Below are 53,830 nucleotides of genomic sequence, written 5' to 3' on the forward strand. Positions count from 1 at the left end.
CAGTTCACTGGCAAAGTCCTATGAACTACCAATAGAAGACCAAAACCAACCGACAGCAGTCATTACAGACAGTTGTAACAGACCCCTATTACAGATATCTGTTACAGATACCTGCCTGTATTGTCTGACACAGATTTATGTCACAGCGTTCTATACTACCTGCATATGATAACAGCGGTCGTCTACTCAGAATCGGGCGGGACGTACAAAACGACAACCACAGCAAATCTCGCAGTGAGCCTCCAGCGGATGGGACTCGAGACCTGTGTGATCGACCTCGACCCACAAGAGGGAAACCTCACAAGCCTATTCGACGTAGGCGAATATCGAAGTGACCCAGACGCCGATAATCTCGTGAAGCACATCCTCGAGATGCCCGATGGGGATTTTCACGACCTAATTGAAACCTCAAGTGAAGGCGTCGACGTCGTTCCAAGTCACGATATGCTGGGGGATTTCACCTCGAATCTCGAGCAAAAGATTTCATATGAGTCGGGGATGCGAAACATCTCGAGAGACGATTACCCCCGGTATGAGCTACTCTATAACCTCCTTTGGCAGACAGCAGAGCTACAAGCGGAGTATGATGCGGTCTTAATCGACCCGAACGCTCGAGCAGAGGACTTGCTATACAACGCTATCTACGCGATGCGAACACTCGTCGCACCAGTCAAGCCCGCTGGAAAAGGGAATCTCAGTCTAGACGGGCTCGAGGAGATGGTCGAAAACATGGAGGAACAACTCGCGATCCAGGTCGGGCTCTCGTGTGTTGTCCCATCGGGGATCGGCCAGACGAACGCTCACAATCATTACGCACAGCAGTTCAGAGAGAACGAAATGTACCCCACGCCCGTTTTCATTCCCGACAGAGAGAGTATGATGGACGATATGTGGGAAGCGCGTGGATCGGCCTACAAAGTTGTCGAAGAGCGTTGGAAAACCCACCAGGCTGACGGCGAAATGGTGAGTGAGCCGGGGAAACGGGGTATTCGTGATCGTGAACTCGAAACGCTTCGCGATATCTATCAGCTCGCGGCGTTTGTCGCAACAGAGACCTTCGAAATGGACATCGAGCCAGTACTCGAGTTAGATATCGATGGGCACGGAACCGAGACGTTTGAAATCGATATTGAGCCACAGAGGGCAGCGCCATGAGCCCGATGAAATCAGGGTCCGGAGATTTGGACTTTGGGCAACCCGACAGCGAAAACGAGAGCGAAAGCGACAGTGAGAGTGAGAGCGAGACAACACCAGATGCAACTGAAGAGGCCGATTCCGCGACAGATTTTCCTCCCGATTCGACGACGGACGGCTCGAGTCCTGGGATAGAAAATCCAGATGACGACACAGTGTCGGAACCTGAACCCGAACAGGCTACAGCCGACGCTACCGACGACGTGGATGATGCGCAGTACCCCTATTTTGTCCGTCGACGGAATGTAATGGATGAACGCGACCAGCGAATTGAGTTGCATCTTCGAGAGTCGGTTGCAAACAAGGAGGTGGCGTTTCGAAATGCGCTTGCAAGCGAGCTCGGCGGGAACGAAGTGTCGAAAACCGATGCACGCGAGTTCGCACTCAAGCTGGCATTCCAGAATCCCGAGGGCGTTGCGAAGTTGATGAAAGAAGAAGGGTATCGAGCGGGCGATTAGAGCTCAGGTTACGACTCAGTAATGTATTTTACAATAGTAATTATTAAGTGGTGAGCGATTGTAGTTGTTATTAGCGTCGGGGAAACCCGGCCACGGTGACCACGACAATGGACAAACGTAATCGAAACAGTGGGCGTGCTATAGCGCCCGTTATCGGTGTTGCACTGTTAGTTGGACTCGCTGTACTGTTGAGCGCTACAATCGGTGTGTTTGCCATCGAGATGGCCCAAAGCGACCCGGATACGGACTTCCTCGAGACAGAGCAGATGGGTGATGAAACCGAACCCCAAACCCCAGATATCGACTGGGAAATCGAGCGTAGCGGGTCGTTCGTGACTGTAACTCACGCAGGCGGCGAGGCCGCCGACGCCTCGAGCGTCTCTGTACGCATTGATGGCGAGGAAATCGACGGCTTCGAGGGCACGATTGAAGCGGGCGATTCGACGATGGAATATGCTGTGGGCGAGTCAACTGTCAAAGTGATATGGGTCGATGGCGAGGGCGATGGCCTAGTGCTCGAGCACGCGACGGTTTAATTCCAATCCCCATTTTCGGTGAGTAGACGAACACGGAACGGCCAACAAGTTCACAACCCACGACTCGAGAGTGTAAATCACACGAGGGCGGCCATTCATTCTGTCGTTGCCGACAGTCCAACGTCTGGCCGGTCAGCTTCACCAACCACTACGATCACCCTCGTGTATTCTCATACCCTCGAGCCACGGCATTACACAGAGTGCGTACTCGAAATGGTCACCAAACGTAATACACTATATTACAATAGTAATTTATTTAGTACTCGAGCATAGAGTATGGGTATGAACCGGGAAACCGGTCACGGTGACCACGACGATCAGTGTACAGACAGTAAAACACAGCACTTCGATATCGAGGTGTACCAGTTGCTTCGCGGTGATCGACGCGAGAACGACCGGGCTGCTCGAGCAGACGATATTCGCTTTGAAATTCGCCATCGAGATCGGACCTGCATCGACACAGCCGACTTCGAGGCGTTGTACGAGTGTGTCGGCACAGAGACGGTGACACTCGAGGGCGACAACGACCGAACGGAAGACGATATTATCGCACGCGTGTTGAGCCGTGTCTGGCATGGCTGGAACGCCGGCAGTGGTCGTGAGTCACGGGCGTTCTATGCGGCTGAGACGCGAAGTCTCGAGGTGGCCGACGTCGTTTCCGTCGATAGTGAGCACTACCTCGTATTGCCCATTGGCTGGGAAGCCTTCGAACTCGAGGTGAACACGGATGCGTAACTCGAGTACCCCGAACGGGCGGTTCGTTGCCCTCGAGTCGGTCGATCGGTACGCTCGAGTGCGTGTTGAGGCGCTTGCCCTGGAGGTGACGGTCGTCGATACCGTTGGGTCGTACTTCGATACGCCAGGCGTCGGCATCGTTGGCGTTGACTCGAGGGACCGGCGGTATCTGTTCGCGAGCGACGACCGAAGCGGTGGCATCCGCGTGTCCGAATGGACCGGGATTACCTACCGTGAAATCCTTCGAGGTGACGGCCTCGAGCGCGTTGGTGAGACGTTGGTAATCAAAGACGGGGCAAGCGAGAGCGTGCAGCGAGAACAGCGGGTAGCCCTCAGTGGACGAACGCCAACGAAAGCTCGAGGTGAGCCGTAAGATGGACCGACCGAAGGTCTGTGCGGTTGTCTCGTGTGGGGCGACCAAACGCGACCTCGAGCCCGGCGAGGCTATCGAAGCCCGCCTACTGTACGACTCGAGCGTCCACACCTGTAAGGACCGCTACGGGCGTCACTCCGATGGCTACTACATCATGAGCGCCGAGTTCGGTCTGGTTCATCACGCCACCGAAATTTCGACCTACGATAAGACGCTCGAGAACATGACCGACTGTGAGCGTAAGGCGTGGGCCTCGAAAGTCACTCGAGCGCTGCAAGACGTTCTCAGTGACGGCGATTTCGACGCCGTTGTGTTCATCGGCGGTAAGACGTACGTCGGTGCGCTTGAGCCCCATTTCGATAGGCTGCCCGTGGCTGTGTTGACGCCGTGGCAGACCGACGACTGGGTGACCGGTGTCGGGCGAGGGATGGCCTGGTGTAACGACGAATCCCATTGGCCCGAACACATCGACACGCTCGAAGAGATCGGCGAAATCGTCTCACCGGCATTCGAGAGTGACGCTGGGTCCGAACAGGGTGTGTGATTGATGCCGAAACCCCGGCTTTCCGACAGTCTCGAGGTTCCACAGTCGATCAACGGCTGGCATTACGACAGTGAGGATACTTCGAACGGCCACGTCTGGCGCTCGAGCGAGCATGACTGTTCTGTCGGTGTGTTCGATCCGCTAACGGCAGTCTGTGTTCGCGTTCGCGACGACCGAGTGCGTGGCTTCGGCGGGCAGGTCGACCTCGAGCGGCTTGCGTACGACGATGAACACGACCGCGTGGACGCTCTCGAGAGCGGTTTTGACAGAGCCCGCGAGTGGATGGCCGACACCCCACCCGAAGCGTGGACACACCCCGAAGTCTGTGAGGCTGTGTTCGATTCACCGCAGGGGTACGAACTCGAGGCGTACTACCTCGGCGACCGCGAGAGCGAGGTGTACTACCGACGCCAGGACTTCGGTGAGGAAGTCCCACGGCGGGTTAAACTCGAGGGTCCAGAGTGTCTAACTGTCGAGAACGCACCCTACCTCTACCTGCATACGTGGAACGGCAGCGGAAACGCGACCGTCGCGCTTGCACCCTGGACGAACGCTCACGGCCCGAAATGTAAGCACCCGGAGGTTCGCGAAATTGTCGAAACGCCCGATGAGTGTGGACTCGAGGTGGCCGTGACAATTGCCCGCCAATGGGCTCGCGAGAATGGTTCGGGGACCGGTGAGGGTGTGGGTCAGCGTGATCTAACGCAGTATACGCCTCGAGCGGCGACCGATGGCGGTGATACAGTATGAGCAACGATCACGTACGGTCGGTTTTGGAGCCACTCGAGCGAATCGAACAGCGCGGGTTCACCCGATACGAGGTGTTTCGGGATTGGGTGCGATTAATGCTCGCAACACTCCAGCGAGACGATGGCCAATACCTCGAGGTACTCGATTCTTACAAGCGCGACGGGGGTGTCAACGGCAATTCTTGCAACGGCGGCGGTCACCGAGAACGCGGTGATCGGAACGCCGATCTGTTCGCGAAGGCCTTCGGCAAGCTGCAACAGGGAATGGGTGAGACTGGTCGGGATGTACTCGGTGAGACGTACGAGGCGTGGGGGATGCAATCCGATGCCTTCGGCCAGCACTTCACCCCGCATCCGGTGGCCCGGTCGATGGCTGCCATGCAGATGGGAGATTCTGGGGGCGTAGAACCGCCCGTGACGGTCTGTGATCCGGCCTGTGGAACCGGTCGGTTGCTCGTAATGGGTGCGCGGGAGTGTGAGCAAGCGACGTTCTGTTGGGGACAAGACAAAGACCTGTTGTGCGCTCAGATGACCGCGTTGAATTTCTGTTTCTTCAATCTCGAGGGCGTTGTCGTGTACGGCGATACGCTCACGCTCGAGCGCAAGCGGGCGTGGCGAACTCACCACAGTTCCGTAGGCGGTTCCGTCGTGGAACTCGAAGAGCCCGAGGCGGTGCCAGTTCCTCAGTTGCTGGAAGAGCGAGACAGCGCCGAGAGGTCGAAGACAGACGCAAATCGGCTAGCGGTCGTCGGTCAATCCGAACAGGTAGCACTCACGGAGTGGTCGGCGTGACGAACGATGATCAACTGATGCTCTCGAAATTCGGGGCTGGAGACACGTCCAACGTCGACCTATCGATAGACGACTCCCAAGGCTACGATCTCGAGGGGCGCGAACGCGTTCGAGAGTATGCTGAATCTGTCACGACCAGTGGGTGGGAACTCGCTCACGTCGGTGACGATAAAATCTGGTGGCAACACCCAGATCCGTCGCGTGCGAAGACCTACCGTATAGAGAAGAAATCCGCTGGCTGGCACGGCAAACGCGCCGGTCGCGATACTCGACCAGGATACACGGAGGACTTACAGGACGCGCTCGACGGGGTCGGTGAGTGGCTAGCTGACCACCCGCTCGAGAAGGGAGACTCAGGCGCAGAAGAGTAGTTACGACTCATCGAGATTTTGGTTGTCGCTTGCTTTGCGGTATGTCACCAATTGGGTTGGTGGTCCAAAGGTCGAATATAGTGCCTTCGTATGTACTAATTGGGCCGTTCACCTGCGGCCTGTGCAACGCCCCAAGCACTGTTGCAATCACGCCAGCATTCGATCATGGTTGGCGGGCCTGCACCTCCCGCCAGCGTAATCCGATCGAACGACACCAACCCCATCCTACCCTTTTCAACGTACTAATCGAGACAGAGAGACATTCGACCCTCGAGCGAGTAAGTTAGTTTGCAGTAGTAACTTTTATGCCACCCGTCCGTATAGTTGCACTCAGGTTGCGAAAGCAAACACCTGGTGACCACGACAATGAGTATTCAACTACCTATGGGGACGCGTATATCATACAGCACCAACTATCGAACGACGTTCTCGAAATCCGTCGTTCGCGAAACTGGACTGTTAGACAGACTCGAGGGCGATACGAGCGACCGAGTATACCTACAGATTCACGTCCGGTGTGGGTCAGCAGTCGGCGTTGAGACGCCCATTGCCCTCGAGATAGCCTTCGGGCCGGAGATCGATGGGGATGGAGCGAACGAGCGTCGACCGAACTTCACGGCGTCGACGGGACAGACTCAGATCAACTTCCCGAAATTCACGGGTGCTGCGTGGGGACTCGAGGACTGCACCGTCGAATGGGGTGACGCCGATATCGAAACGGAGGGTGAGACGACGACGGTCACCGCGCCGATCGACGGGTGGGAGAGTACGGTTCGAAAGCCGGGCGTGACCGACGTCGCCGCAGCTCGCTCGTATTCGTCGACGATCGTCCGGGCGGGTGACGAACGGGCCTACAACTATGCCATGTTGCCGATGGTCGCCATTGAGCGCCTCGGGGTCTCGCCGGGTGAGACAGCGTACGTGTCTCTCGAGTGTTTCTGTCTCGATGGCACGCCAGCATTCGCGCTCGAGCGCACGAGCGACGACGATGATCGACCGAACGTTCGGAAGATCACCTGGAGCGGCCCATCGAACAGCCAGCCTCGAATCGCGGTGGGCGGGTTGGTGACCGCACTGGGAGTCGCTGATGTAGTACTACATCTCGAGACCGGTGAGTCTGTCGGCCTGTCGTGGTTCGAACACGACGATGGGTTGGTCGGATTCGTGAAATCGGAGTGAAAAGAGTTTTGCGACGGGTTTCCGGTGTAGTACTACATTGGATTCGCGGCTAATCGACGGTTTCTTCATCCGCTTCACCGAGTCTCTCGACGATAGCGTGGGCTTTCGACGGGCCAATATCGTTGATTGCCTCGAGATCGTCGACGCTCGCATTTCGAAGCGACTCGAGTGACTCGTATTCTTCGGCTATTGCCCGGCTGGTTTCCGGGCCGATACCAGGTATCGGTTCGATGCTACTGCGAATTTTCGTCTTCGCTGGGTTGTCGATCACCTCGAGTCGCCGGACGAACTCTGCGTGGGTTAGCTCGCCTGTCGCGTAGGCCTCTTTGGCCGCCTCGAGTTCGCTCTGCTCGCTCGAGAGATACCGGTCATACGCTATCCACGCGAAAACAAGGGTGAGAAAAAGTAAGGTCAGCCAGTCCGGCGTCGAGGTTCCCGCTGCTGGAACGACGTCGATCATCGAGCGTTTCGAATCGTCGAGACGCCACCGAACACTTTCCACGTTTTCAGCAGGAGTGTAGCGTATTCGAGATCCGAGATCCGACCCTCTTTCCACTCGATAATGGCTTTGCTGTTGACGTGAGCCGTCGCGAGGATAGACCCCGATCGGTCGGTCACGCGAATACTGAATCGGTGTCGGATCAGTTCGGGAAACTCTCGAGCGATAATCCCCGCCGTTAGCAGAGAGACGGCCAGTGGGTCGTCATGGTCTGCAAGGGCCTGGATACGCAGTTGTGGGTCGCCACCCCGTTCGGTGAGGCCGTCGACGGGAACGTCGGCCATCCGAAGCCGTGTCTCGAGACGGGTGTACACGGCTGAATGCGCTGGATTGCCCGTATCGTCAGTCGAACTCACTGACCGTCACCTCCTGTAGTGTCGGCATCGGTATCGGTATCCAGCGCTGGCTGCTCGAGCAAGCCAGCCCCCAGTGCGTAGGCGGTGAACAGCGCTGCCGGAAGCCACGCAGTCGGCAGTGACAGAATAAGCCCAAACTCGAGGGACTGTCGAAGCGTCGGGATAGCCGGGTCGATAATCTCGATTGGTATGATACCGACGCTGAGGCCGATCACGACGACCACGTACGTGACGGCGAACGTGACGACTGTCGCCTGTACGCGCTGGTATCCAGTTGTGAGACGGCTGGTGAACGCGGTGACCGACTCGATTCGGGCAGGCAAGAATTCTCGAGCGTAGAATGGATACGCAATCGCGAATACGAGCGCCGGGAGTGGCGCTATCCCAGCGTAGATCATCGTCGAGCCCAGCAGCCAGATCACGTCGAAAGACTCCAGTATGGTAGTGCCGAAAACGAGTGTGAACGCCAAGCCTCCGGTGCCTACCAGCACGGCATAGATGAGGACGAAACGGATAGCGACCGGCTTCACGCCGTTCCAGGGAACCTCGAGTCGCGTTCGCAGCGTTTCAGTGACGCTCATCGGTCGACCCCCCGGTGTGTCGAGTGTTGTCTCGAGACAGGTTGCGGGCTTTCACCAGTCCATTCGCGGTCGCTCTCTGGGAGTGCGTCGGGGTTGCCGTGGTCGTCACACACGGCGAGTTGGTGCAGGCGACCGGTGTACTCGATTGCAGTATGGGTAGCTGGGTCGCCACACTGTTCGATATCTTCCGGTGAGTCACCATCCCAGATTTGGCAGATGTCGTTGACGAGGCCTGAGTGGACACCGACGAACTCCGGTTCCTGTTCGACCGGGGCTGTCCTGTTTTGAGGCTGTGCCATCACGCATCCACCTCCGAGAGATCGGCGTCGATATCCACTTCGCCGGGCTCGAGATACAGCGGATCATCAACGGATACCAGGACATCGGACTCGAGACGGTCGGCGGCCACGATCACGCCCGACCCTTCGACACCGCCGTCTGCGAGCGCAATGGCTAGATAGTCGGTCGCTTCGGATTCGGGGTTGGCGTCGGTGATCGTCTCTGCTTCGACCTCGGTGATCGTTCCCGTTCCAGTCCCAATTGGTAGCGCTAGCTCGAAGTTGCCGCCGTCGCGGGTGAAATCGAACGGCCCATCGAACGTATGGTTTGACCCATTCTCCGGGTCGACAATCACGAACGCGTTGACCATCGAAGGGTAGTGTTCGGTCATTAGGAACCACCTGCCTGTCGAAGCATCTCGAGATTCTTCGCGACGGCGTAGAACTGGCCCTCGAGGTACGTCTCGACACGTTCGGGGACATCCTCTCGTGGGACCGTCTCGATTGTGCCCTCGCGTTCTTTACGCTCGAGTTTCGACCGGTCGTACAGGATCGGATAGATCGTTCCATCCTCGTCGAAATCAGCGGCTTTGATGGCCGTTATGCCACGTCGAGCCACCCAGATAACGCCCTGCGTGTGCTCGAGTTTGAAGAACTCATCTACCCGGTCGATTCCATCACGCTCACTCATGCTGGAACCTCATTTGCGTCGATTTCAGCCTCGAGATTCTCGGATTCGAACCACTCTAGGAGGCTTTCGCGGTCGAGCAACGGGACCCACCGACACTGTACACACGCGAACGGTCGGTCGGCGAAGTCTCGAGGGTCGCCTTTCATCACGTTCTTGTGGCCGTCTCGAGGGCAAATCCACGCCCAGTAGAACATCTCTGGGTCGTGTTTCTCGGATTCTTCGAGGCCGTGGTCGGTCGTGAATTCCGTACAGTAGGCTTCGCTGTTCTCGATTCGCTCACGATTCTTTTCGGGATAGGTCTCGGTAAGCCAGTCCCACAGTTTGCCCGTGGTTCGATTTCCGACGCCCGAAACATGGTCGAACCGGTCATCGGCGAGGAACGTCTCGAGGACCGATTCTCGAGTCGGGTATTCTTCAACCAGTGCGTTTGCTGGGCGTTTCGCAACCCCAATCTCTTCGCTTAGCGTTGTGAGGAAGCCGGTATCGGAGTCAGTATGCTCACTCATCGTCGCCCCCCTGGTCGCCAGTCGCTGTTTCGACGAGATTCACGACACAGCCAGGCCCATCGGTGAACGCTTCCACGAGGTCCTGTTGAATCGCCTCGAGTTCGTTCTGGGTTTCGACGCCGACAGGGTGAATTGACTCGAGGCGGTTTTCGAGATTGATCAGGAAGCGATTGTAACTCGAGCGGTTCTCGACGATAGTTGCAATCCACTGTTTCCGGTCGTAGGCCTCCCAGTCGATGGCTTCGAACGCCGAATGATCGCGGTTTGCATCCACCCACTCGAATATCTCATCGACCGTCTTTGGCTCCTGAAATCCGATTACCTGAATCGGCTCGAAGCGACGGCGGGCGTAGATCGGCGTCTTGCCCTGGAGTTCCGGTTCCTCGAGTACTTCGGCGTCGTCGTATCGGCCCGCCCGAATAGACGTCGTATCGGCGTTGGTCGCCTGAAAGACGGTGACGGCTTCGTACGCGTCAGGTGCGGATTCGGGTTCGACTGCCACCGTTCCGAGTCGCTCTTGGGTGCTCATCGAACCACCTGCAAGAGGGACGGTCCTCGAGTGTCGGTTCGATAGTCGTCAGTCGTTGCTACAGGGTGCTTGGGGTGTTGTCGTTCGTTCATCGATCTCCGGCGGGTTTGACCGCCTTATCTCAATATTGACACCCTGTATAAAGGTCGTTCGGACCACCAAATTCTGTGATCCCCCACTCGAGTGGGTCAATTCAAATCTCAACTGTCGTCGTCGAACATATCAGCCTATCAGCGGAAATAGTGGTGTCAGACACTTATATACAAACGTAAACATCGGAAACAGCGGAAGCAAAGGTTAATATTGTTGGCTGAGACACACCCTTTCAATGTCGGATTTCAGTTTCCAACCTACAGGGGCAATCTTCAAAGAGCGTGAGGCGCTCCTCGAAGAGTGGACGCCCGGTGAATTGGTTGGCCGGGACGAGGAACTGAGTAAGTATCACGCAGCCCTCCAGCCGGTGATCGAAGGGGAAACACCTTCGAATATCTTCCTCTACGGGAAAAGTGGTGTCGGGAAGACTGCCGCAACTCGGTTTCTGTTACAACTCCTCAAGCGCGATGCAGACAAAGTAGACGATCTTGATTTGCACACAATCGAGATCAACTGTGACGGACTGAACTCGAGTTACCAGACCGCCGTGGCGTTAGTCAACGAACTTCGCGAGCCGACGAACCAGATATCGAATACCGGCTACCCACAGGCGTCAGTCTATGAGTTTCTCTTCGACGAACTGGATAAAGTCGGTGGCACCGTCCTGATCGTCCTCGACGAGGTTGACCATATCAAAGACGATAGTCTGCTGTACAAACTTCCACGGGCGCGTTCAAACGGAGATATATCTGAAACCCGACTCGGTGTCGTCGGCATTTCGAATGACCTGAACTTTCGGAATCAACTCAACTCGAAAGTTCGCTCGAGTCTCTGTGAGAAAGAGGTCTCGTTTAGCGCATACGATGCAAATGAGTTGTGTGAAGTCCTGCGCCAGCGCGAGACCGTAGCCTTCGAAGAAGGCGTCCTCGGTGACGGCGTTATCGAGATGTGTGCTGCATTCGGCGCGAAAGACTCCGGTGACGCTCGACAGGCTCTTGATCTGTTACTCGAGAGCGGCGACATTGCACGGGAGCGAAATGCCGATCAGGTCACCGAATCCCATGTTCGCGAAGCGAGAGAGCGATTGCAAACTGACCAGGTGGTTGAAGGAATTCGCAACTACTCGAGACACGGTCAACTCGTGTTGTGGGCGTTGACGTTGTTGGCAGAGCAGGGAGATACACCAGTCCGGACGCGGGATATTCGAGAGCCATACGAGATTTTGTGCGATCGTGAAGCGACTGACCCAGTATCAGACAGAGCTGTTCGTGAGTACTTGGCGGAGTTAGAGACCCTCGGGATTGTTTCTTCAACGCAGGTAAACCGTGGAAAGGGCGGTGGGAAGTACAAACAGCATGACCTGGATCAGACGGTTTCGAGTGTGAAAGCCGGGCTTTCGGAGTTATTGGGAACGACCCACTGACCCCACTACTTCCGCTGTTAGAGTGAATGGTTCATTAAGAGTGAGTACCAGTCACCCACCCCACTGCTTCCGCTGTTAGCGAAGATGGATCAAGAAGAGTTGTTGGGTAGTACCGACCCCACCAGTTCCGCTGTTAGCAGAGACTGTTCAATACGGGTGGGTCTGACGCACCCACCCCACTGCTTCCGCTGTTAGCGTCAGCAATTGTACAGCGGTTAAGGTCGGTTCCGCCTGTTACCTTTCTAGTTCTCTAGGATAGTCTTAAGTAGTATTCGTAATAACCATAACCGTAGGTCGTTCTTCACCCAACTCAAATCACCCCTTCCCATGGGGGTGATGCAGTCGTTTGTATCTCTAACAGCGGAAGTAGTGGGGTGGGTGGGTCTTTCAGATTCTCTCTAATGTAGTACTACACCGATCGGTCGAGATAGTCTGTTCAAACCTCCGTTTCCAGCCACTCCTTGACTTTCTGGACGTAGTTTCGGTGATCCTCTCGATACTCGAGTGCCCGTTGGCAAATCTCGGGCCACTCGTTTCGATGTACCGCTGGGTGACCGAGATAGGCTATCCGATCACGGTCAATCAAGTGTTCGTCCATCAATGCAACGGCATAGATCGAACAGTACTCTTCACTGGTAACGGGAACGTCTCGGCCCTGGTCGGATTGGGTGTATATCTCGAGATGGGCCAACTCGTGGAAGATAGTCAGATACGATACTTCGTGAGCAGTGTCGAAGTACAGGATATTGTTATGTGGATCAGCTACCGCAATCGGATCTGAGAGAACGTACTCTTTCGAGGGTTTCAGATGAGCCACGGTCACGGTTTGTCCGGCCAGATCGTCGAAATACCGAAGGGCTCTCGAGAATTTTGGTTCGAACTGTTCCATCCACTGTGCAGACGCGCGGTCGGTAACCGACTCGAGAATCCGATACGTAGCTGGTGGCGTCGTCTCGAGATACGGCACTTGTGAGTCGTCAGTACTCATCGTTTCTCCTCGAGTTTCTGGTAGCGTTCGTCGATCTCCGCTTGAACTGACTGGGGAACGTTCGCGAGCGCCCGTTCGTTGAGCAACTGCCGCGTCGTGCCATCGGGAGGATGGACTGAATCGGCCCAAACGTGAATCTCAATATCGTTTCGATCGAGGCTCATCAGCCCGACGCCGGAATCGTGGAACTGTTTCTGTTCCTCGAGCGCGCCCCCTATCGCTCCGGCGTCCATGATAACCCATCGTGTATCGGCGTATGAATCCGCTCGAATCGCCTGTCGAAGCGCGGTTTCCCAGTCTCGAGGCTTGAGTTCGAACGCCTGAATCGTCAGGATATCGGGATAGCGAACGGTGACCATCGGCGTGTGGTCGTCGATGATCGGTTGGGAATCGCAGTCGTTGAGTGGGAGGCGTTGTTGCCCGCCGAGTGATTCCTCGTGGATCGCTGTGAGATAGTTGTGTTCGACGAGCCAATCCCACACCTCACGGCAGGTTTGCTCGGTCGCGTACGTGCTGTCCTCGTGTATCCAGTGCGCTCGAGTGACCGGCTCGAGGCGTTGCAGTGTGCGATACGAGCGCCGGTATTTGCGTTCATCCGGCAGTGGTGTGAGATGATCAAGAGCCAGCCGTCGACGGGCACACGCCCACGTATCGAAGCGAGCAGTGACGATATCCGTTCGGAAGCCAGCGTACGGAACTTCCTCGAAAACAACGTCGCCCTGCACCCGCCACGGGAGATCGTTCTCGAGCAAGATTTCGGTCGCTGTCTCGGTCATATCGTACAGTTCGTTTTCGAAAACGAGACTCACGCGTCGGTCACCTCCGGTAAATCCTCGATTTCGGCGTCGATATCGTGGCGCTCGAGGTAGGATCGGATATCCCTCGATGAATCCCAGAGAAAATACCCACCAACAGCGGTGATGACGATGCCGATTGCACACAGAGCAGCGGGAACACCGTCAAAATACAGCCCGTTTTCGAATATTGATTGATAGATAGGCTGTCTGTTTATGAATGACCGTAATATCATCCAAATTAACGGGCTTGCTACCAGGAGTATCCCGATATACAAGAGGGCGTAGGCCAGCATGTAGCGGGTAAGCATCGAGGTCAATACCGGGTGTTTGTCCTCCAACGAGTCGCTCACAGCTCGTCACCTCGAAGAAACGACTGCATCGTCTCGAAATGCTCGACACACATCGGCACCCCGACCAGGTGATCGGCATATCTCTCTCCCAACGGAACGCGTTCCGGGTCGGTCACCAACAGCGAGGTATAGGCTTCGCAGGGTTCGTGCATGGCCGCGTGGCACGGGACGCACAACTGTTCGGTGTCGTACGGTTCGAACGCGGTGTCCGTGATATCGTGATGGGTGAGCGCTGCTTCGCGAGCGCTTTCACTGCTCGAGGCCGCCACCTGGACTGTTCGATACTCCGTCTCGTCCTCGAGCGAGCGGCTGCACTTGACGCGCCACGGAGTTGTGGGTTGATCGGATTGGCTCACTGTGGGTCACCCCCATCAGCGTAAGCCAAAAGTGAGGTTTCGCCGTCCTCGAGCAACCGTTCAGGTTCGTCGACAGTGATGCCGACTCGTTTCTGTGCGAGCGCGACGTACTCCGGGTTCAGATCGATACCGACGAATCGACGATTCAGCCGTTTTGCCACGAGACAGGTTGTACCAGCACCCGCAAACGGGTCCAGCACGATTCCCGGTTCCGTGTATTCACCTACAGTCGGGCAGTCACACGCCTGTTCGAAGTTGCCGGTGTCCTGGTATGCAGTGACGAATTCCCTGAAGTAGCCACCCAACGCTTCTTTGGCCTCTTTCGCGAGTGACTCTACCTCATCGGTGTTGTTCCCGGTCCCCGTTTGGCAGTTCTTTCCGTGACCGGCGTCGGCAAACCCGTACGAACGGATGGCCTCGAAGTGATCTTCGGTGAGCCCGGCGTCGTCGGCTATCTCGAGCGCACGTTTGAGCTGTGGTCGATCGGGATTCTCGAGTTCCCATACCGGGATTTCCTCATTCGAACGTTCGTACGGCGCTCCACAGACAGCACAGACTTTTGGTGGGCAACTCGCTTTGATCGGCGTTTCTACCAGCTCGGGAGGAAAGGTGGCGAAATGGGCCTTGGGGAATGGCCGAACAGCAACCTCGAGAATGTCGCCGGGATTCTTCCCGTTGGGGTGGCACGCTCTGTCGAAGTTGTGGATACGACCTTTGCCCTCACGGCCTGGGTATGGATCGACATTCGTCGTTTTCTGACCGCCAGTATCGTCTCTTCCAATACTCGATTCTTGTGGTTGTTCGCGGATAGCGTCCAGGTCGAACCAATAATTTGGTTCCGCCGTCAAATGAAAGAAGAACTCTTTGTGTTCGTTTAGACGGTCTTTCACCGGGTGAGGCATTGGATTCTCTTTTTTCCATACTGCATCAGATCGGACCACCCATTCGTTTGATTGTAGTGCGATAGCGACACGGTGAGGGACCATCATTTTGGACTTTCTCTGGAGATTTGTTGTGTGATGTGGCAAGTCCCCAACGTCTGGTGAGTAGCTTTCTTTGGGCTCTCCATTGTCCTCGTTCCATGAGCCACGATTACTTCCTGCAAACGAATCCCCCAGATTCAGCCACCAGCTCCCATCGTCTCGAAGGACGCGCCGGATTTCATGGCCGACGTCTACCATCGTTTCAACGTAGGCATCGAGTGAGTCTTCGAGCCCGATCTGACCGTCGACACCGTAATCTCTGAGGTTAAAATACGGAGGTGAAGTAACCACGAGATGGACTGAGGACTCGGGAAGGGCTCGAAGCGTCTCGAGAACGTCGCCCTCGTGAATATCGTTCACCCACTTATCGATTTCAGTCACAGCTCGTCACCTCGCCCGATGTGTTCGACCACTTCGCTCGAGTCGATTTTCTTGCAGGCGTTCGAAGCCGTCTCTCTCGAGTAACAGAGAAACTTGTCGTCGTATTGGCGTTCGTATGGCAGTTCGACCACGCGATAGTGCGTGCCATCCAAATGCTCGAGGGTATCACCGAGTCGAACGGCGTCGGCGTCGATGCCCGGATTCAACACGACCAACTCCTCGATAGGACCGATCACCTGCCATTCGGTCCCCGATTTCCCGCTGTAGACGCGTTCGGTCGCCTCGAGTTGCGTCCATCCTGAGCCGGGTTTGAATTCTGCGCCGATATCGACGATCGTCCGACCAATCGAGATTGGTAGTGTCGTGTACCCGAAGCCAGTGTCCTCAAATTTCGTCGCGACGGCTTCATCGACAGTCCCGATTTCGGTCTCGCCATCGGCGGTGAAGCGAATCGTATCGCCTTTTTCGACGCCCTCGAGTACTGGGTGAGAGCGAGGCCGCTGTTGGGTTTTAGACATGGCCGATCACCGACTCGAGACCACTGTTCCGAAAGTGCGTGGTTGCCGTACGATTCGTGTATATGGCGCTTACCGCGTGCTTGGGGTGTGCCATACCCGTATTACTCAATTAATAGACATCGCCGTTAGGACCGGCAAGCGATCCGAGCACTCAATACGTCCCTCGAGACTGTCGGGGAGGCTACAATCCAGAGGCTTAGAAGCGTAAACGTGGAGAATTATAGTGGTTGTAGATTAGACCTCAACCACTTCACGATCCCCAAATGTGTTGGGTAGAGTTACGCCATAGCTATATTTTGCTCCCGACTGATCAACTAGTTCTAAAGATATGCTTTCTCCTGGCTCAAGGCCCGGCTTAACAATGGGGTCACTTAGATCGCCGTCAACCTGTTCTTCGATTGCTCGAGTTGAAATAGTAATTTTGACTCGGTCCGCTGTGTCAATTAGCATTTCATCGCTCTCACCATCAGTTTCGCTTGTTATGAACTCTTCCCAACCATTAGCAAAATCGGGATCTTCGTAGTTGGCGACCCGAGATGCATTGCTATAAGTGAGTGTTTCAGAAACGCGATCGCTCGTATAATGAATAGTCATTGAGGTGAGATCGATTTCGTTTGATCCTGGTGATTTCATCACGGTTAAATTGAGCGTCTCTGCGTACGGGTCGTCGTAAGAATCGAGAAATTCTTCTGATTGATTGATACCGGCAATAGCATGGATCACCAGAACTTGATTTGAGACGGCATCTTGTGTTTCAGTACCTGTATCCGAAGCTTGGCTCTGCAACGACCCCGCAGTATTGATTAAAACACCTGCCGCAATAGCTGCGACCAATACCATTGCAATAAATACAATCAACGTCCCAATTCCGACTTGAGATCTGTCTCTACTGTCGGATTTCGAGTTGTTGAGTTGATTCCCTAAGACCTCCATGTTTGTTAGTGGACTGATGTTTCCGGCCACAATTAATCAAATCCCTTGCTCTTTCAGGACTCGACTCGAATCTCGATATGAAAATATTACTATTAATTACCAAGACGGCGGCGTCGAATGTCGGAATTTGTTTCAGATGTCTTTGGTGTATCGCATACAGCGTCGGGATGTAGTGTCTCACTGTCTTACTGAGATCGGTCACTTGGTTGTTACCGCCGGGTTTCTCGAGGATGTAGTCGCGATTGTTCCAGCGTTCCGCCTCGAGGGTCGTGATTCTTTATACGACATCGTCGCAATCTAGTAATTCATCAGGGCCTTTCAGATGAAATTGCAAATCCCCTGTCGAGAGTTTCGGTTATTGACTGCCAAATGTGGGGACCTCGAACGAACGGCCAGGTGTGGTGGTTCCATACTCCTTTCTCCCGATTTTCGTATCGCCATCGGGAGTGAAGCGAATCATATCGCCTGTTTCGACGCCCTTGGTTCTGGGTGGGTTAGAGGTCGCGTTAGATTTATATTGGGTAACACTGGCCCGAGGCCATCGTTTCGAGGATTAGATGCCGCGAAAGCTGTACTAGGTCATCGAGTGAGGACTGAAGGAGAATTACTCAGGCAATTTTTTGCCTTGGTGTAGTACTACATTTACACGCAGGGATTTCGTTTCTATTTCCCCTTTCTAATTGAGTGTCATACAATGAATTTCAACCGGTACTAAGACGTCTGAGTTACATTGTTCGGTAATTATAGCGCTGCCTTCCCCTTCAGCTAGGTAATTTAACCTAACCTCGTTTTGACCAAGTATATATTTATAAATAATAATGCTCGAGAACTATTGAAAGATAAATTCAGTTGATGGTTATGGATGGTCGATTCTTCAATAGAATCTCGATCTTCTGTGATATCGGTCAGCGCAACTGCCAGAAGGTTTTGTCGCCGTCAATCCACATATCGAATTCGAAAACCCAATAGAGAGGACTCAAATCTTCTTCAACTTGGTAGGCCACCTGACCACGGCGAGTTTCTCCATCTTCTAATGGACTCGTTTCATCGAAATTTTGACTCAGTGCAGCACCAGCCCCCCAATCTTCTTGGTAACTAAACCCATTTTCATCCTTTATTAACATTTGTAGGGCCGTTGAGATTCGCTGTTCCTCTCCCGTTTCGTTGGTGACCGATAGGTCCACTATGACATATTCATTTCCTGGATCGGCCTCAGTAAATTGATCAAGGCTTTGTTCATATTCTACACTATTTATGACGATTTCTGTGCCTTCGTATTCGATTGCTTGTCCAACGTCATACACTTCGATTTGAAGGTCTTGCTCGAGGATGTGAACGTCGGTCTCATCCTCGAGATTGATATAAGCTCGATCTATTCCCCCGAATATCGAGACGTCGAAATCAAATCGAAGCTCAAGTCCAGTTGCATCCTCTGGGACCTCAAAGACAACCGTGCCTCGTTCCACCTCGCCAGGAGCGAATTGTCCATCATTGAAAGTGGGTTCATCGGTACCTCCGTATGTCATATTGTAGGAGTAATCCTCATCATCTACGACGCTCGCTTGGAGTAGATTTGAGACACCGAGGAACTCATCGGAAATATTTTTCATCGCCACGGAAACTATTACGAATTCATTTCCAGGGTCGGCCTCCAAAAATTCGCTTAACTGGGTGTCATAGCGAATATCTTCAACTACTAATTGCATTTGGTCGCCATCAATCAGTGCGCCGATTACTTCTTCAACGTCTTCGGGTTCAACCTCATCATTTTCTCCGCCGTCATCGCCGTCCCCATTCCCGTTGCCTCCGTTTGATTCATCTCCTTGATCGTCGCCGTTTCCAGTACCATCCCCGTTGGAATCATCCGTTGTGGGGCTCGGTCCAGAATCATCTTCAGTGGATGTGCATCCAGCAATCATCAAGCCAAACGCGGTTGCACCAGTTGTAAGTAACTTTCTTCTCTCCATACATATCCAAAAACTCCTAGTGTAATGACCTTTCTGGCTGATAGTTCAAGATTTAGTATTTGATTCCAACTCGAGTTGTAGCGTTGCCTCGGCTGGGTCCAAACCATGCTGTTCGGCCAATTCGAACGCCATCTCGAGTGCCCGATCGGCAGTTCCGGGTTCGGCGTCCTCGAACTCTCGAGCGAAGACGGACAGTGCAACGACGACCAACAAATCATCTTGTGGATGATCGAACATCAAACCGGGTTGGCCCCGGCTTCCTACTTAAACTCGAGGCACCGTGCGTTCGAGGCCCATCACCCAGATTTCGAGCGCCCACGCATCGAGCGTCGTGAATACGAACGCAAGCCACGACGGCCAGCTAATATCAGGTACACGCAGGTCAACCCAATGCTCGAGGCGGTCGCCCCACCCAGCGTCTTCGATCACTTCGACGGACTCGAGGCTACCTGTATCGTCAGTGTAGGTGACTACCACCTGCGAATCATCGTACTCGAGCACCTCACCGTGGCGAGTGTCGCCGTCGACGGTGAACGCAGCGCCGTTGCGCCAGTGGACACCTTCATCTGAGTCGTAGTTCTCGAGATGGATGAATACGGGAACGTGCCCCTCGAGTTCCTCGCCCGTTTCAGTCTCGAGCGTGACCGAAAACTCGTGGTCGGTGCCCGAAAGCACGCGCTCTGGTTGAACGTGAAACTCTCCGGGCGACTCATCGACGGTCGCTTGTACGTCGATCACCCCGCCACTGCGTTCGACGGTCGCGGCTTCGATGCCCTCAGTTGCTACCGCGTGCATACCGAGCGGGGATGCACCCACACGTAGCGTGGCCCTGTCTGCTCGAGAGCCCGCACCCACGCGAAGGCGTTCACTCACGACGAACTGGCCGCCATCGGTCGTCTCGAGCGTGACGCGCAGGTGATGGACGCTCTCACTTTCGGGTTCGAACGTGAGTCGATCATCGGTGATACTGACGGGCTGGGTGTCGCTATCGGCGTCGAACAATTCGGCGTCGACGACCGTCGCGGGTGCAGCTTCGGCGTCAGTGTTCACATCGATGGAGACGCGTTCGCCGGGTTCGGGCTCGAGCGTCGACACCAGCAGGGACTCGAGACCTGGCAAATCGCCATCGAAGCCGGGATTTCGCGCTTGCTCGCTTCCAGAGCCATAGCCATCGTCGCCCGTGACGTGAACCTCGAGCGTTACCACGCCCACGTTGTCGCCCTCGAAGGGGTTCTCCGTGAGCGTCACAACGTTGCCTGCAAGGAAGCCATCGGATTGCACTTCCCAGTAGGCGCTGTCGATCGGGACTGTCTCGCCACTCGAGGTATGAGTCAACACGAGTACGTCGTCAGTGTCGATATCGCTAGGCACCGGGAATTCGAGATCCAACAGGCCGGGCAGTTCGCCATCACTGATATCGGTATAACCGCCGTCGTCGATTCCAGGGTCGACGGTGACCGATTCCTCGAGTTCATCCAGACGCTCGAGCAGCGTTTCGAGGTCCTCGTTATCGTCGCCGGTCAGTTCGGCTTCCAGATCCTCGAGTTCCGATTCGAGGAACGCCTCGAGTTCATCTACGAGATCGGCTTGTTGCTCGCCCGTGATCTCTTCGAGGCGTTGGACCCAGCCGTCCAGGTCCTCGAGCGATTCGTTGAAGAACGCCGCTTCAAGTTCTGAGAGCAGGTCATCGAACGCCTCGAGTTCTTCGTACGGCAGGGTTGGCGTCCGATAGACCGTAAGCTGAACGCCCTCATCGGGCGGTGCGTACGTCTGCATCGAGGTTTCAGGCGTCGGGACGAACAGGTCACTCTCGAGGCCGTGCAAATCCTCGAGTGACGGGTCGTCGGGCAGTTGGGTTTGATCCGGCGTAGCGACGGGATACAGCGACACAGTTTGGACGCGCTGGTCAATCTCGAGTGTGAATTCGCCGTTCTCGTCGGTCGTCGTGGTTTCGGTCACGAGCGTTTCCTCAGCGGTGAGTGATTGAATACGCTCTGCGCGCTCGGTGAGTTGGTCGGCCTCATCGCGAAGGTCGTCGATCACCTGCTGGGCGAGTTCGTCCGGGTCGCCCACGGTGAACGTGACGCCAAGACCCTCGTTGCTTTCGGGATAGGTGTGATAGACGCCTGGTGGCAGGTTCGTCCGGACGGCGTGATGGTCGTTCGTCGTCAGTGGGTTGACGCCCGTGGACGTTGCCACGACGTGTGTCTCGAGGGTTCTCGAGTCGGTCGTCTCGCCCGTGGGTGCGAGTTGGTCGATTATGATGGTGCCTTCGACCGCAGCGCCGGGAAAGCTCTGGTCGACTTGATTCTCGAGTAGGCCGCCATCTTCGGTCGGGTCCCACAGCGAGATAACGACGTCGCGGTTCTGGTCAACCGTGACGCGTGGGTCGTCGATACTCGAGGCGAAGATCGTCGTCGTACCCACACCCCAGTCGCCGGGCTGATGAACCAGCGTGTAGGTGGCGTCGGCGTCAGTATGCGCGTCGAAATCGTAGTCGGCGTCGAAGCTATCGGGGAGCGGGTCCTCGAGTTCTTTCAGTAACGCGTTGGCTTCGGCCTCGAGTTCCGTTTCGTCCAGGCCATCGAAGCCAACGTCCGTGACGCCTGTCCCCGTGATTGTGGCGTTCGCGACGGGCTCGCCGCGCGTGTCCGTGAGCGTCCCTGAAAGCGTGGCCGTGGATGTGATCGAAGCGGGGAAGCGGTAGGCGTCACCGTCGCCTGCAAGATCATGGACGTACCAGTTCCCATTGAACAGGTACATCGAGCGTGTCTGTTCTTCGTACGTTCCCGTCTCCGGTGTGGCCTGGTAGGTATCGATCTGCGTGCCATCGGTATCGAATTCGTACACCGTATCGTCGGTGTTGGCTTCCATCACGAACACGCGGTCGTTGACGACGTGCAGCGGGTTGATCGGCTCGAGGCCCGTCGTGATCGTGTCGATCTGCTCGAGGTCGCTATCGTACACCTGGATATCGGAATCGTCAGTGACATACAGGCGGTCGCCATCGGCGTCGATATTCCACGGACTCTCGAAATCATCGACGACATCGATAGGTGTGCTATCGAGTTGGGTGAAATCATCATCGTACGTGTGCAGGGTGTCGTCTTCCCAGTTGGCGATAATCCACTGCCCGTCGAAGCGCGTGATACCGCTTGCGCTATGGCTGAGCGTGTGTTCGTCGACGACTTCGAAGTCAGTTTTGTAGACGACGACTCGAGTAACCTGATCGGTGACGACGTACAGTAGCCCATCCTTTTCGTGGCCGTCGTTATGGAACGGGTCGCCATCTTCGGTCGCGACGGGATCGCCACCGCCCTCGAAATTCTCGGTATCTGTGGTTTGTACGTGGGTTTTGGTCTCGAGTGAGGGATTCGAGGTTTCGAGATCGGTGTCTGTGGCCCCGCTCGAGAGACCGGTCGGTACAACAGCAATCGCTAGGATTGAGGCGACGAGGAGGGCAGACAGCGCAATAGCGCCGACGCTCTCCCGTCGCTCGAGGAGTGCGAACATAGGTGCTTGGGGTGTTGCGGAGGGTGACGCTTTCTGGGAGGAAGAACGTCAGTCTACAAGACTATCTGACCTGTAAAGAAGGTGTCGCCGTGTGTGGGTGAGTTGTGTTGAGAATACCAGCGAATTACCGCACAAGGAGGGTGCTAGCTCGAGACGAGAGTATCGTCTTTGGCGACTACCTCGTCACGCTTGCGGTCTACGAACAGCGCATCATGCCATTGGAGTTCGTCAGTATCTGTCTCCGCAGATTCTGAATTATTTTCGAGTACCTCGAGCCTGGCTACCGTATCGAATTTGGCTGCCGATAATGATTTGTGAACCTGATTGCCAACCGTTTCGATTTTGTGACGCGCTCCTCCAGGAATGTAGACGAACTCCATTGGATCGAGTTCTAGCGTTTGGTGACTCCCGTCCTCCCGTTCGAGAGTGTATCTGACTCGTCCCTCGAGACAGAGATTCACTTCATCGAGTCCCGGAACATGCGTATGCCAGCCAATTTCTCCAGCGGGATCGAGTTCGAAGTAGAGTAGTCGAAACTCGTTCGTCCTGATTATCAGTGGCATTTGCCGAACTGACTCAGAATCCCCGCCGTTGTCCCCAGGAATCTGAACTTTGTACATTGTCTGCTCTGGCAGGTGCTTGTAATCCAACTCTTCTGGGGTTAGTTTTGCATCGTCTTTTTTAGACATGTGTATTGATGACACAAGACATGATTATAAGTTGTCGGGTCTTATCGTATCCTCCCCCAGTATACAGTACCGATTTTGATAAACAGCGAATTAGCATTGGTCGGCCTTGTTGAAATCCTCAATCGGTGATACTTTTCGCTCGTCGTGATGGATATAGAGGATAGATGCAGCAAGACGACACCCTTTATTTCACCCTATTCATCTTGGACTACCCGAAAGAGAGTTGCGAACCGAGTACGGAGGTACAGAAAACACTTATACTATATTCCTAATATAGTTCTATGATTCGAGGTGTCGTGATCAATGTACTCATGCTTTTTGGACTTTATGCTCTGTTTTGGATACCTGTAGATTTCTTGGTCGGGGTAATTCTCATTGATTTACTGGGGTGTCAAGGTATTATATGTGTGATTCCAGCAAATGCGATGGCGATTCTCTTTCCAGCGATCTTTGCAGGGATCGGGGTTGTTCTTATCAATAAGTTTTGGGCTTCACTCGGTAGTGAAAGCTGAGTCCCTGTTCTGACCGATCACTACCGTCTCAGATTGAGTCGAATCGTGTGAGACATTCGCGCCCTGTATTCAGCAGTCGAATCTTATCCTTTAATAAGAGTTTCAACAAAATCAATTGGCCAATATAATCTAAGACCGGTCTTCCGGTGGTTCGATTTTGACTTTGTACCGGCAGTCCTGATTCGAGCAGTTGGTGTACGCCCCGATCGGCTTCGAACCGTTGTATGTCCATGTGCGACCGCAGTTGTGACACGTCAATTCGATTCCCATTGTGTGTAGTACTACATTGGCGCGGCTTAGGTTTTGGGGCCTCCCGCCCACTCGAGTTTAAGAATATCTGGATATATCTGGTCGGTGTTTGTGCGGTCCATTAGGAACAATTCTGGGAGTATTAACCCTTGGAGGGGACCTACAAAGTCTGTAAAGCCCTCTCACGCATACTTTATACCACGTCGAATTTGCAGGTTAGCTTCCCACATCAGACACCCTGCCAACAGCACTGTCAAAATCACGATCATCACAAAGAGATCTTCTAACGGGAATGCGAAGCCAGTAAAGGAATAGAATACGACAGCACCGCCCCAAACCGCCGACATAGATGTGATCTGTATGGTTGCCATTGAGACAACAACGACCGTTCCTATGACACTCATTAGTATTGTCGCTGTTATATTCTGTGAGGAGGTTCTGGCATCGACAGTTGGAGCGAATTGATTTAGTAGTACATCGACTGCAACCCGGATAGGATTTTTGAAGGTTCGAGGATTTGGTTGCTCACAGTGAAAGATGGGGGCCAGCTTTTGTGCCAGTTTGAAAATAACTAATGCTACACCAGAGGTGTGTAGGCCCGTCATCATGACTCCAAAGAGTGCTAGGACCAGCCTGATTACTATTTCCATATCTGCCATGATTGTACGTTCAACGTCATGATATATTATCTCTGCGGGTAGGTTAATATCGATATAAAAACAAGTATCAAACCCAACTTACCTTCTACCCTGATCAAGTGGGCGTCTATGCTGTCAATCTAACTTCGTACAACCGTCTCTCGCCCGTCTCGACGTATTTCACCGTGAACTGGTTGTACTCGAGTTCCGGATTCATCGGTTCTGCATCCTCGCGTTTCCGGCACTTGTCGGAATGGAGGATAAACGGTGCGTGGCCGAGTCGGCCACCGTCCCAGCCGGGTTTTGTCCATCGCTGAATCGTTCCATACCGAGTCCGAATTACGAGTTGCCCGTCGTAGTCGATAAACGCTCGAGGTGCCGGGATATTGCCATTGGGATAGCGTTCGATCACTTCGGGCTCGAGGTTGTCGATATCAGCGCTCACCGTCGATCACCGTTCTGATCGAACTTTCGAAGTGAGGTATTCGAGAAATGCGAAGCGTACTGCAAGGAATTGGCGTCGTGTTCGAGTGGTTCGCCGTCGCTGAATCCTAGATAGATCGGGTACTCTGATCCGTCGCCCGTTGAATCCTCGAGTGCGCCCACCTGGACGTACTCGTCACCGTACCAGGGATTGGAACTCACGGATACTTCGTCAAGGTGGTTTGCCAGCATATAGCGGTAGGCAGATTCGGTCGCGGACGAACGGGCTTCATACAACAGCGTGTAACCGATGTGTTCCCATTCGTCGCTAGTTTTGTCGATGATTCGGGCTCGCCAGAGTGCATCGTTGACCATCGGTTCTCGAGTCTTCCGGCGAGCAAACACCTCGAAGTCGTCGTCGACGTATCTCGAGAGAATCGCCGCGTGGCCGACCGCTTCGTGACGGGTATCGAACGTCGTTTCACCGAAGTACTCCGGTCGGTGAGCGACGTATTCGTATTCTCCAGTCATACGTAATCCTCCAGCTTTGGCGTCGTATCCGGAACGCGTTCGTCGCGTTGCTCGCCACAGCGCTCGCACTGTGGAACGCCGTCGTGGATTTTGAACCGCGTGCAGCCACACTGCTCGCACTGGTCGCCATCCACGTCCGACGTCCGATCATGGGCGAGATCGTCGCGAATCCGAATCGTTCCTGGCGTGAACGGGCTTCGAAGCCCAGCGGTTACCCGCATCGAACAGCCGTGTTTGGCGATTTCGTGAACCACGGCATCAGGAATCGATATCGAAGGCAGTGGTCGGAACGGGATGGAAAGCGGCTCGAGTACCACTTCGTAACACGGTCGAGGGTCGCCGCCGTCAAAGGCTATCTCGCCCGCCTGGTGGATTGCAGCCGGTCGGAACGAGTACTGCTTGAGTTGCACGCATTCGCCCGTGTGCGTCCACTCCTCGCCCCGACGCGTGACCGTGAGTGCGTCCGAACCAGGGTAGTTCGCGCTCGGTTCGGCGTCGTAGGCCACACACGGCAGCGTGTTGATCGAATCGCGAACGTCGGCGGCTTTATCGGAGTTCATAGCTTCCCCCGCTCGCGAAGATCGAGGCCCTCTGCAAGTCGGTTGGTCTTCCGGAGTGCCGACTCTCGCATCGATTCGCCGTACCCCCTCCGATTCGACCACGAGCGTTCATCCCAACAAAACCAGCCATCGTCGGGATAGCAATCGACGATGTACGTGTTGCAATACCCTTTCGGGAAGGACTCGACGCCCGGAGCGTGAACGTAGCCCCGATAGTAGGTTTCCCACTCACTGTACCTGGAAGGCCCTCGAGTGAGTCGACCGTGTTCGAAGTACTCGGTGATCCGAACCAGCAAGCAGGTGAGCCCGCGTTCGGTCCACCGGTCCTCGAGTACGAAATCGAGGATACGGTTACGGTTCTCCCGGCTTCGAAAGCTAAAGCCTCGGATGGAACCGCTATCATCCCACGTTCCCGTTTTGGCGTCAGTCGTCGGTGGCGTGAACGTGGCATCTTCGAACACTGAGTCATCGATCTCACTCTGAGACACGATACTCACCTCCGCGACTGTGCGTTGGGTGAAACGGCCCCAGTGGCGTGAATTTCTCGAGAAAACTCGAGCGTCGGATGTAGTTCCCAGCGCCGTCGTGATCGGTGAACAGCCGAGCTGTATCTGCGTGTTCGTAACACCCGATGCAGGGTTCGAACAGTGCGAAGTCGTCGTCACTGAGTTTCTCGAGATTCAGGAATCGGACAACCTTTTCGTTGGCCCGCTCGTCGCTTTCGTCGAAGATATCGCCCCACGTCCGATCAGGAATATCCGTGATGATGACCCACGACCACTCGTCGACGTCGTAGCGACAGACAGTTCCCATCGTCGCGCCGTTCTCGAGTTTGGGATTCCGAACTGCTCGCATCTCCTCGAGCGGCAGGTGCGTGCGAACGCCCGCTTCGAGCATTCGCTCGATGGGTGTGGCGCTCACCGTCGATCACCGCCTGGATACTTGAGATCGGCCCCACAGCCCGGACACTCGTAAACCGCCTTTCGGTGGGCCTCGAGTGAGGTTTCAGAGCGCCAAGTCTGACAGCCACAGTCGTCACAGCAATATCGGATAGCGACCGGCTCGCTATCGGATGTGACCGGCCCGGTTTCGGAGATACAACAATCACTCATCGAACGCACCTCGTTCGTATCGAAACGATGCTAACTCCGCTGCTATAAGCGCCTCGAGATACGTCTCGCCTGCAATCGAGCAGGTTTTGAGGGCATCCTCGAGCGCGTCATCCACGTTCTCATTGATTTCGTGAGCGTACCCCGGCTTCGGTGGCACGTCGTCTCGAGTGAGTCGATCAGGGTGACGTTCGACGATAGCGATGATCTGCTCGCGATCGATCGACTCGAGAGACCCACCCCTATCGATATGTAATCGCTCGTTTTCAGCCCCTTCGCTCGAGGTATCGGCGATTCGACCGGTTTCATGGTCGCCATTATTTTGAGAGCGATACTCGACGACCGTCCCCAACTCGAGGCGTTTCGATTGTGGTTCAGTTGCCATCGTAGGCCCTCCAGGCGTCTTGTAGTTCGTTCAGGTGGGAACGCTGATTCTCGGTGAGCCCGTGGCGTCGAACCTCGCGAGCGCCGTTCGTCTCCGGGTGTTCGTGCAGCCATTTACGCCGATTTTTCTCGAGCAGTTCGACTGCCAGATAGAACACCGGCCCAGAGTACTGTTCCTCGAGCCTTTCGGCGTGTTCGTCCGTGATCCGTCGTGGCGTCTCGTAGGTCGTATCCAGTGAGCGAAGCGTCCGGTCGACTCGAGAGATGGTCTGAGACAGGTCACTCGAGAGCGACGTGAGCGCGTCGTGAGTCTGCCGGAGAGCCGTCGCAGGTAGTGGCGTCGATTGCAAACCACAGGCAGTCGAGACGGCTCCTGCCGTCGTCGCGTTGAGTTTAGCTACCTCCGCTTCGATGGACTCGAGTGTCTGTTTGTCGACGACCTGTTGGTCACTCATCGAAGCCACCTCGAATCGGTTCGTCGAAATGCGCCTGGCAGTTCTCACAGCCGAAATCGGAGTCGGCGTCAGTCCAACCACGCGGGTCGTCGCTAATTTGGTATACTCGAGTCGACCGGCACTCCGGACAGCGCCGCCGTTCGTCCAGTGGCGTCGTCGAGCGGGCTTTGTGGATTGCCTCGAAATCGAAATCCTCCGGCACGAGGCTTTCAGCCCCTGATTTAGTCATCCGAAACCACCTCGTCGAAATCCGGTACTGAGGCATCTGGATTCTCTGCTATCCCGCCACCAAACGTAGACAGCGACGGTGTTTCGGCCGCCAGAAGGTGTCCGGCCAGCGCTCGAGCCAAATTCACGGGCACGGCGTTGCCGATCTGTTCAGTTACGTCGGCTTTCGTTGAGCCTGCGATATCGTACTCTGCCGGGAACCCCTGTGCCTGTTTGAGTTCTCGAGGTTGCAACATTCGGTAGCGAACGTCGAGACCCCACGGGAAGCACTCAGGAACGCACAGCGCGAAGCGGTCGCGCGTCGTCGCCGTTGGGAGTGGTGTGTCGATCGGTTGGGCCTGCCCGTTGCCGTAGTACTCGATGAGATACGGTGAAGCCAGGCCAGCCGGTGATTTCGAGGCCGTGACCGTCATCAGTGGCCGCTCGAGACTTCGGGTGCGTGGTCGTTGGCCCTCGAAGCTATTGTACAGCGGGCAGAGATACGGCGACGAAAGGCCGAACGCACCGCCGCGTTCGGTGGCGATTGTCGCCATCGGTCGGTCGACGGGTTTCAGCGCCCCGCCGTGAGAGTAGTGAACGATTTTCGGCGACACCAGGTGGCCGTCGTGATTCTTCGCGGTGACAGTGTGCAACGGTCTGTTTTCTGGGTCATACAGTGCGTTGCTGTGCAGGCCGCGACGGGCACCGTTTCGAGGTTTGACCAATGCCCGTGTTTCGGGTGTTGCCAGTCCAATTGCACCGCGCGTCGAAATCGTAGGCGTCGGTGCGTCAGTACTCGAGGGCACGCCCCCAGATTGCTGTCGAAGCAAGCACGGTGACGTAAGCCCGATATCGCCAGCGCCACCAGCCACGAGGAACGGTTCATCGATAGCTTTGGCGACGATCGGTGCGTATTCCGCAGGTACGACGCGTTCGCGAAGCTCTCGGAGTTCGTCAGGTCCGATTTCTGCTAAGGCGTCTGCCAGCGGCTCGAGACGGTCGTCACAGTGTCGCCGAATGCCTTCGGCAATCCGGGCCATCGTCGTCTGTGCAAGCGGTTGCACGCGGGCGTTCTCGAGGTCGCGCGTGAAGATTGAGCCGCCTGTATCCGACCAGTCGATAATCTCGGCAGCGCTGCGCCACTGGTGTTTGTCTGATGTTGGCTCTTCGGCGTGAGTCGGATCGGGATAAGTCGGGCGTTTCGTTTTCGAGGCCGCGACGAATAGGCGTTCGCGCGTAGTTGGATCGCCATAGTCGGCAGCACACAGCACGCGGTGATCGACGGTGTACCCCAGTGCCTCGAGCATTCCAACCCAGCGCCGGAATATCGAGCCATCCCGTGTTGGTTTGCCGTCCTCATCGACAGGCCCCCAACTACGGAACTCTCTGACGTTCTCGACCAGGAGGTGTTTCGGGCGAGCGAGTTCGACCCACTTGAGAACCGACCAGGCGCTCGAGCGTTTCTGTTCTTTGACGGGCTTGCCGCCTCGGGCACTCGAGAAATGCGTGCAACTCGGTCCCCCTACAATCAGGTCGACCTCGCCGGGCGTGATGATATCCGGTGGGTGTACCTCCTCGATTTTGGCGTTGTAGTGTTCGGCCCACGGGTGATTTCGCCGATGCGTTTCGATGGCCGGGTCCCAGTGGTTGATAGCGTGCAGTTCCACGTCTGTTCCGGGCTCGAGGGCTAAGTCCTCGCAGGCTCTCGCCACGCCGGTTGAGAATCCTCCTGCGCCACAAAACAAGTCGACGATGGTTAGGGAGTCGCTCATTGTCCCTCCAGATTGTAGCCGTGGGCTTCGGCAAGCCCGAACAGTATCTCAGTCGCTGTCTGTTGGGTAAACTCACCGATTTTCTCGTACTGTTCAACTTCTTCGGGTTCGCCCGTCTCGAGGCTCCGATAGCACTCTCGAGACAGTCGGTAGACCTTGAGGAGTGTCTGGTCTTCCTCGTAGCCCTTCCGGACGGCCTGTTCGACTTTGACGCCCATCTGGCGGTCGTGCCACGTTTCTTCAACGGTATCGACGTGACCGTGAACGTCTGTACTCGAGGTTGTCATTGACTGGTCTCCGTATTTCCAGTATCCGATTCGAAACTCCGATCGGTCTGTGACTCTGTGAGTATCTCTGTTTCAGTGAAATATCCCGGATCGCATTCACGCAGACGGTACAGGTGTTCCCCCGTATCTACGTCGACCATCCGGTTCGTAATCTTCCACTCTGACGTGTCCATTTTCTCGAGTACCTCACCGACGTCGTGCTTGTGTTCAGAACCGTCTTCCTGCGTACCATTCTCGCTCATTGTCCAGCCCCCTCGAGCGTCGTTTGTTCTGGGTCGCCGTTCGCCTCGAGAATTTCAGACGGTGCGTAGAAGGCCGCACTCCCCATGATGTTCGTGAGGAACGTCCGGCGATGTTCATGCACGGTCGCCAAATCCGGGTTGCGCTTGAGGATCGGCTTATCCTGGCGAATGCGTCCGAGAATCGCATACCAGTCTCGAGCCGCCGTATACGCAATCTTGCGGTGTTCGAACCAGTGATCGGCGTCGTCGAATACCGGACTCCCCTCGTGGGCGTCGTTATCGACGAACTTTTCGAACGGTTTGACGAGTTGCTGGCTCCCCTGCTCGATTGCCAGACACGGGATACACCGGGTGACCGTTCCGCGCCCAGACTCGAGTTCGTACGCCAGATCGGTCGTTCCGCAGTAGTCGCACTCTGGGTCGTAGTCAGACATTGGACGGCCCTCCGTTCGTTTCTGTTGCTGGTGTATCGTGCCAGTCGATATTGAGCGCCCGCTTACAGCCCGGACAAAGGTACTGGGTTTTGCGCTCGCTCTCTTTGATTATGGTCCTGGGTTTCAGGTACACACACGACCCATTCTTGCATCGGTATCGTGGCCCTCGGTCTGGGTTGATATCGTGTGGCGTTTCCTCGAGCCCAGAGGCGTTTTCACTCATCGGAATCAGTCCTTGGCGATTCGCGGGGCCAGGAACTGTGTCACCTCCGCGTATGGCCCCTCCGCAGATTCATCGTCCCGATCGCCTCTATCCGAGCGCTCGATATGCTCGAACTCGAGAATACACGGCATCTCCTCGCCCAGATGGATGGTCACCACAGCGTTCGTGGGGATGCCCTTAACCAGATCACTCAGATAATCCAGTGAGAACAGCGAATCTCCAGCCCCGCTTTCGAGGTCGACAAGCTCGTCGTCGGTCAACTCGAGATGCACGTCGTCGGTATCGCCCGACGCCGAAATGATGAACGTCGGTTCATCGTCGTCAGGGCCGGTTACCTGGAACCGAATATGGTCGGACACCATATCGGCGGCTTTCACACCGCGCTCGAGGGCCTTCCCTTCGATTTGGATGGTCGCTGGGAGGTCCAAATCGGGAACCTCAACCTCTTTCCGAACGCTTTCGGGGTCGATCAGTGACAGTGTGTACTCCATGCCGTCGATCTCAATCTCGAGTTTCCGCGTCTCTTGATCCAACTCGAGGGTCGCCTGGTCGCCATGCTCGGCGAGACTCAGCACGTCCGTAATCCGTCCAAGGTCCAGGCCGATCAGCCCGCCCGTACTCGAGTAGTGATCGAACGCGGCTTTCGGTAGCGTGTGTTCGATGCCAGCCACCTGTGCCGGGTCGACGCCCCCGGCCTCGAAGCCCTCCATCGTGATCTGCAATCGGAGTTCGTCGAGGATTTCGGTGAACTGTTCGAAGTACGCCTCGAGTACGTCCACGGGCGCTTCGCAGTAGAAGCCACCGCGCTCGGTCGTGAGGTCGGGCTGGGTTTCGTCCGTCTTTTCTGGTTCGGTTTCGGTTTCGGTGTCCGTCTCTGTCTCGGTTTCCACAGCGCTGCTCATTCAATCGTCACCTCGATTTCGTGGCCGGTGATATTCTCGAGGGTCTGGCGTGGCGATTCAAAGGGGTCGCGCCACTCATCGTTGAGGTGGTGTTCACACTGATTTTTGGCCCCTTGGGCAGTGATCGTCACCCAAATGTCGCTTTCTGGATGGTCGATAGCCGCCTCGAGCGCCTCGAACACGGCTTCGATATCGTCGACCGTGACGCTCTCTTGCTCGAGTTTCGTCTCTGCGAGTTCGAACGCTTCGGACACCAGAGCGTGAGACTCGTTTTCTTCAGTCGTCGAACTCATTCGATCGTCACCCCCTCGAGTGACGTTTCGCGCCAATTTTCGGGCAGCGTGACGCGCTCGAGCGCCGCGCCGTCGCTGTTGATAGTCAGCTCCCGTCGTGGGAGGGTTTCGATACTCGGTTCCGTCTCGAGGGCCGCCAGCGCTTGTGGCCACCTTGGTGTCATCGTCATCATGCTTGGAGTGTTGCGGTTGCGCCAACCGTGACGCATGAACCTGTCCGGAATCGAACCGGGAACGCGAATGCGAACGCGAACGCAGCGTGCGTACCAACGCAGGCCTGGAGTCGGTCGATGGTCGTCACTCGAGTTGGTCGCCGTATTTCTCGATCAGTTCCTCGAGCGAAGTCCACTGCTCGTCGTGCTGGTCGGCCAGCTCGCGTAGCTTGATCAGTTTCTGCGTTTCCGGGCTCGTCGGTGCCTCTGATTTCGCGCGGTCGTTCAGCCCGTGGCGATTCACCCACAGCCGAATCGTTTCATCCGAGATTTCTCCATCGAAGACGTCGTTCGCGATTTCTTTTGTCGAGAGGTCCTGCTCGACGTAGAGGTACTCGAGGATACCAACGTCCTGATAGTCCCTGTCCTCGGCTGAGAGCCCGTCTTTGACGCGTTGGGCAGGCGTTTTGGTGACCGGTAGGGATTGCTGGACCGACATTAGCTGTCAACCTCGTCAGTAACCGGCTGTAGCGTCCGGTCGATTACGTCCAGATCGACGCAATTCATCGGCCAATTGCATTCAGGGCAACGTGGGGCCGAAGGGTAGCGTCCAGGTCCGTAATTTCGCTCCTCTAGGTGTCCACACTGAGGACACTCAGACGCCCACGAAGTCATTTTGTCACCTCTCGGAAGGTGCCGTCACAGCCCCATTTGTGACAGTCGTCACCTGGAAGACTGCTTCGAGACTTCCAATTGCAGGTGTCACATTTCGACCGAAAGGTGCCACCCGAACAGCACCCCTCACTCGTCATCCTGAATCACCTCGAATTCGGCCTCGTACGGCCTGAGTGAGACGCCACCTATCGAATCCCACGGCGGGTCGAAATACGCGGTCGGGCTCGAGCCCATCACGCCCTCACGGATGCGCGTGACTGTCGCCTCGAATTTGGCTTTGATCGGCCCGCTGGTGCCGTTCTCGCGAACCCGGACGAGTACGCGGTCGCCCGTCTCGAAATCGAACTCGAGGGCGTTCTGGCTCATAGCGCACCCCGTAGCTGGTCCGGTGCGTTCTCGAGGTGACACACTTCAATTGGCCCGTTCAGGCGGTGTTCGACATCCTTCGGTTCGAATTCGACCGGCCCCCAACAGTCGCCCACCTGTTTGACAGTGACAGAGGCGAACGAATCCCAGTCATCGCTGAGGCCGATGTACTCGAGTTTGTCCTGGTAGTCGAATACGAGACACAGCTTGCCATCGGCCATCGCGAGCGCCCGCCGTATGAGGTCACCGTTGAGGTCTGACTCGCCCGTCGCGAGATGTTCACAGAGTTCGGCTACGCTCGCGTCGTAATGGAGTTCGTCGAGAAGTTCTCGAGCTTCCGAATCTGTTCGTTCCGTTGGCGGCATCAGCGAGCCGCCATCGGCTATCGGGACTCGAGACAATTGCCGCTGGGGCTCTTCAATAGGAACGCCCCAGGAACAGTTCTGGCACTCGAGACGGTACTCGTGGCCGTTTGCAGTCAGCGATGCTTTGTTCTCCAACCTGCCGTGACACGTCGGGCAGGCGTCTTGCGGTACGTCGTCGGTTTTATATGGACTGTAGTGTAATCCAATCATGGCTTGCGTGGGTATCCATCCGTGCAAGCACTCGCTCTGATGCCCTTAACATCAGGGCGTTCTCGCGAAGATCACGCCAGTGAGTGCTTGCTATACCTGTTAACGTGATGGGTAATAATACTTTCCCTACTGAATGGTTATTCGGTAGGGTTAAACCAGTGGCTCACGCAGTATACGCCATGACCAAGCGTTCGCGAGATTCCAAAGGCCGGTTCGATTCTTCAGCGGCCTACTCCGACCAGGAGTTCATCGACGCCGTTGGGGAACTGGACCTGCCGACGACCGTTGACGTTGCCAACGTAGTGGGTTGTGGGCATTCGACGGCCCACGGGCGGTTAAAGTCGCTCGAGGACAGTGGCGACCTCGAGAGCCGGTCTGTCGGCTCCGCGTTAGTCTGGTCGGTCACGTAATCTGGAGTACTCCCGAAGACGGTTCGTACACCTCGCCTTTCTGTTTCAGTTTCTCGATTTCATGTGCGGCCTTGCCATTATCGATACCAGCGTCGGTGCAGCGCTCAAGGAGGATATCCATTGGTGCCCCTTCGTCGTATTCGTCCTCGAGTTCGCCAATCATGTCCTTCACGTCCTTAATCCGCTCTCGCTGAGTTTTCGACGTTCCCGCTTCGATGATATCTGCGTCAAACTCACCCGTTTCGGGATCGATACCTACGTCATTCAGAGATTTCAATACGAGTGTAATCGCACGGTCGACGTCTTCTTGCTCAATCGTATCTGACAGCCGAGCTCTTGCTGAAGCTTCTGCTAACCGGAAAAACGCTTGTAGCTTTCGCGCCGTTACGGGAACCGGTGAATCTTCATCTGCACCTTCCAACCGAATATCAACGTAGCAATCGACGATTTGCTGTTTCAGTGACTCATCTTCAAACACCGGTTTCACGCGCTCTCGAGCATATGCAACGTAAGACCGGAACACGTCTGTCGATACGGGTGCGTTCTGTTCGTCCGTCAGTTTCTCCCCACGGTAATCCTCTTTGGCAACGCCATCCCACGAATCTGCAACGTGTTCTGCAAGTTGCTGGTCACGATCTTCTTCGGGCGTATCGCTCATCATGAACATCAAATCAAACCGAGACATGAGCGACGGTTCGAGGTCTATCTGTTCCGATATCGGTTCATACTGATTGAATCTGCCATGTTTCGGATTACCGGCACCCAGCAGTGAGCAATTTGCCGGAAGTGTCGAATCAATTCCCGCTTTCATCACCGTCACTTCCTGACTCTCGAGTGCCCGATGCATCGCTGAAATTGCTTCAGGGTTGACTTTATCGATCTCATCAAGACAGGCGATGCCGTCGTTTGCGAGGACCAGGAGTCCGGCTTTCAAAACCCATTGGTCGCCTGCGAAATCTTTCTCTTTTACAGCAGCAGCGGTAACGCCTGCCGTCGACAGCCCCTTTCCACTCGCAATTCGGCCAATTGGGGAAATCTCTTTCATGCGGTCCAATAGTTCGGACTTCCCCATTCCAGGGTCTGACAGAATGAGGATATGGAAATCGCCACGGTAACTCCGACCACTCTCTGTCGATTTTCGATCCGAACTCATGAGTTGCAACACCATTGCCGTCATGATCGTTCGCAACTCCTCATCGGCAAGCAAGTTGGGAGCAAGTGAATCAACGAGCATTCCGACCGGATCGTCAGAGTTGCCAATCTCGAGAATCCGATCTTTGTGCTCTTCAATGTTGATCTCACCGTAGCCATCATCTTCGATTTCGAAGCCACCCCTGTCGACAGTCATGTGATAATCATACGGCGGTTTCTCATCATCAGAATCGTCAATCGAGAGCGTGCCGTTGGCGATAACCCGCTCGTTTCCTTCTAGGCAATTTCCTGCAATGTCTCCGCGAATTACTACGTCAATATCCGCGCCTTCGCCTTTCGAGTGTTCTGGTGGACGTGTGAGTCGAGCGAGTTGGAACTGCGTGAAATCACACTCTTCTTTCACCAATTGGAATGGACCTTGCCGTTCACAACCTTTGCACTGATGCGGTTCTTGGAACTCACCGACTCGGTTATTTTGTCCAATCCAATGCATTGTCCCACAAAGCAGGCATTCGAATGCGGCTTCTTTCAAATCCACTTTTTGTTTACTCAGTAGTTTTACCTGCCCTTTTACACCTACCAGCTTATTGATGTCACGAGGTCTGTACTCCCCGATATGCCGGTGTCGCCCGGCATCCAGATTATACAATCGGGCGTTGGCGTCTGAAAGCGAGACATCGATAGGTAGGTCGTATTCAGCTATTGCCACCTCGAGATGTTCCTGCACCTTCTTGCCATTATCCCCCAGGATATCATCGGCTAGATTTGCGTCGAACTGGTAAATATCGAGCCAGTCGATATAGAGTGATCGTTGCTCTCGAGGGTATTTCTGAGCGAAGCTTAGCATATCTTCATGGTAGTAGTTCCGAAGGAATTTCTCAAAGGCATCTACGAGGTCGGTGTTCATCATTGGTCATCACCCTCCGGGGACCACGAAATATCAAGTTCGCCAGAGCCATCGGCGGCAACAGGTTCTTCGGTCTTTACTTTTGGAGATGTTCGCTTAAATTGGTGATCTGGGATTTCATACCCCCATTTATCACGCTTTGAGCGAAGGTCAGCAATCACTCGAGTGATATTCTTGTCCGTATCTCTTCCGTACTCTTCAACAGCCGCTTCGCGAACTTGGGGAATATAGGCCATGACAGTTTTATTGCGGTTGGATTGCAGGGATTCGAGGATTGACTCGAGTTGGTCACCGTACTCATCTTTCTTGTCTCGAATAGCTTCGAGTTGTTCAGAGACGAGTTCTGCTCGTTTCTCCAGTTCCTCACGCTCGTTCTCGATACGCTGTTGTTGTTCTCGAGACCGTCGGAGATCGATCTGTAACTCCTCGAGTTGTCGTTCTAACGCAGCCTCAGTTGAACCCTCGTCGAGTCCGAGGTACATTCGGAGTGCCTGATTGACGATCTTCCACATTGGAATGTCTGAATCAATCGACTCCTGCTTCAGCTCCTCTCGAGTTTCTATCGGGATTTCTCCAGACCACAGTTTCCGGCCTTTACGAGACGCCATCACCGACACCTCCGTTTCCAGTGGATCAACTGGAGAAAAATCTCTCTATATACCTTTTCTTTATAGAATCTAGAAGACCTTCTAGAATCTAGAAGACAGATGCATCTAGAGACTTTCTGAGAGTCCTCTTTATATATGGGTGTTCGTTCCATACCTGCAACTGTCTGAACTATGTTGGATGCCCCTCGAAACACCTGTTTTATTATCCGGTTTCTGCCAGGTGTTCTAGAAAGCAACCATCCTTCTAGAAGCAGATGGGGTTCATCTAGATGATCTTGCCTTCTAGAAAGGCCGGCCTTTTCTAGAAGATTGGCCTTTCTAGAAGACTCGAGTCTTTCTAGAAACCCGTTTGTTTTGCTGGTTTCGTCAATACGGCTACGTCGTCGCTTCGAAGTGCTTGGGGTGTTGCTCATGTCTAACTGCAACTCGAGCGAGCCCAACGCCCAAAGGCGCTACTGGTATGGAAAACACCGGAAATCGGTTGCCGTCCGGTAGTTATAACTTGGTTTCCAGCGAAGAAATGAGTACAGGTTACGACAGAGACGAGGTGGTCTAAGCACCGATGACGTTTCTGTCGGCCCATTTCTTCGGGCTCTTGCGTTCTCTGTAGTGAAAACATCCGCCGGGCGTACGGTTTCGACTCGATAGTGACGTTCAATCCGGAGTCTTCGTCCACGTACGCGTATCTCTCGGTCAACTCGAGCGCGTTCGAGGCTGACCAGCAATCTATGTCGTGTCTTGAAATACCGTTATCCATCCGTGCAAATCCGTGAATTCGTGACACCCAGTGTGGCGTGCCCTTAACACGCTGACCACCAGGGAATCGGTTCTTCGTACCATGCCTAGATCGACACCTCGTCGATCCCGATATCGAGGTCGCACAGGACTAACTCGAGCCACCGTGGCACCGTTGCCGGAAGGTCGAGTGGCTGGCTTTCGTGATAGACACCCATTACGTGGGTGCTGTTGAGGTCGCCTTCGACGACCCATTTGTTCTTTCGAACGACGTCGATCCGGAATCTCGAAGCGTCACCCGTGATGGTCACCTGCGCGGCTCGCGCGGTGTCGGGTAACTCAAGTGGGTACTGCGTGAGATCGACGGTTTTCTCAATGCCGCTGATTGCGTCTGGCTGTTGGTGGGTAACTCCCATGTCTGTCTGTAAGTCACCGCTACTGATAAGGGAAAGAGGGGGTGTTTCCACCGCTTCCACCATTTCCACCCGGCGCTGGCTAGCGGTTTGGGCGTCCGAACGCTTTTTGGGTCGGTGTGCGTTGGTCATGATACGGTCGTGCGGTCCCTGCGAGATTGCGCAGGGGTCAGTTTTTCTGACGGTCCAATCCGCCAAGCAGTGATTTCCACTGACAATCAGAACTGTTAGGCCCTCAGTACTTATAATTATTGTATCGAGTAATACACTGGCTCGTATTCTACAATACACTCATGAATGTGGACCAATAAGACTAACCCAAGAATGCTCAACACATTAGGTGAATGTCGCGCCGACCGAGGGTGGATTGGATGACTCGAGCCGACGACGCTATCCTCGAGTTCCTACTCAACGAAGGCAACCAAGAGCTAATCTGTACGCCCTCTGTCTTGGAGATGAATATCGAATTCGGTATTTCGACGGTTCGATCACGGCTTCGCCGCTTGCACGAAGCTGGGCTGGTCGAATACTTCGACCCGGACAAAGGGGCCTACCAAATCTCTGAAAAGGGCAAGCAGTATCTCGCGGGCGAACTCGATGCCGACGCCCTCGAGCAATCAGCCGATTCTGACTCTTAAATCCTGATCTTTAGTTCGCAAGAAGCGATTCTCGAAGTTCCTTACCTACCATTTTCCGAAGTTGGTACTCTGGAACACTCGAGTCGGTCTTGTCCACCAATTCGTATTCGACGAACTTGCGCAACCAGTTTCGGAAGGTCCGATCACTCTTTGGCTCATCTACGCGCTCACAGTAGGCTTCGAACAATGGCGTGCTCGTCGACGGCCCCACACTGCCGATCACCTCGAGGGCCACCCGCTGATCGGCAGACAGTGAGTCCAGCCTCGAGCGAACGATTTCGCGTTCGGCGTCACCGACCGACGCTTCGATCACATCTGAGCTCACTGTACCCAGTCGGTCTTTTCGCGTGCGTCGAACCGCCTGATTCAACAGCGAAATGGCCTTCCGCGCGTCTCCGTCTGCGTACGAGACAATCGTGCTGATTTCCTCGTTCCCGATCACGCCTGCATCAAGACCAGCGCGAACCCGCCGATCCAAAATAGAAGTGAGCTGTGATTCGGAGTAAGCACGAAAGGCGATCTGGGTGGCCGATCCCATGCGTGAGTCAATCCGTGGGTCTTCGAACTCGAGGTCGTGCCACGGCTGGTTGGCGATACAGACGGTCGAAACGCCGTTGAGGCCGTACAGTTGGTGCAACACGTTCCATGTCTCGAGTTGGTCCACCTCATCGAGGACAACAATCGTTCCATCGGGGGTGCTGGCTTTCACCTTCGAGTACAGCGAGCCCGTAGATTCCCCTCGCCGGAACGCCGATGGCCTCGCGCCCAGGCCCTCGAGCATGGCGTTGAGAATATCGTGTTGGGAGTGATGGGCCATGCAGTCGATGTAGATGATAGAGACGTCGTGGGCTTCCTCGAGTTGCTCGAGGACACAACGTGTGGTCGTCGTCTTGCCCGCCCCCGATGGGCCATACAGATACGCCGATGCTTCCCAGAATTCACCCGTTGGGAGCGGTTTCAACACCGAAATCAGGGAGTCGATTTCAGACTCCCGATGGACGATAATCTCGCGTTCGGGCTGGGTATTCGGCTCGAGAATAGCCGGATTTTGTATCATATCCGTCTTGTTCACGGTGTGATTAAATAACCGCTCTGGGGTGGTGTTCGGATATTCGGATAACTCTAAATCGGAACCTACATCATATTTTATCATCTATTCTATCGAATTCATTTTCTATACCTTCTTGCAACAAATCTATAAATTTGCTAAATTGACGATCAACTTCTGGTGGACGAGATGTCCTTATTTCGATATTCTGTTTTCCAAATCCTGAGGAGAAAATTATTCCATTGAAATCATCTTCTTCCCGAACCTTCTCTATAACCCGGCTTATTTCGATACCAACTAGATGGGGATAATCAGTAATATCTCCTTTCCATACTAGCGTCATTTTAAAAAATGTGTCACCATCACTTCCGAGTAAAGCCTTTTTAATATTATATCTCCAATTAGTCCTTGGTTCCTTGCACTTGATATAGTCAATTGAAATCAACAAAGTGTGGAATTTACCAAATTTATAAAAATTAATTGGTATTTCCTCATCTACGTGCTCTTCTCGTATGATTTTTTGTTGGGCAAATATACCATTGGTCATAGATCCTCTCCAAATTAAGAGTGAAAAAATCGCTGCAAATAAAGAAAACACTAAGGTTAGGACTGAAATTATGATTGAAATCGATACCATTAGCTATCTAATATGTGGCAGTTCTGTATATGTTCTCCGGAATTTAGTAATAATTGTACATTCTATTTTGAGTGCCCTTCTGTTATATGCTGATTAGCGAAAATATCCGTTTGATTAATTTAATCAAAATTATATTAATATTACCAAGGCGTGAGGTTTTGGTATTGAATTTTGGAATTTGTTACTCACTGTCCGTGATTGTCCCCTCCCCAACCTCGAGATCGGCCTCCAACTGCTCGACTATCGCTTTCCCCTCTACGTGCAACTCCTTCGCCCGCTCGAGGGACACCTCACCGTCTTCTAACTGCGTGATGATTTCCTCGAGTCGCGCGGTCTGTTCGCCAATCGACGGTTGTCCTGGTTCGGTGGTATCAGTCATGGTCATAGGAGGAATATGTAGCCGAGCAAGCCGAGCAACAAGAGCACTAACACGGCAATTGCAATACGCTGTCGGCGTGTGTCGCGCTCGAACTCACGTTGGGCGTCGGCCTGGGCTTGCTCGTGGGCTTTCTGCTGTTCGAATTTCTCGAGGGCGCTGTCTAATCGGTTATCGTACGCCGAAAGGCGCTGGGTGACAGTCGCCTCGTAGGCGTGCTCGAGGTCGCGCTGGAACGCCCCCAACCGGGATTCGACGCGTAGGGCATACGTACTATCCAACTCGGTTTCGAGCGCTTCCAGCCGGTCAGACGTGACTCGAGCGTACGCACTCTCGAGACGCTCCCCCTTTGCTTCGATTTCACTCTCGAGGGCGTCCTTTTCGGGGACGATCTCACCAGCGTGGGTGGGCGTCATTACCCGCCGGTCAGCCACTTCATCGGCCAGCGTTCGGTCGTTCTCGTGGCCGACACCCACCACTACCGGCGTGTCAGTATCGAAAATCACGCGACACAGGGGCGTTTCGTTGAACACCCGAAGGTCCTTTTCGGAGCCACCGCCTCGAGTGAGGATAATCACGTCGACGTGGGCCGTATCGTCGAGTCGGCCAATGGCACTCATCATCGAGAGCATGGCGTCCTCGCCCTGGACGGTCGAATGCTGGACGATGATATCGATATCCGGGTAGCGCCCATGCAGACTGGTCACGACGTCTTTTCGGGCGTCACTATCCGCGCTGGTGACGACACCCACACACTGTGGTAACTCTGGCAGGGGTTGCTTCCCGGCTTCATCAAGCAAGCCATCGTCCTCGAGTATCGCTCGATTCTCCCGGTAAATCTGTTCGTATTCGCCTTCACCCACGGGGACACACTGGCTGACGATCAGCGAGACACTCCCGTTGGCATCGTAGTACGAGAGATCGCCGTTGACAGCCATCTGTGTACCATCCTCGATATCGATATCCAGCCTGTTGAGCTGGTACTGGAAAATCACACAATGGATTTTCGAGCCGTTATGAACCAGATCGAAGTGGGCGTGGCCGTTCCCAGAAACGCCGTAATCCGAAACGTCGCCCAGAACGTATTCGTACTGGAGATTGGGTATGTTCTCGAGGAGTTCGCTAATCTGTTCGTTGAGCGAGTCGACGAACGCGACTGACTCGCTGTTGAGGGTTTCACGAAGTGACTCGAGGTTCTCGTTCCGGTCGCTGTCATCGTGTGGACTCGAGTCAACACCCATCGGTTCTAATATGTAATTCAGTGTACAAAGGTTCTTCTGCCGACTTTTTCACTCGAGTTGTTCGATGGCTGTTTTGTGTTTCCCCACGGCTGTATCCAATGCTATTTCTATGGCTTGTTTATCGAGACCTGAAACCTGTCTGTATATGACGTTTCTTAGGCCGACTTTCCCAGCAGGCTTTCGAACATCGGCGCTGGTTTCATAGCTGATCACCTCTTGACCCCCGGATAGCACAGTGTATGAATACGACTTCTTTTCACCGGATTCGACAACGACGGTAACGTCATCAGCAATTTTGAGTTCGACCATTTTCACCACTGTATTTCATCGCCAACCGAAATCGTTCCCGAGGAAACCACTCGAGCGTTCAGCCCACCTCGATGAACAAGCGCATCACTCAATCCATCCTCCCCAATCAGCGATTGCATATATCCACACGGCTCGCACAACTCGATCCCTTCACACGTGATTTCACCAACCGTAAATCGTCTACCGACGAGATGGTTTAGTGGAACATCTCGAGTTCGAACGTTTCTCCGATGTGCACCTTCGCCAATCGAAATGCCAGCGTCTCGTTCAACGGCCTCGAGTGCTTCCGATTCTATGAACGTGATATCGCTTGCACCCTTTGTGTCACGGTCTGGGTCTTGATCGAGCAGATTCCACAACCCCTCCTTTTTGAAATATCGATCACCACGAATGCCTTTGCTCTCAATAACTTCCCCACGTTCGATAGATTCCATTGGCTCACCACTTTCTGGCGAGAGAAAAACCGCCTCGACGTTGCCTGTACTCATAGTGAGTCCTCCAACCGGTTGCGGTTAACAGTTATACCAATCTGGATACAGCTATTGCCTGCATTTGTCTTTCCTGTACTCTTCTCTGGAGTTAGTTTCCGTGGTTTTATATCGGACTACCTGAATCGTTCGAGTACATCTCGAGTGGCCCAAGACAGCCCACTGGTGTTTACACTTTCAATTGCTTGGGGTGTTGCCACCAGTGGGCCTTGAACGGCCATTTCACTCGAGTCTCTGTTTCCAAACCCACGAGCTACGCGTTTTAAGAAATGATGATATCGGATTCTGGCTCGCGATCCTCGAGTTGGGCTATCGCAGCATCCACTTCATCTTGTGAAGCCTCAGCTACGTCGTGGGAGGGCCGCTGATCGTCTTCGGTGGTTTCGTCTACTCCCATCCTTGCTCGATTCGTCACACCACATTGGCATAAGCTTTCTATCGCGGTTTCCGAGCGAGAAAGCCCGCTCTCGAGAATAGCTACGTTCGATTTTGACCCTGAAAAAGCAGTTGTGGGGGAAACTGCTTCGGGTACACTACTTTCCTAAAGGTCGTCCAGCGATGGGGGAGTGTACCCTATCACAACAGAGTGCTGCCACACACAAAAACCCACGAAGGTGTTTTCTCACTGTGTAACTGCCTACTCGAGTACGTCCTCGAAATCCATCAACTGCGTCGTTGTCACCTCATACGTTCGCCCACGTTTCTGGCCGTGTAACTCAACGATATCGTAGTGCTCCATCTTCTGCAAGTAACCAGTCACCGTTCGTTTCACCACTGGATCGCGAACCCGCTGCTCGTACTGCTCGTATATCTCACCGATGGATTGCTCGCCCCCTTCGACGAGGATTTGATACAGAACCCGCTGATCGGCGGTGAGTTTCGAAATCGTCGCGCGCAGTAACTCTTCGCGAGCGTCACCCAACACGGACTCGATATCTTCTTTTCTGACACGCTCGCCACCACGTCGGTCGGCGTGCTCGAGTGCGTTTTTCAAAATTGCAATCGCAAAGCGGGCGTCCCCTCCAACACGGTCGGCTATCACCTCCAGATGTGGCTCGCTGATCACCTCCCCACGGGTGGCCGCCTCAGTTCGCTTTCGGAGGATGGACACCAACTCATCCTGCGTGTACTTCTTGAACTCCACGGCGGGGTAGCCAGCCAGTCGGCTATGCACCCTCGAGTCCAGCCGTGAGTAGAGGTCTTCGCGCTCGTTTGCAATCAACAAGAGCGTGATGTGAGGCATTTCGTGCAGCGGTTTCAGTAGGCGGTCATCCTCGAGTTGGTCTACTTCGTCGAGGACGACCACGTAGGGATGGTCGACTTCGGCTTTGAGCTTCGCAATTAGGTCGTCTTTGGGCTCGCCACGCCGTCTGAAAATGTCGTACCCCTCGAGAACACGCTTGAGGGTGGCTCCGTACTGGTAGTTCGCCCAACAGTCGATGAGGGTAGTTTCGATCTCTGGTGAGCTAGCTTCCAGCCGCTCGAGGAGGAACTGTGTCGTGTGGGTCTTCCCGACGCCCGTGGGTCCATGAATGAACGCACCGTCGACGCGCTGGTTGTCGGTGATTGGCTCGAGGACCTCCGAGAGATAGTTGATTTGATCGTGTCGATGGAGGATCTCCGCTGGCTGGAAGTCAGCCTGGAGGACCTCCGAATTGGTTATCATTGGTTAAGTGTCGGATGGTAATATTAAGACGGTTGCGAGTCAATTAGCTTACCGAGTTGAAAATTTTAGTTGTATATGCTGTGGACAGTCCACCCATTCGAGCGGAAAATAAAATAATGAGCTAAATCAGAGTTCTAATCCATGTCAACGGTGAATGTTGCAACTGTAGATTCGTCGTCCCCATCAATAGCTACGACTGATAGGTCGTATTCACCACTTGCACTAGAATTAAACTCACCAGTATTTGAGTCACCAGCTGTTATCGTCTGTGATGACCCGGTTTGGGTGAGCGAACCAAGCTCTATCACACCATCGCCACTACCGCCGAGTGCCTCAGCGTCTCCTCGAATCTCAAATTCTTCTGCATTGCCCATATCGGTGACTGTAAATTTAGCCTCAGCTGTGTCGCCTGATCCGGATACATCGACACTCACGACGGCGTTCACGGGCGAACTCTGACTCTGGCCTATATCCAGCACGAAGGCAGCAATAACAGCGGCAAGAATTACCGTGATGGCTACCATCAGGATGACACCTATCACAGGTGACACAGCCCTGTCTGTCGATTCATCGACTTCCGTCCGTTTACTTTGCATACGCATTGTTGTATCACAGCCCGGTGTGAACGGTCAGAAACTTTATTCACTGACCCGACTTTGGGTCAGAGGACGGGATGGGATAGGGGGATGCACCACACCAATCCTCAACCGTCAGCTTCTTTCGCGAACCACCGATGCTGATAGTGAAACCAAACCCATCCGTAATAAAGACATTGGCCCGGTCCGAAAAAACGACATTCACCGTAGGTTGAAGGCTTTCAAGATTGATAATCAGCGTCTGACGGAAGCCTTACAGCGGGGCCTTGAAGCGCCCACGTCTTGCGATTTCCTAAAAACGGCTGAAAACCCAAAACAACTTACTCGAGGCAACACCTCGCTCTAAACAATGTCACAGCCGGTGTTTGTCACCGAAGCAGACCTCGCGCGCACCTTCGATGGCGGGTTCTATGACGACGCTTACGCGGTCGTCCAACAGTACCAAAAGGCCATGCGCTATGCGAGCAAGCATGACGTGAAATCGGGTGCGACCGCGACTGCGTTGGACCTCCCACGTGGGCGATTAGCACCCTGGATTGACGACGACTCAAAACCGGATGCCGTCCATGCGATAGATGCAGCCCGACGCTATGGCTGGCTGGATATCACCTACGCCGACACACAGTTCACGGCACTCAACGCCCTCGTGGCAAACGTGTTTTCGGGTGGCTCGATCGCCTCAGAGAACTATTCGCCTTCGTTCGCGCTCAACCACCGGAAAGAAGACAGCCATGTATTCGACGCGCTGGATTTGGCGGGAATCGAGTACACGACTGTGGAGGGTCGCCACCGACGCGCTGATGAGGTGCGACCGAGCACAGACGCCACCGTACTGGGTCGGGTATTGGTGACGTTGGGGGCTCCCAAAGGCCCGAAAGCGAAACAGCGCCTCGAGTTACCTGCCTACCTCGAGTCGGCCCCCGAAGACGTGAAGCGCCTCTTCGTATCCTGTTATCTCGAGAATCGGGCTGTCGAAAAAGGCTCGATGCTCAAATTCCGCGAAGAGCGTAATGATGAGTACCTCCGTAGCCTCGCCTCGCTGATCGAAGCGGTGGCCGATGGGCCAGTCACTGTCTCTGAGAAGAACATCCATATCTCGAGTGCGGCCACCGAAAATCTTGGCGTCGTGATCTGATCGCATACTCTCGAACCAAATCTGTTCGTTTGCAGAACGCTCATGAATCTGTACTATTCACTTAGACCAGATGGACATTGAGGCGCTCTTGATCTGGCTCCGAGAGTGGGGGCCGTTGCTGTCGGCAATTGGATCGTTTACGCTCACTGGGGCACTGGTGTACCTGTACTACCAGCAACACTCCCTGTTACGCTATGATTTGAATAGAGAACACCGAAGACAGCACTCAGAGACACTTCGAAAGCGAATCAGGGAATGGCATGGAAACATCGACCCGATAATCGACGAGGATGCCACGTTTTTACCTGAAGAGGATAACCTCCCTCGAGTTGGGACTACTTCGGTAGAGTCTGCGAAAGAACAAGCGTACGTTTTTGGCGAGGATAGTACGTTCCGCGTTGTGCCATACTCCCTGGAGAATGACCGCTACCTTGAGGATTTACTGGAGAATCATGCTCCAGAACTCCGAGAACTCAAAGCGGATCTTGAATCACTCCATGCCGATTTCTTAGACTGTCGAGAGACTTTCTGTGACACATTCGAACCAGGTCCGTCACACGAGGCGGAGGCGTATGTCCTTGAACCAACGGAAAAATATTCGCGATGGGTGTTCGACTCCGCGCTACGCTTGCACCGGGAGGACTCGACCAGTAGTAAAGACCGATTGAAAGATATCGCCACTGATGCGGTCGAAAACCAGCGAATTGGTGCTAACCAAGAGAAGCAATTTTACAGTGCTGATTCTCGTGGTGATACATCCTATTACACGTACGAAGCCACTATCAAATCTGGCGACTACGAGGACTTCGCAGAGTTCGATGACGAACTCGAAGAGCGAGTATTAGATTTCTATATCGAAGCTATCGACGATATTGGAGACACAGGCGGTTACGAGCCAACTGTCGAAGCGGCCAATATCCTCGATGAGATGGAGATTAAGGTCAAACAACTTCGAACAGAGCTAGTCGAATACGAAGGCCGACCATTGTATATGGGTTCGTGTGAACACCTCGAGCGAATGTCTGTCTAGTCTCAGGACTCGTTCTCGATACTTTCTCGGTCAATCGTAATTTCAGAGGCGTTCGTAACCATCCACACGGCTCGGCGAATCCGCTCTGGGTCACTGGGTGCGCCTTCGAACATATCCTCGAGATCGTCCAATTGCTGAGTACTGATTTTCGTGGTGACCGATTTCCATTCGTCGTGTTCCACCTGACCGTTCCCGTCACTGCTCATACTCGAGGCTCACAACCGAGTGCTAAGAATGTGGGTTATTCCCGGCCTCGATGATCGAACCATCTCCTCGCTCTTCACCCACTCAAATATTGCTTTACACAGTCTGAACAATTTTTGTGGTTGCTGGTGAACACTTATTTATACGAGCGGGAGAATGTCAGTAGTAACTATAGCTCAGGTTCCAACGTGTCTCTGACACGGCTCACATCCCTTGGCGTCGACGCTTGATAGTGCTCGAGGCCCTCGAATGTGGGCTTGTTGGGCTTGAGCAGAATAGTACTAACAGTCACCAGCGCTTCTCGCGGCTCAGACAACACCCCAAGCATGACTACGAACACGAAATCCTCGAGAGCGACAGCCAAAGCTTCAGCTTCAGCGTCGACCTCTTCATCGTCACAATCATCCTCCCCCTATCCACGCCGAAACTGGTGGGGTGAAGACGTCGATGGCACCGACACTGACACGAATACGGAGACGAGCGAGCCACAGCCGGTCAACTACGAACGCGAACGAGCGGCCTGGATCGCCCACCGAATCCTGAAAGAGACGGCCACGTTGGCCTGCCCGATTACGCTGAACGAACCGCCAAATAACCCGGCTGCACTGTGGCAGTGGCTCGAGCACGGCGAAGCCGACAGCGGGCATGACCCATCGGCGCTGCATCGGGCGAACGAAGTCATCGAGTTGACTGACGCCGAGTACTGGGTGCCCTGTGAGGATAGCGACGACCTCGCCAACGGGTATGGCCCACATCCCAGTCGGGTAAACCTCGAGTATGGCTACATTGCTGGCCCCCAGATTCTCGACCGGCCAACGGCGGCGTTCATGTCAGTTGTGAACGCGCTGTTAGACCATTTCGAGTGGTCGCCAAAGGTTGGGTTGTCCTCGCGCGAGCGCGAGAAACTCGAGTGCCATGCCGAGCGCCTGAAACGCAACGGCGATTGGCGAGATACGGATGTCCTCGCTGAAATCGTGTATGAGGCGACGAGTGAGGGTGCAGTTTTGGGTGGTGATGACGAATGAGGGTTGTAGGTGGGTGTGGTCTTGAGAGGGTTGCGAGTCGGGTGAAACGAGCTGGCTGCAAGCCAGTGGTGACCAACTAAGGAGAATTTGTAATCATGAGACAATCAGCGAACTCGAGAGACGAATCGCTCGCTACCAGACTTTGGAAATCGATCAACTCATCCATGCCGTCTATCACTTACAGTCAGATATTCACCATTTTGGTGGTGTTTTTGATGGTAACAAGTCTAAGTTTCTCCGCGATGGCAACAGGTGGAATGGATCGCGTGGAGGATCGGACTACCGAGTCCAGTTTATTAACACAAACTTTTTCCGAGGAGGAACCAACAGAGTACGCCGCCGTTTCTGACGGTCTTGGTAATGTAAGATTGATAGACACTTCTGATGGATCAACTATCTGGACGGCTGATGTAACGGGCTCTTTTACCGAGTCGGTCCAGATAGGACCGAATCGGGAATACGTATATATGGGTGATACTAATGGAAATGTCTATATCTTATCGTTTGATAATGGTGAAACGATCGATTCTTGGCAACCACATGCCGATACTGTGACAGATATACGAATTCCGTCAGATGGTGAAAATATGTACACTGTCGGGGACGATTCTTATTTAAGAGTGACTGATTTAAGCACTCAATCAGAGGAGTGGAGAATAAGTTTAGACGACTTTTATGTATGGTCGTTAGCTATTTCGGAGGAGCATAATTTAGCATTTGCTGGTACGTATGGGGGAATGGTAAAGGCTGTAGACTTAGACACTCAAACTATTGAATGGCAAAGGGATGTTGGTTCCCGAACCCACGATTTATCAATATCTGACGATGAATCGTCATTAGCAGCCGTTGCTAATCGTGAAAACATATATAATTTAGATCCAGAAACAGGGGATATTTTAACACAATATCATGATAGCAATAGTTATTTCCGAGGTGTTGGAATATCTCCCGAAGGTGACAAGACTGTTGCTGGTAATAATGACGGCTACCTCGTCGCTTTCGATAGTGACGGAAATGAACTTTGGTCAAAAACCCCTCACACTGACTCCGTTCGAGCTGGCGCAATAACGCCAAATGGGATATATACCGCTAGCGGTGACAGTGATGTGAAAGGGTATGATAGTAGTGGGGGCGAGGAATGGACGAACTCAATGTCTAGTGAGATATGGTCGCTCGATTTGACATATGACACTGGTGAATCGATTACCGGCCAAGTAACCGATCAATCCGGCGACCCAGTTAATAACGCCACGGTCGAACACTGGGGCATCTCCGAAACCGTCTTTGACGAAAGCGCCATCGACGACCTCGAGTCAGAAATCACATCCCTAGAGCAGGACCTGAACGACCTCGAGCCCGAAGACTGGCAAACCTTCACCGACGACTTCGCCGATGCAGCGGGCTCACCGATGCTCGATCTCGAGGCCTACCGAGATGACATAGGCGACACTACGTACCCACTCGTACACGAGGAAGAGGACTGGGGCGTCGGCACCACAACCATCATCTCCTCGAGCGTCGACGACCCACGGATCACGACCGACGCCGACCAGCCAGTGATCATCTCGCTGTGGGACCCCGACGAAGGGGGCACGTTCATCGACAACCAGGTTGACCAGAGCTTCCCCGGCGCAACCACCGATGGCACCGTAGTTATCGAACAACTCGGACCCAGTGGCATCGAAGACACACGCACGGTGGACACCCGATCGATCTACGAAACCACGGGCGCTACGCCGTGGTCGACCAACGAACATCACGCTGTCCGAACCTCGCTTCCCGAAGGCGTCTACCGTGTCTACCCCGATGGCAATCCAGCAGCCAGCTACACCTTCACGGTGGGCGAACCCGACGCAATCTTCGACTCATGGACCGCAGACCTCGAGAATCAACTGACGAATCTCGGGGACCGGGCAGACATCCTCTCGGACGAAATCAACTTGCGCGAAAACGCCGACTTCGATCACCTCGTGAACGAAGGCATTGCCGTCAGAGAACGAACCACGACCAACGAAACGGGCCACTTCGAACTCGAGGTCGACTCATCGGTTCGGACAGTGAACGTCCAGGCGTACAAGGCTGATGGCGAAATTCTCGAGATTATCGAATCCGCCGCCGATGGCGAGGACCCATCACTCGATGACGTGTCGATACAAGACCTTCGTGAGTACCGTTTGGATGGCTACAACGGCTCCTTTTACCTTCCGATGGGGACCACTACGGTCGACACTACACAGGAAGAAATCGACCCGATCGAAGTACAGGTCTACCGGTCGAACGGTTTGCCGCTTGATGATATTGACCGCTTCGAGGAACTGCAAGAGTGGCTCGAGAACGAGTTCTTCGATCAGAATCTCACCGACTTCGAAAACCAGTTTGAAGACTTGATTGAGGGCCTGGAGAACGAAGAACTGGATGAATTTTACGAACAACTCGAGGGCTACGCCGAACACAATGACGAACTTCGCGAGCTGATCGAGGAGTTCGATGAGAACGACGACCTGGAAGACCGAATCATCGAACTGCAAGAGAAAATCGACGACTTGGAAACGATCACAGCCGCACCGGGTGACGGCGAAATCGACGACGGCCTCCTCGAGTTTTCACAGGTATTCCCAATGTCTATCGATGACGCTATCGTGACCATCGTCTACGAGAACGGTGACGCCGAAACCGTTCCCGAAGAGTACGTCACGGTCCAATCAGCCGGGATTCTCAGCGGTGATGAAGTCGTCGTCGAGGGCTACGAAATCGACACTGACCGGGCCGTCGCAGACGTTCGCGTCCAGACGGTGGGCGAGAACCGAATCGCGACGGGCTCGAGTCCAATCCCGAATCCGGCATTCCAGGGGAGTGTCGCTGAATTGGATGCCGTCCAGTTCTCGACGCTCGCTCCCGGGCCGGACGAACGCCTCACGGTCGGCCTCACGCCTTCGGATGGCACGGAGTTCGAGCAGATCACGAGCGTCGAAGCGTTCAACGGCAACGACGAACAGATAGACGCCGAAATCACTGACGACGATCGCGTGTCCTTCCGGACTGACGGCGAAGGCGTCCATACGGTTCGGATGACCTACGAATCAGCTTCCGGTGACACCTTCCAGGTGACTGAACGCGTTCGCGCGGGCGAAGCACCGGGCACCGACCGGGCGGTTATCCGTGCAGGCAAGACCGCCGTTGGGCCACACGCAGTCGTGGGGGCAGACCTCGAGAGCGCCCGGATTACCGAAGCCGATGACGGCACGCTCGAGATTGACGCCATTATCGGGCAGGGAGAGAACCCACCGGGCGAACTCCACGTGATGCCCGAACGAATCCTGAGCGGCGACGTTCACGAACTCGAGATATCGATTTACGAGGGCGACCTGGAACGCCAACTCGAGGACAGCCACGTCGCCGTCCAAATTCACTTCGATAGCTACAGTGAAGATGCTATCGCGTGGCGCGACGGTGACGCCATCTATCGCGGTGGGGATACTCGCCACGGCGAGGTACAAGAACGCGAGAGCGGCAACTCCATCTTGAGTTCCTATACACACGATGACGGCACGATCACAATAACCGTCAACGCTGATCCGAATCGACGTGACCGGTTCCGTCACGCCATCGATCAGTACTGGCCGTCGTTCGATTGGGACGACCTCTCGCCGCTGATGACTGACTTGCTCATGTTCCTCACGTACACGCTCGAGGCCACTGTCGAAACCACGGCTCTCGAAGCGCAGACGACGGCGACACTCGAGACGGCTACCCAACCCGTAACGACACCAGCCACCGCCGGAGCTACAGAGGTGATAGTATGAGCCGACGCAACGAGCGACCGATTTCGAGACGCCACTTCCTCAAAACCGGGCAGGCGCTCGCGGTCACCGTCGCCACGCTCTCACCGACTGCCTCGGCGCTTCGCTCGAGAGTCCGTGGCTGGTCACCGCCCTCGGATGCTGTCTCACACTCGAACGACCGCTATAGTTGGCTCTTCCACGTCGAGGAAGGCAAGATGGACCGTCTCGAGGACTGGATCGAACGCAAAGACCACCGTCGCCTCGAGTCGCCCTACACGCACGCACCGACGAACCGCGTGATGGTCGTCGCCAAACCCGCCGATATCGGCGTTCGCAACCGCGACCAGTTGTTCGCGAGTGACGTACTCTCGGAAGCCTCGTGGGTACGCTCTGGCACAATCGAACTCAATCGCAAACGCCATCTGGCCGACCCAATCGACCTCGATTCTACCCGCGACACGTCCATCCACGATACCTCGTGGGCACAACGGCGGTGGCTCAACTTCGCCGCCGAAGGCGTTCCATCGACGACGGGCGTGGCCTTCGAGGGCGATATGGAGGAGACGACGATGTTGGATTCCCGTCGCCACACAGGCGCGCTCACCAGCCACCTCGATGAATACGGCCTCGAGTGGCCCGACGCCTCGAACGTCGCGCTCGCCGTATCGGATACTGGTATCAATGATGGCCCGACGTTCGAAGCCGACGATGGCACAACCCGGATTCTCGAGACCTCGAAAAACCACCTCGATAGCGAGACGGGCGTTGAGGCTATCACGGACGGTAACGGCCACGGGACTGCGGTGGCCTCTTACGCTGCGGCCAACTCCTCGAGAACCCACCGTGGGTATGCACCCGACGCCCAACTGCTCGGACTGAAATCCCTGGATGATGGGGGCGCTGGTGAAACAGCCGATATCGCAGATTCGATCACCTACGCCGCCGATCAGGGCGCAGACGTACTCGTGATGAGCCTTGGATCGTTCGCCTACAGCGCAACCATCCAACGCGCACTCGAGTACGCTGTCGACTCCGGCACGATTCCGGTCGCCGCCGCCGGAAACGACCGCCAATTCTCT

The 53,830-nt window shown here is 54.6% G+C and carries 70 protein-coding genes and 1 pseudogene (1 of these 71 cut by a window edge); 19 read left to right on the forward strand and 52 right to left on the reverse strand.

Features of this window, described 5'->3' with window-relative positions; genetic code table 11:
• Positions 1-165: 165 nt before the first annotated feature.
• The 10 genes from NLK60_RS16835 to NLK60_RS16880 all read left to right on the forward strand — a co-directional run bounded on the left by NLK60_RS16835 (position 166) and on the right by NLK60_RS16880 (position 6,931).
• On the forward strand, positions 166-1,155 hold the full coding sequence (locus NLK60_RS16835; protein WP_254810652.1) for a ParA family protein: 990 nt from the start codon (positions 166-168) through the stop codon (positions 1,153-1,155).
• Positions 1,156-1,160: 5 nt separating this feature from the next.
• Entirely contained in the window at positions 1,161-1,652 is a 492-nt protein-coding gene (locus tag NLK60_RS16840; protein ID WP_311136950.1) for a DUF7970 domain-containing protein, read from the forward strand.
• Between the two features lie 107 nt (positions 1,653-1,759).
• Positions 1,760-2,188, forward strand: coding sequence for a type IV pilin domain-containing protein (locus NLK60_RS16845; protein ID WP_256530402.1), 429 nt, complete (start codon positions 1,760-1,762; stop codon positions 2,186-2,188).
• 282 nt (positions 2,189-2,470) lie between these two features.
• A complete protein-coding gene (locus tag NLK60_RS16850; RefSeq protein ID WP_254810655.1) occupies positions 2,471-2,923 on the forward strand; it encodes a hypothetical protein in 453 nt (150 codons plus the stop codon).
• The gene (locus tag NLK60_RS16855; protein WP_254810656.1) at positions 2,916-3,296 is read left to right on the forward strand and encodes a hypothetical protein; all 381 of its coding nucleotides are present in this window, start codon (positions 2,916-2,918) and stop codon (positions 3,294-3,296) included. Before NLK60_RS16850 ends, NLK60_RS16855 begins: the two co-directional genes overlap by 8 nt.
• A 1-nt stretch (position 3,297) precedes the next feature.
• Entirely contained in the window at positions 3,298-3,840 is a 543-nt protein-coding gene (locus tag NLK60_RS16860) for a DUF6884 domain-containing protein (protein ID WP_254810657.1), read from the forward strand.
• 3 nt (positions 3,841-3,843) lie between these two features.
• A complete protein-coding gene (locus NLK60_RS16865; protein ID WP_254810658.1) occupies positions 3,844-4,590 on the forward strand; it encodes a hypothetical protein in 747 nt (248 codons plus the stop codon).
• Positions 4,587-5,381, forward strand: a complete 795-nt coding sequence (locus NLK60_RS16870) for an N-6 DNA methylase (protein WP_254810659.1) — start codon at positions 4,587-4,589, stop codon at positions 5,379-5,381. Before NLK60_RS16865 ends, NLK60_RS16870 begins: the two co-directional genes overlap by 4 nt.
• Positions 5,378-5,752 carry a hypothetical protein gene (locus NLK60_RS16875; RefSeq protein ID WP_254810660.1) on the forward strand — a complete coding sequence of 125 codons (375 nt, stop codon included), beginning with the start codon at positions 5,378-5,380 and terminating at the stop codon, positions 5,750-5,752. The genes NLK60_RS16870 and NLK60_RS16875 overlap by 4 nt, the downstream gene beginning before the upstream one ends.
• Before the next feature lie 384 nt (positions 5,753-6,136).
• Positions 6,137-6,931, forward strand: a complete 795-nt coding sequence (locus tag NLK60_RS16880) for a hypothetical protein (RefSeq protein WP_254810661.1) — start codon at positions 6,137-6,139, stop codon at positions 6,929-6,931.
• 49 nt (positions 6,932-6,980) lie between these two features.
• Here NLK60_RS16880 and NLK60_RS16885 read toward each other — a convergent pair whose 3' ends face one another.
• Genes NLK60_RS16885 through NLK60_RS16920 form a run of 8 tightly spaced genes read right to left on the reverse strand, consistent with a single transcriptional unit; the run spans position 6,981 to position 10,371 of the window.
• A complete protein-coding gene (locus tag NLK60_RS16885) occupies positions 6,981-7,391 on the reverse strand; it encodes a helix-hairpin-helix domain-containing protein (RefSeq protein WP_254810662.1) in 411 nt (136 codons plus the stop codon).
• Positions 7,388-7,786 carry a DUF8159 domain-containing protein gene (locus NLK60_RS16890; protein ID WP_254810663.1) on the reverse strand — a complete coding sequence of 133 codons (399 nt, stop codon included), beginning with the start codon at positions 7,784-7,786 and terminating at the stop codon, positions 7,388-7,390. Before NLK60_RS16890 ends, NLK60_RS16885 begins: the two co-directional genes overlap by 4 nt.
• Positions 7,783-8,367 carry a hypothetical protein gene (locus NLK60_RS16895; protein WP_254810664.1) on the reverse strand — a complete coding sequence of 195 codons (585 nt, stop codon included), beginning with the start codon at positions 8,365-8,367 and terminating at the stop codon, positions 7,783-7,785. Before NLK60_RS16895 ends, NLK60_RS16890 begins: the two co-directional genes overlap by 4 nt.
• Entirely contained in the window at positions 8,364-8,666 is a 303-nt protein-coding gene (locus NLK60_RS16900) for a hypothetical protein (RefSeq protein WP_254810665.1), read from the reverse strand. Before NLK60_RS16900 ends, NLK60_RS16895 begins: the two co-directional genes overlap by 4 nt.
• Entirely contained in the window at positions 8,666-9,037 is a 372-nt protein-coding gene (locus NLK60_RS16905; protein ID WP_254810666.1) for a hypothetical protein, read from the reverse strand. The genes NLK60_RS16900 and NLK60_RS16905 overlap by 1 nt, the downstream gene beginning before the upstream one ends.
• A complete protein-coding gene (locus tag NLK60_RS16910) occupies positions 9,037-9,336 on the reverse strand; it encodes a hypothetical protein (RefSeq protein ID WP_254810667.1) in 300 nt (99 codons plus the stop codon). The genes NLK60_RS16905 and NLK60_RS16910 overlap by 1 nt, the downstream gene beginning before the upstream one ends.
• Positions 9,333-9,842, reverse strand: coding sequence for a hypothetical protein (locus NLK60_RS16915; RefSeq protein ID WP_254810668.1), 510 nt, complete (start codon positions 9,840-9,842; stop codon positions 9,333-9,335). Before NLK60_RS16915 ends, NLK60_RS16910 begins: the two co-directional genes overlap by 4 nt.
• Complete coding sequence (locus NLK60_RS16920) at positions 9,835-10,371, reverse strand: hypothetical protein (RefSeq protein ID WP_254810669.1); 537 nt, start codon at positions 10,369-10,371, stop codon at positions 9,835-9,837. Before NLK60_RS16920 ends, NLK60_RS16915 begins: the two co-directional genes overlap by 8 nt.
• A 328-nt stretch (positions 10,372-10,699) precedes the next feature.
• Here NLK60_RS16920 and NLK60_RS16925 point away from each other — a divergent pair, with 328 nt between their 5' ends.
• Complete coding sequence (locus NLK60_RS16925; protein ID WP_254810670.1) at positions 10,700-11,887, forward strand: orc1/cdc6 family replication initiation protein; 1,188 nt, start codon at positions 10,700-10,702, stop codon at positions 11,885-11,887.
• A 436-nt stretch (positions 11,888-12,323) separates the two neighbouring features.
• Here NLK60_RS16925 and NLK60_RS16930 read toward each other — a convergent pair whose 3' ends face one another.
• The 31 genes from NLK60_RS16930 to NLK60_RS17080 form a co-directional block, all read right to left on the reverse strand.
• On the reverse strand, positions 12,324-12,875 hold the full coding sequence (locus tag NLK60_RS16930) for a hypothetical protein (RefSeq protein ID WP_254810671.1): 552 nt from the start codon (positions 12,873-12,875) through the stop codon (positions 12,324-12,326).
• Positions 12,872-13,684: a hypothetical protein gene (locus NLK60_RS16935; RefSeq protein WP_254810672.1), complete on the reverse strand. Its 813-nt coding sequence runs from the start codon at positions 13,682-13,684 to the stop codon at positions 12,872-12,874. The genes NLK60_RS16930 and NLK60_RS16935 overlap by 4 nt, the downstream gene beginning before the upstream one ends.
• Positions 13,681-14,022, reverse strand: coding sequence for a hypothetical protein (locus tag NLK60_RS16940; protein ID WP_254810673.1), 342 nt, complete (start codon positions 14,020-14,022; stop codon positions 13,681-13,683). Before NLK60_RS16940 ends, NLK60_RS16935 begins: the two co-directional genes overlap by 4 nt.
• Entirely contained in the window at positions 14,019-14,378 is a 360-nt protein-coding gene (locus NLK60_RS16945; protein WP_254810674.1) for a hypothetical protein, read from the reverse strand. The genes NLK60_RS16940 and NLK60_RS16945 overlap by 4 nt, the downstream gene beginning before the upstream one ends.
• Positions 14,375-15,742, reverse strand: coding sequence for a DNA-methyltransferase (locus tag NLK60_RS16950; RefSeq protein WP_254810675.1), 1,368 nt, complete (start codon positions 15,740-15,742; stop codon positions 14,375-14,377). The genes NLK60_RS16945 and NLK60_RS16950 overlap by 4 nt, the downstream gene beginning before the upstream one ends.
• Positions 15,739-16,260 (reverse strand): hypothetical protein, encoded by a 522-nt coding sequence (locus NLK60_RS16955; RefSeq protein ID WP_254810676.1) that lies wholly within the window; start codon positions 16,258-16,260, stop codon positions 15,739-15,741. The genes NLK60_RS16950 and NLK60_RS16955 overlap by 4 nt, the downstream gene beginning before the upstream one ends.
• 234 nt (positions 16,261-16,494) lie before the next feature.
• Positions 16,495-17,223 (reverse strand): archaellin/type IV pilin N-terminal domain-containing protein, encoded by a 729-nt coding sequence (locus NLK60_RS16960; protein WP_311136951.1) that lies wholly within the window; start codon positions 17,221-17,223, stop codon positions 16,495-16,497.
• Positions 17,224-18,098: 875 nt separating this feature from the next.
• Positions 18,099-19,160 (reverse strand): DUF4352 domain-containing protein, encoded by a 1,062-nt coding sequence (locus NLK60_RS16965; protein ID WP_254810677.1) that lies wholly within the window; start codon positions 19,158-19,160, stop codon positions 18,099-18,101.
• Between the two features lie 45 nt (positions 19,161-19,205).
• A complete protein-coding gene (locus tag NLK60_RS16970; RefSeq protein WP_254810678.1) occupies positions 19,206-19,397 on the reverse strand; it encodes a hypothetical protein in 192 nt (63 codons plus the stop codon).
• 27 nt (positions 19,398-19,424) lie between these two features.
• Positions 19,425-22,673, reverse strand: coding sequence for a hypothetical protein (locus NLK60_RS16975; RefSeq protein WP_254810679.1), 3,249 nt, complete (start codon positions 22,671-22,673; stop codon positions 19,425-19,427).
• Between the two features lie 143 nt (positions 22,674-22,816).
• The gene (locus tag NLK60_RS16980; RefSeq protein ID WP_254810680.1) at positions 22,817-23,362 is read right to left on the reverse strand and encodes a cupin domain-containing protein; all 546 of its coding nucleotides are present in this window, start codon (positions 23,360-23,362) and stop codon (positions 22,817-22,819) included.
• A 943-nt stretch (positions 23,363-24,305) separates the two neighbouring features.
• Positions 24,306-24,782, reverse strand: coding sequence for a hypothetical protein (locus NLK60_RS16985; protein WP_254810681.1), 477 nt, complete (start codon positions 24,780-24,782; stop codon positions 24,306-24,308).
• A 106-nt stretch (positions 24,783-24,888) separates the two neighbouring features.
• Positions 24,889-25,206, reverse strand: coding sequence for a hypothetical protein (locus tag NLK60_RS16990; RefSeq protein ID WP_254810682.1), 318 nt, complete (start codon positions 25,204-25,206; stop codon positions 24,889-24,891).
• Positions 25,203-25,715, reverse strand: coding sequence for a hypothetical protein (locus NLK60_RS16995; protein ID WP_254810683.1), 513 nt, complete (start codon positions 25,713-25,715; stop codon positions 25,203-25,205). The genes NLK60_RS16990 and NLK60_RS16995 overlap by 4 nt, the downstream gene beginning before the upstream one ends.
• The gene (locus NLK60_RS17000; protein WP_254810684.1) at positions 25,712-26,275 is read right to left on the reverse strand and encodes a hypothetical protein; all 564 of its coding nucleotides are present in this window, start codon (positions 26,273-26,275) and stop codon (positions 25,712-25,714) included. The genes NLK60_RS16995 and NLK60_RS17000 overlap by 4 nt, the downstream gene beginning before the upstream one ends.
• Positions 26,272-26,763, reverse strand: a complete 492-nt coding sequence (locus NLK60_RS17005; RefSeq protein WP_254810685.1) for a hypothetical protein — start codon at positions 26,761-26,763, stop codon at positions 26,272-26,274. Before NLK60_RS17005 ends, NLK60_RS17000 begins: the two co-directional genes overlap by 4 nt.
• A complete protein-coding gene (locus NLK60_RS17010; RefSeq protein ID WP_254810686.1) occupies positions 26,750-27,196 on the reverse strand; it encodes a hypothetical protein in 447 nt (148 codons plus the stop codon). Before NLK60_RS17010 ends, NLK60_RS17005 begins: the two co-directional genes overlap by 14 nt.
• Positions 27,193-27,387 carry a hypothetical protein gene (locus NLK60_RS17015; RefSeq protein ID WP_254810687.1) on the reverse strand — a complete coding sequence of 65 codons (195 nt, stop codon included), beginning with the start codon at positions 27,385-27,387 and terminating at the stop codon, positions 27,193-27,195. Before NLK60_RS17015 ends, NLK60_RS17010 begins: the two co-directional genes overlap by 4 nt.
• On the reverse strand, positions 27,380-27,769 hold the full coding sequence (locus NLK60_RS17020; RefSeq protein ID WP_254810688.1) for a hypothetical protein: 390 nt from the start codon (positions 27,767-27,769) through the stop codon (positions 27,380-27,382). Before NLK60_RS17020 ends, NLK60_RS17015 begins: the two co-directional genes overlap by 8 nt.
• Positions 27,759-28,223: a hypothetical protein gene (locus NLK60_RS17025; protein WP_254810689.1), complete on the reverse strand. Its 465-nt coding sequence runs from the start codon at positions 28,221-28,223 to the stop codon at positions 27,759-27,761. The genes NLK60_RS17020 and NLK60_RS17025 overlap by 11 nt, the downstream gene beginning before the upstream one ends.
• A complete protein-coding gene (locus NLK60_RS17030) occupies positions 28,216-28,452 on the reverse strand; it encodes a hypothetical protein (RefSeq protein WP_254810690.1) in 237 nt (78 codons plus the stop codon). The genes NLK60_RS17025 and NLK60_RS17030 overlap by 8 nt, the downstream gene beginning before the upstream one ends.
• Positions 28,445-30,202 carry a DNA cytosine methyltransferase gene (locus tag NLK60_RS17035; protein WP_254810691.1) on the reverse strand — a complete coding sequence of 586 codons (1,758 nt, stop codon included), beginning with the start codon at positions 30,200-30,202 and terminating at the stop codon, positions 28,445-28,447. The genes NLK60_RS17030 and NLK60_RS17035 overlap by 8 nt, the downstream gene beginning before the upstream one ends.
• Positions 30,199-30,489: a hypothetical protein gene (locus NLK60_RS17040; RefSeq protein ID WP_254810692.1), complete on the reverse strand. Its 291-nt coding sequence runs from the start codon at positions 30,487-30,489 to the stop codon at positions 30,199-30,201. The genes NLK60_RS17035 and NLK60_RS17040 overlap by 4 nt, the downstream gene beginning before the upstream one ends.
• Positions 30,486-30,731, reverse strand: a complete 246-nt coding sequence (locus NLK60_RS17045; RefSeq protein WP_254810693.1) for a hypothetical protein — start codon at positions 30,729-30,731, stop codon at positions 30,486-30,488. The genes NLK60_RS17040 and NLK60_RS17045 overlap by 4 nt, the downstream gene beginning before the upstream one ends.
• A complete protein-coding gene (locus NLK60_RS17050; RefSeq protein WP_254810694.1) occupies positions 30,728-31,165 on the reverse strand; it encodes a hypothetical protein in 438 nt (145 codons plus the stop codon). Before NLK60_RS17050 ends, NLK60_RS17045 begins: the two co-directional genes overlap by 4 nt.
• A gap of 228 nt (positions 31,166-31,393) precedes the next feature.
• Positions 31,394-32,290 (reverse strand): DNA polymerase sliding clamp, encoded by an 897-nt coding sequence (locus NLK60_RS17055; RefSeq protein WP_254810695.1) that lies wholly within the window; start codon positions 32,288-32,290, stop codon positions 31,394-31,396.
• Complete coding sequence (locus NLK60_RS17060) at positions 32,287-32,583, reverse strand: hypothetical protein (RefSeq protein WP_254810696.1); 297 nt, start codon at positions 32,581-32,583, stop codon at positions 32,287-32,289. Before NLK60_RS17060 ends, NLK60_RS17055 begins: the two co-directional genes overlap by 4 nt.
• Positions 32,580-32,747, reverse strand: coding sequence for a hypothetical protein (locus NLK60_RS17065; protein ID WP_254810697.1), 168 nt, complete (start codon positions 32,745-32,747; stop codon positions 32,580-32,582). The genes NLK60_RS17060 and NLK60_RS17065 overlap by 4 nt, the downstream gene beginning before the upstream one ends.
• Positions 32,748-32,880: 133 nt before the next feature.
• Positions 32,881-33,234 (reverse strand): COG3415 family protein, encoded by a 354-nt coding sequence (locus tag NLK60_RS17070; protein ID WP_254810698.1) that lies wholly within the window; start codon positions 33,232-33,234, stop codon positions 32,881-32,883.
• A 302-nt stretch (positions 33,235-33,536) separates the two neighbouring features.
• Positions 33,537-33,776, reverse strand: coding sequence for a hypothetical protein (locus tag NLK60_RS17075; RefSeq protein ID WP_254810699.1), 240 nt, complete (start codon positions 33,774-33,776; stop codon positions 33,537-33,539).
• Positions 33,773-34,276, reverse strand: coding sequence for a hypothetical protein (locus NLK60_RS17080; protein WP_254810700.1), 504 nt, complete (start codon positions 34,274-34,276; stop codon positions 33,773-33,775). The genes NLK60_RS17075 and NLK60_RS17080 overlap by 4 nt, the downstream gene beginning before the upstream one ends.
• Before the next feature lie 254 nt (positions 34,277-34,530).
• On the opposite strand from NLK60_RS17080, the gene NLK60_RS17085 reads away from it, so the two are divergent.
• Complete coding sequence (locus NLK60_RS17085; RefSeq protein WP_254810701.1) at positions 34,531-34,761, forward strand: ArsR family transcriptional regulator; 231 nt, start codon at positions 34,531-34,533, stop codon at positions 34,759-34,761.
• On the opposite strand, the gene NLK60_RS17090 is transcribed toward NLK60_RS17085, so the two are convergent.
• The 3 genes from NLK60_RS17090 to NLK60_RS17100 all read right to left on the reverse strand — a co-directional run bounded on the left by NLK60_RS17090 (position 34,754) and on the right by NLK60_RS17100 (position 38,579).
• Entirely contained in the window at positions 34,754-36,823 is a 2,070-nt protein-coding gene (locus tag NLK60_RS17090; RefSeq protein ID WP_254810702.1) for a minichromosome maintenance protein MCM, read from the reverse strand. The genes NLK60_RS17085 and NLK60_RS17090 overlap by 8 nt on opposite strands.
• Complete coding sequence (locus NLK60_RS17095) at positions 36,820-37,428, reverse strand: hypothetical protein (protein WP_254810703.1); 609 nt, start codon at positions 37,426-37,428, stop codon at positions 36,820-36,822. Before NLK60_RS17095 ends, NLK60_RS17090 begins: the two co-directional genes overlap by 4 nt.
• Positions 37,429-38,270: 842 nt before the next feature.
• The gene (locus NLK60_RS17100) at positions 38,271-38,579 is read right to left on the reverse strand and encodes a hypothetical protein (RefSeq protein ID WP_254810704.1); all 309 of its coding nucleotides are present in this window, start codon (positions 38,577-38,579) and stop codon (positions 38,271-38,273) included.
• A gap of 368 nt (positions 38,580-38,947) precedes the next feature.
• Here NLK60_RS17100 and NLK60_RS17105 point away from each other — a divergent pair, with 368 nt between their 5' ends.
• Entirely contained in the window at positions 38,948-39,214 is a 267-nt protein-coding gene (locus NLK60_RS17105; protein ID WP_254810705.1) for a winged helix-turn-helix domain-containing protein, read from the forward strand.
• A gap of 10 nt (positions 39,215-39,224) precedes the next feature.
• Here the strand turns inward: NLK60_RS17105 and NLK60_RS17110 are convergent, their stop codons facing one another.
• The 9 genes from NLK60_RS17110 to NLK60_RS17145 all read right to left on the reverse strand — a co-directional run bounded on the left by NLK60_RS17110 (position 39,225) and on the right by NLK60_RS17145 (position 45,575).
• Entirely contained in the window at positions 39,225-40,271 is a 1,047-nt protein-coding gene (locus tag NLK60_RS17110) for a Cdc6/Cdc18 family protein (protein ID WP_254810706.1), read from the reverse strand.
• A gap of 82 nt (positions 40,272-40,353) precedes the next feature.
• Positions 40,354-40,809 (reverse strand): hypothetical protein, encoded by a 456-nt coding sequence (locus tag NLK60_RS17115; protein ID WP_254810707.1) that lies wholly within the window; start codon positions 40,807-40,809, stop codon positions 40,354-40,356.
• A 271-nt stretch (positions 40,810-41,080) separates the two neighbouring features.
• The gene (xseB, locus tag NLK60_RS17120; RefSeq protein WP_254810708.1) at positions 41,081-41,278 is read right to left on the reverse strand and encodes an exodeoxyribonuclease VII small subunit; all 198 of its coding nucleotides are present in this window, start codon (positions 41,276-41,278) and stop codon (positions 41,081-41,083) included.
• 2 nt (positions 41,279-41,280) lie between these two features.
• Positions 41,281-42,516: an exodeoxyribonuclease VII large subunit gene (xseA, locus tag NLK60_RS17125; protein WP_254810709.1), complete on the reverse strand. Its 1,236-nt coding sequence runs from the start codon at positions 42,514-42,516 to the stop codon at positions 41,281-41,283.
• A gap of 48 nt (positions 42,517-42,564) precedes the next feature.
• Positions 42,565-42,825, reverse strand: a complete 261-nt coding sequence (locus tag NLK60_RS17130) for a hypothetical protein (protein WP_254810710.1) — start codon at positions 42,823-42,825, stop codon at positions 42,565-42,567.
• Positions 42,826-42,827: 2 nt separating this feature from the next.
• The gene (locus NLK60_RS17135) at positions 42,828-43,313 is read right to left on the reverse strand and encodes an MOSC domain-containing protein (RefSeq protein WP_254810711.1); all 486 of its coding nucleotides are present in this window, start codon (positions 43,311-43,313) and stop codon (positions 42,828-42,830) included.
• A gap of 262 nt (positions 43,314-43,575) precedes the next feature.
• Positions 43,576-43,710, reverse strand: coding sequence for a hypothetical protein (locus NLK60_RS19580; RefSeq protein WP_256530403.1), 135 nt, complete (start codon positions 43,708-43,710; stop codon positions 43,576-43,578).
• Between the two features lie 240 nt (positions 43,711-43,950).
• Positions 43,951-44,979, reverse strand: a complete 1,029-nt coding sequence (locus tag NLK60_RS17140) for a Cdc6/Cdc18 family protein (protein WP_254810712.1) — start codon at positions 44,977-44,979, stop codon at positions 43,951-43,953.
• A 134-nt stretch (positions 44,980-45,113) separates the two neighbouring features.
• Entirely contained in the window at positions 45,114-45,575 is a 462-nt protein-coding gene (locus tag NLK60_RS17145) for a type IV pilin domain-containing protein (RefSeq protein WP_254810713.1), read from the reverse strand.
• A gap of 349 nt (positions 45,576-45,924) precedes the next feature.
• On the opposite strand from NLK60_RS17145, the gene NLK60_RS17150 reads away from it, so the two are divergent.
• Positions 45,925-46,710 (forward strand): hypothetical protein, encoded by a 786-nt coding sequence (locus NLK60_RS17150; protein WP_254810714.1) that lies wholly within the window; start codon positions 45,925-45,927, stop codon positions 46,708-46,710.
• A gap of 70 nt (positions 46,711-46,780) precedes the next feature.
• Positions 46,781-47,740, forward strand: coding sequence for a hypothetical protein (locus NLK60_RS17155; RefSeq protein ID WP_254810715.1), 960 nt, complete (start codon positions 46,781-46,783; stop codon positions 47,738-47,740).
• Positions 47,741-47,742: 2 nt separating this feature from the next.
• Here the strand turns inward: NLK60_RS17155 and NLK60_RS17160 are convergent, their stop codons facing one another.
• Positions 47,743-47,946, reverse strand: coding sequence for a hypothetical protein (locus NLK60_RS17160; protein ID WP_254810716.1), 204 nt, complete (start codon positions 47,944-47,946; stop codon positions 47,743-47,745).
• Positions 47,947-48,270: 324 nt separating this feature from the next.
• Between NLK60_RS17160 and NLK60_RS17165 the strand changes: the two genes are divergently transcribed.
• From NLK60_RS17165 to NLK60_RS17175, 4 genes and pseudogenes are all read left to right on the forward strand, one after another.
• A complete protein-coding gene (locus tag NLK60_RS17165; RefSeq protein ID WP_254810717.1) occupies positions 48,271-48,969 on the forward strand; it encodes a hypothetical protein in 699 nt (232 codons plus the stop codon).
• Between the two features lie 257 nt (positions 48,970-49,226).
• Positions 49,227-49,856: pseudogene (locus NLK60_RS19715) on the forward strand (WD40 repeat domain-containing protein); the annotation flags it as partial.
• A 264-nt stretch (positions 49,857-50,120) separates the two neighbouring features.
• Positions 50,121-52,772: a coiled-coil domain-containing protein gene (locus tag NLK60_RS17170; RefSeq protein ID WP_254810718.1), complete on the forward strand. Its 2,652-nt coding sequence runs from the start codon at positions 50,121-50,123 to the stop codon at positions 52,770-52,772.
• Positions 52,769-53,830 carry the 5' portion of a S8 family peptidase gene (locus tag NLK60_RS17175; protein WP_254810599.1) on the forward strand. Its footprint extends 543 nt past the window's final position, so 1,062 of the gene's 1,605 nt are visible here — the first part of the coding sequence; it begins with the start codon at positions 52,769-52,771; its stop codon lies off the right edge, out of view. The genes NLK60_RS17170 and NLK60_RS17175 overlap by 4 nt, the downstream gene beginning before the upstream one ends.

The organism is Natronosalvus amylolyticus (assembly GCF_024298845.1).
Lineage (GTDB): Archaea > Halobacteriota > Halobacteria > Halobacteriales > Natrialbaceae > Natronosalvus > Natronosalvus amylolyticus.

Excerpts from the sequence above, each read along its gene's own strand:
- NLK60_RS16835 (WP_254810652.1), top strand. The coding sequence starts at position 166 with ATGATAACAGCGGTCGTCTACTCAGAATCGGGCGGGACGTACAAAACG.
- NLK60_RS16840 (WP_311136950.1), top strand. The coding sequence starts at position 1,161 with ATGAAATCAGGGTCCGGAGATTTGGACTTTGGGCAACCCGACAGCGAA.
- NLK60_RS16845 (WP_256530402.1), top strand. The coding sequence starts at position 1,760 with ATGGACAAACGTAATCGAAACAGTGGGCGTGCTATAGCGCCCGTTATC.
- NLK60_RS16850 (WP_254810655.1), top strand. The coding sequence starts at position 2,471 with ATGAACCGGGAAACCGGTCACGGTGACCACGACGATCAGTGTACAGAC.
- NLK60_RS16855 (WP_254810656.1), top strand. The coding sequence starts at position 2,916 with ATGCGTAACTCGAGTACCCCGAACGGGCGGTTCGTTGCCCTCGAGTCG.
- NLK60_RS16860 (WP_254810657.1), top strand. The coding sequence starts at position 3,298 with ATGGACCGACCGAAGGTCTGTGCGGTTGTCTCGTGTGGGGCGACCAAA.
- NLK60_RS16865 (WP_254810658.1), top strand. The coding sequence starts at position 3,844 with ATGCCGAAACCCCGGCTTTCCGACAGTCTCGAGGTTCCACAGTCGATC.
- NLK60_RS16870 (WP_254810659.1), top strand. The coding sequence starts at position 4,587 with ATGAGCAACGATCACGTACGGTCGGTTTTGGAGCCACTCGAGCGAATC.
- NLK60_RS16880 (WP_254810661.1), top strand. The coding sequence starts at position 6,137 with ATGGGGACGCGTATATCATACAGCACCAACTATCGAACGACGTTCTCG.
- NLK60_RS16885 (WP_254810662.1), bottom strand. The coding sequence starts at position 7,391 with ATGATCGACGTCGTTCCAGCAGCGGGAACCTCGACGCCGGACTGGCTG.
- NLK60_RS16895 (WP_254810664.1), bottom strand. The coding sequence starts at position 8,367 with ATGAGCGTCACTGAAACGCTGCGAACGCGACTCGAGGTTCCCTGGAAC.
- NLK60_RS16900 (WP_254810665.1), bottom strand. The coding sequence starts at position 8,666 with ATGGCACAGCCTCAAAACAGGACAGCCCCGGTCGAACAGGAACCGGAG.
- NLK60_RS16905 (WP_254810666.1), bottom strand. The coding sequence starts at position 9,037 with ATGACCGAACACTACCCTTCGATGGTCAACGCGTTCGTGATTGTCGAC.
- NLK60_RS16910 (WP_254810667.1), bottom strand. The coding sequence starts at position 9,336 with ATGAGTGAGCGTGATGGAATCGACCGGGTAGATGAGTTCTTCAAACTC.
- NLK60_RS16915 (WP_254810668.1), bottom strand. The coding sequence starts at position 9,842 with ATGAGTGAGCATACTGACTCCGATACCGGCTTCCTCACAACGCTAAGC.
- NLK60_RS16920 (WP_254810669.1), bottom strand. The coding sequence starts at position 10,371 with ATGAGCACCCAAGAGCGACTCGGAACGGTGGCAGTCGAACCCGAATCC.
- NLK60_RS16925 (WP_254810670.1), top strand. The coding sequence starts at position 10,700 with ATGTCGGATTTCAGTTTCCAACCTACAGGGGCAATCTTCAAAGAGCGT.
- NLK60_RS16930 (WP_254810671.1), bottom strand. The coding sequence starts at position 12,875 with ATGAGTACTGACGACTCACAAGTGCCGTATCTCGAGACGACGCCACCA.
- NLK60_RS16955 (WP_254810676.1), bottom strand. The coding sequence starts at position 16,260 with ATGTCTAAAACCCAACAGCGGCCTCGCTCTCACCCAGTACTCGAGGGC.
- NLK60_RS16965 (WP_254810677.1), bottom strand. The coding sequence starts at position 19,160 with ATGGAGAGAAGAAAGTTACTTACAACTGGTGCAACCGCGTTTGGCTTG.
- NLK60_RS16970 (WP_254810678.1), bottom strand. The coding sequence starts at position 19,397 with ATGTTCGATCATCCACAAGATGATTTGTTGGTCGTCGTTGCACTGTCC.
- NLK60_RS16975 (WP_254810679.1), bottom strand. The coding sequence starts at position 22,673 with ATGTTCGCACTCCTCGAGCGACGGGAGAGCGTCGGCGCTATTGCGCTG.
- NLK60_RS16980 (WP_254810680.1), bottom strand. The coding sequence starts at position 23,362 with ATGTCTAAAAAAGACGATGCAAAACTAACCCCAGAAGAGTTGGATTAC.
- NLK60_RS16985 (WP_254810681.1), bottom strand. The coding sequence starts at position 24,782 with ATGGCAGATATGGAAATAGTAATCAGGCTGGTCCTAGCACTCTTTGGA.
- NLK60_RS16995 (WP_254810683.1), bottom strand. The coding sequence starts at position 25,715 with ATGACTGGAGAATACGAATACGTCGCTCACCGACCGGAGTACTTCGGT.
- NLK60_RS17000 (WP_254810684.1), bottom strand. The coding sequence starts at position 26,275 with ATGAACTCCGATAAAGCCGCCGACGTTCGCGATTCGATCAACACGCTG.
- NLK60_RS17015 (WP_254810687.1), bottom strand. The coding sequence starts at position 27,387 with ATGAGTGATTGTTGTATCTCCGAAACCGGGCCGGTCACATCCGATAGC.
- NLK60_RS17020 (WP_254810688.1), bottom strand. The coding sequence starts at position 27,769 with ATGGCAACTGAACCACAATCGAAACGCCTCGAGTTGGGGACGGTCGTC.
- NLK60_RS17025 (WP_254810689.1), bottom strand. The coding sequence starts at position 28,223 with ATGAGTGACCAACAGGTCGTCGACAAACAGACACTCGAGTCCATCGAA.
- NLK60_RS17030 (WP_254810690.1), bottom strand. The coding sequence starts at position 28,452 with ATGACTAAATCAGGGGCTGAAAGCCTCGTGCCGGAGGATTTCGATTTC.
- NLK60_RS17035 (WP_254810691.1), bottom strand. The coding sequence starts at position 30,202 with ATGAGCGACTCCCTAACCATCGTCGACTTGTTTTGTGGCGCAGGAGGA.
- NLK60_RS17040 (WP_254810692.1), bottom strand. The coding sequence starts at position 30,489 with ATGACAACCTCGAGTACAGACGTTCACGGTCACGTCGATACCGTTGAA.
- NLK60_RS17045 (WP_254810693.1), bottom strand. The coding sequence starts at position 30,731 with ATGAGCGAGAATGGTACGCAGGAAGACGGTTCTGAACACAAGCACGAC.
- NLK60_RS17050 (WP_254810694.1), bottom strand. The coding sequence starts at position 31,165 with ATGTCTGACTACGACCCAGAGTGCGACTACTGCGGAACGACCGATCTG.
- NLK60_RS17055 (WP_254810695.1), bottom strand. The coding sequence starts at position 32,290 with ATGAGCAGCGCTGTGGAAACCGAGACAGAGACGGACACCGAAACCGAA.
- NLK60_RS17060 (WP_254810696.1), bottom strand. The coding sequence starts at position 32,583 with ATGAGTTCGACGACTGAAGAAAACGAGTCTCACGCTCTGGTGTCCGAA.
- NLK60_RS17065 (WP_254810697.1), bottom strand. The coding sequence starts at position 32,747 with ATGACACCAAGGTGGCCACAAGCGCTGGCGGCCCTCGAGACGGAACCG.
- NLK60_RS17070 (WP_254810698.1), bottom strand. The coding sequence starts at position 33,234 with ATGTCGGTCCAGCAATCCCTACCGGTCACCAAAACGCCTGCCCAACGC.
- NLK60_RS17075 (WP_254810699.1), bottom strand. The coding sequence starts at position 33,776 with ATGAGCCAGAACGCCCTCGAGTTCGATTTCGAGACGGGCGACCGCGTA.
- NLK60_RS17085 (WP_254810701.1), top strand. The coding sequence starts at position 34,531 with ATGACCAAGCGTTCGCGAGATTCCAAAGGCCGGTTCGATTCTTCAGCG.
- NLK60_RS17090 (WP_254810702.1), bottom strand. The coding sequence starts at position 36,823 with ATGATGAACACCGACCTCGTAGATGCCTTTGAGAAATTCCTTCGGAAC.
- NLK60_RS17095 (WP_254810703.1), bottom strand. The coding sequence starts at position 37,428 with ATGGCGTCTCGTAAAGGCCGGAAACTGTGGTCTGGAGAAATCCCGATA.
- NLK60_RS17100 (WP_254810704.1), bottom strand. The coding sequence starts at position 38,579 with ATGGGAGTTACCCACCAACAGCCAGACGCAATCAGCGGCATTGAGAAA.
- NLK60_RS17105 (WP_254810705.1), top strand. The coding sequence starts at position 38,948 with ATGACTCGAGCCGACGACGCTATCCTCGAGTTCCTACTCAACGAAGGC.
- NLK60_RS17110 (WP_254810706.1), bottom strand. The coding sequence starts at position 40,271 with ATGATACAAAATCCGGCTATTCTCGAGCCGAATACCCAGCCCGAACGC.
- NLK60_RS17115 (WP_254810707.1), bottom strand. The coding sequence starts at position 40,809 with ATGACCAATGGTATATTTGCCCAACAAAAAATCATACGAGAAGAGCAC.
- xseB (WP_254810708.1), bottom strand. The coding sequence starts at position 41,278 with ATGACTGATACCACCGAACCAGGACAACCGTCGATTGGCGAACAGACC.
- xseA (WP_254810709.1), bottom strand. The coding sequence starts at position 42,516 with ATGGGTGTTGACTCGAGTCCACACGATGACAGCGACCGGAACGAGAAC.
- NLK60_RS17130 (WP_254810710.1), bottom strand. The coding sequence starts at position 42,825 with ATGGTCGAACTCAAAATTGCTGATGACGTTACCGTCGTTGTCGAATCC.
- NLK60_RS17135 (WP_254810711.1), bottom strand. The coding sequence starts at position 43,313 with ATGAGTACAGGCAACGTCGAGGCGGTTTTTCTCTCGCCAGAAAGTGGT.
- NLK60_RS19580 (WP_256530403.1), bottom strand. The coding sequence starts at position 43,710 with ATGGGAGTAGACGAAACCACCGAAGACGATCAGCGGCCCTCCCACGAC.
- NLK60_RS17140 (WP_254810712.1), bottom strand. The coding sequence starts at position 44,979 with ATGATAACCAATTCGGAGGTCCTCCAGGCTGACTTCCAGCCAGCGGAG.
- NLK60_RS17145 (WP_254810713.1), bottom strand. The coding sequence starts at position 45,575 with ATGCAAAGTAAACGGACGGAAGTCGATGAATCGACAGACAGGGCTGTG.
- NLK60_RS17150 (WP_254810714.1), top strand. The coding sequence starts at position 45,925 with ATGTCACAGCCGGTGTTTGTCACCGAAGCAGACCTCGCGCGCACCTTC.
- NLK60_RS17155 (WP_254810715.1), top strand. The coding sequence starts at position 46,781 with ATGGACATTGAGGCGCTCTTGATCTGGCTCCGAGAGTGGGGGCCGTTG.
- NLK60_RS17160 (WP_254810716.1), bottom strand. The coding sequence starts at position 47,946 with ATGAGCAGTGACGGGAACGGTCAGGTGGAACACGACGAATGGAAATCG.
- NLK60_RS17165 (WP_254810717.1), top strand. The coding sequence starts at position 48,271 with ATGACTACGAACACGAAATCCTCGAGAGCGACAGCCAAAGCTTCAGCT.
- NLK60_RS17170 (WP_254810718.1), top strand. The coding sequence starts at position 50,121 with ATGTCTAGTGAGATATGGTCGCTCGATTTGACATATGACACTGGTGAA.